Genomic DNA, 57,671 nt, shown 5'->3' with positions numbered 1-57,671 from the left:
AACCAACAAAATCTCATTTTCAAAACAACCATATCCACCTTATATTGGATGAAGTAATTGAATTACTAAGCGGTCAGGCTAACATGAAAAGCATTATTTTAAAAAAGGAATACCCTTCTTCTCTCTCTCCCATTTATAGTGAAAGTAACCAACTTAAACAAGTTTTTATTAACCTCATAAAAAATGCGATGGATGCGATTGGTGAAGAAGGCGAAATCATCATTAAAGCCAGGGAACTAGTAGAACACTTACAGATTCAAGTGATTGATAATGGTAGCGGCATAGCAGATGAAGAACTTGAAAAGCTAGGCTCCCCTTTTTTCACCACAAAAAAGAATGGCACAGGACTTGGACTCACGATTTGCAAGCGAATTGTTAAGAAGCATAAAGGTACTTTTACCGTTGAAAGTAAGGAGGGCGAAGGAACAATTATTACATTGAAGCTACCCATAAGCGTCTAATAGCCCTCTTTACTTGGGGGTTATTGTTCGTACTCCACTGTTAGTTTTTTCGTGTAACCAATTTTCAATCATTTTGAAGGTTTCTTCAGGTTTTTGCCAATGTAGGACATGACCCGTTTTTGGAATAGCCCTGATCATACACTCTTCTCCTAATTCCCTTTGCATCCTGACTGCTTCCTGGTTTCTTATCCCTTCACCTTCTTCAGGGAGCGTTGCTCTTATTAAAAAAGTCGGAACGTGTACCCGGGAAAATATTTCGCGGCAAGGCTCATGGTAGAGTGACTTTGCAATAGCCCTCACCGTATTTTCACTTGCCCTCATGGCTACGCCGCCCGCTACTTCCTTCATATCTCTCTGTACCATCTGCTTCAACTCATGGCTCCACCTACCAATCTCATCTTTCTTCTTTTCCTCATATTCTTCTATGCTTGGATAATAACTTTCCTTTACCCACTGTGACATGTGCTCAAGGAGTTGCTCTAATGTTTCTGAAAGATCTTCATCAAAATGGAGATAACCTCCATCAATCATCACCACGCCTTTTACCCTATCAGAAAACTGACTACTAAAATGGAGTGCCAGAGCCGCTCCCCAAGAATGCCCAATTAAAAATACAGGTTGATCACCTAAGGCAAGGCAAACTTTTTCAAGCCATTTAGATAGAAATTGAAAAGAATAACTTTTTTCTTCATTAAATGACGGTGTCTCACCGTGACCAGGTAAATCAATCGAATAAAGGTAAAAATGATCTTGAAGTTCTTCAGCCATTTCATAAAAACCTAGTGCATTGTTCGTCAAACCATGAAGAAGAATAATGGTTGGATTAGATTGATTTCCCCATTCAAATCCACAAACGTCGAGCCCTTCTACGTTCAATTTTATTTTTTTCATACTACTCATTCCTTCCCTTTGTAGAACTTACCTGATTAATTCGACTAGCAGGATTCATTCCCTTTTTCTAGAAAGGAGTGAAGTAAGAAATCATTGGTGATAAGGAGAGCTTCCATGAAAATTAGAAAAGCCACAAAAGATGATGCTCTAGCAATCGCAACTGTTCATGTGAATAGCTGGAAAACGACCTATCAGTTGCTCATTCCAGAAGATTATCTAAACTCACTCGATATTGAAATAAGGAAAGCACGTTGGAAAAAGCTAATTGCAGACGGTAGTCCTATTTTTGTAGCAGTTGATCAAGATGAAATCATTGGGTTTGCAAATGGTGGGCAAAATAGATCTGAATCTTATCAATATGATGGAGAGCTGTATGCGATTTATCTTCTTAAGGAAGCACAGCGAAAAGGTGCTGGTAAAATGCTGCTATGTTCTGTTGCGAAAGAGCTAAAAAAAGAATCGTATCGCTCAATGCTTGTTTGGGTATTGAATGGGAACCCCGCTTCGCAGTTTTACCAAAGCTTTCATCCACTTGAAATTGCTCAGAAAGAAATTGAAATTGCAGGTAAAAAACTTTTAGAAACGGCTTTTGGTTGGCCAGATCTCGATGATTTGATTGCTACATGTAGCTAACAATGAATGAAAGAAAAAGTGGCCGTAGACATTCACGGCCACTTTCATTTAGTTTACACTTTCTTTTTCTTCATAAGGGTGGGCTACCCAGCCTGATGGGTCAATGAAAAGCCGGACGGCTACAACCTGACGATCATCCATTAATGTGAAAAAGTGCGGTGTATCCACTGGAACTGAAATCACATCACCAGGGTCTAATTCCACATCAAAATATCCGACGCTCCCTTTGATCACAAAAATACCATGTCCAGCAGTAATGGCCCTCACTTCATCTTCCGTATGAACATGAACTTGTTCAAATTTCTTCAGAATGGTATCAAGTTCCGGCGTTTCTTCAGAAAGAGCCACCACGTCCCAGTTTCCATATCCATTCCGTTCAGCTAGCGAACGAATTTCTTCATTAAATACAGTTAAAATTTCGTTCTTTTGTTCGTCATTGATTTGACAGTTACCTCTTAATTCTAGTGGAAGTTTTTCCACTTGCCACTGTTCATAAAGCACGCCTTCTTGTTGTAAAAATGAGCTTACGGCGTTCTTTCCCTCAATCACTTCTCCTGAATTCCTTACTTTAATTACCGCCATTGCTTCTTCCTCCTTTATAATTGTTTAGCTTACAACTGGTTGGAAGCTTCTTAATTTAAGTTCATAGCTAAATAAAAACTCAAAAGCTTCTAAATATTTTTTGGCTTCAAACCCATTGCGTCCCCATACCGTAATGCCGTGATTTTTCATTAATACTGCTTTCGTTTCTTTCTTGATGACATTCACGACATCTTGAGCAAGTAAAGAAAGGTCATTTGTATTTTCAATGATGGGAACGTCTATTTGATCATGTTGTCCCCATAATCCAAACGCCTTGATTAATTCAACACCCTTAAAAGTGACTTTCCCTTCCGAGCTAAAAAGTTCTGAGATCACATTGTTATCGACCGTGTGGACATGCAAGCAACATCCGGCATCTGTGTTTGAATAGATGGCCTGGTGAACAATCGTTTCAGCAGATGGTTTTAGAGAAGTCTTTTCAATGGCCTTACCGTTTCGATCGACCAAAATAAAATCTTCCTCTGTTCGTTTTCTTTTATCTTTTCCACTGGCTGTGACGAGAAATTGAAGAGGCTCATCACTTACTTTTATGGAGAGATTGCCACTTGTTCCTGGAAACCAATCACGCGCTGCTAACTCATCTTTTATATCAGCAAGTTCGTTCCAACGTTTCTCTACTATACTCATCATAAACCTCCTGTTCTTCTGCTAATTTTCTAATAATGTCATGAAAAGACTCAAACGGAACTGCAGAGATACCAAGAGCCTTACATTTCTCCGCTAAGTAATCTCTTGCAAATACTTGATCTGCCTGTTTGGCTGCTTCTAGATCTGTAATAGAGTCACCAATCACAATTTTTCGATATGCTTCTCCCTCAAATCGCCTTAAAATTCCTGGCTTGCAGCAACCGCAATCATTCGTACAGTCCTCGCCACACGCATAGGGCCATGTAATGGTAATGGTTTTGTTCGTAAAGTCGCTTCCATTGCAGAAAATATTCTCCTCTGGAATGCCAAAGGGCTCGAGGAGTGGATAAACAAAGAAATCAATGCCTCCGCTTACAATATAAAGTTCAATTTCTTCGCGTCTCGTATAATTAACAAATTCGGAAAATCCCTGTCTAACCTCCGTGGTGTCTAATAAATATTCAAGCAACTCTTTTTTTCGAGCGGATGGAATCAGGTGAAACATTTGCCCTACACCTTCTCGAATAGAAAGATTTTGTGCTAGAACATCATCTTTTATTTGCTCCCACTCTTTCGGCGCAAATCGTTTCATTAAGGAAACGATATTATCACTATTTGTAATCGTGCCATCAAAATCACAAAATATTATCGGCTTTTTCATCGAATCACCTCTGTGCTTCCCCACTTTGTAAGTGCCTGGTGAAGTTCATCACTATTAAGCGAGGCCTCTTCAAGAGTTTGATTTGTCAGAACGGCTTTAATCGCATCTCGGAACGCTTTTCCACCAGAAGCAGCTCCCCCCGGATGACCATGTACGCCTCCTCCAGCGTTAATGACGCATTCTTTTCCAAAGTCCTGGATCAACAGAGGAACCAATCCAGGATGAATGCCCGCGGATGGCACCGGGAATGTCCTGTTTAGTTGATTCGTTTCCGTTAAGAAGGAGGCTGTTGCGAGAGCCTCGTTTCGATCAAGTGCTACACTTCCGTAAGGGGAGGGGAAAAGGGAAAAATCAGCGCCTGCTATTCGAAGTAATTTGCCAAGTAATAGCGAATAACTTATGCCGTAGGTGCTTGATGCAGCCATTGCTCCTGAGAAAGAAGGATGAGCCATTATTGGAACTGGGATCTCTTTCTCTTCTACAAGAGATTGTAAGACGTCTAGCCCATATGTAAAAACATTAAACAAAAGAGCATCTGCTCCTAACTCAACAGCGCGCTTTGCTTGATCCTTCAAGTTGGCGGTTCTGCCTGTTAAATTAACCGCATAACGTGTTCGCTTCCCGGTAATTTCTGACGTTTCGTCCAACACTTTTTTCAAAGCAGGTACTCGTTTTTCAAGAGGTGATAACTCATTTTCGAAAAGAATTTCGTCATCTTTCACGAAATCAACTTTCCCAAGTGCTTGGGCCTGCATCTGCTGTTCTAATTCTCGCAGCGGCTTTCCAATAACCCCTTTAAATATACTCATTAAAAGCGGTCGGTCATGCGCATCAGCAAGCTTTCGGATGCCCTTAATGCCAAAAGCGGGCCCTGGAAATGCTTTAAGGAGCTCATCTGAAAACGTTAAATCTAGGAGTTTAATTTCTCCATCAAGAGAAAGTTTACCGAAAACCGTGGTTAAAATCGCTGGAATGTCAGCACTAAAATTAATAGCTGGATATGAGATTACGATGATTCCCTTCTCTTCTCTCTCCTCGACCAGAACCACTTCTCCTTTATGTTTTTGCAACTGTTCTTTTTCTAATAATGGGAGATTCGTCCACGTTCCAACGGTTAAGCCCAGGGCAATTGATTCGGCACGCTGTGCTAATTGATGGTCGTTATTCACAAGATAGGTGGCTATAAGTCGACTCATTGCCTTCATTCCTTTCAGTCAATCTGAGTTTCGCGCTTTTGTATTTGTAAGAAGCCATTCGCTTTTCACACAAAAAAGACCCCTTCACGAGGAAGAGGTCTCTATCACCATGCTCTTCCTCTTATCTTCCAGCTTTTGCTGCGAGAATTAGCACCGTGTTTTTAAGAAAACTTAAAAATCGGTTGCCGGGCTTCAAAGGGCTCGTCCCTCCACCTCTCTGGATAAGAGTATGCAATTTATTCGTTTTAGTAATTGATTTGAATTATGCCAGACGTAGGAAATTCTGTCAATCCGTTTTTTCATTTTTCTGAATCAAAAGAGATTAAGAGACTTAATGCGCTCAACAGCTTCTCTTAGTTTCTCTTCAGAAGTGAGTAGCCCTACTCGTACATAGCCCTCACCGTATTTTCCAAAACCATTACCAGGTGCGACCACAATCTGTACGTTTTCAAGCAAGTACTCTGCAAAACTTTCTGAAGTAAAAGATTCGGGTACCTTCAACCAGGCGAAAAACGATCCCGCAGGAGAAGTCACATCCCAGCCAATGTCATGGAGTCCTTGAATAAGAACATTTCGTCTTGACTCATACGTTTCACGAAGATCTTCTACACACTGCTGTGATCCAAGCAAAGCTTCAGCAGCGGCTTCTTGTACCGCACTAAATAGACTGACATAAAAATGATCCTGAAGGAGATTGATGCTCTCAACAACAGATTGATTTCCAACTGCAAATCCTACACGCCATCCCGCCATATTATATGTTTTGGAAAGGGTATAGATTTCAATTCCATTGTCTTTAGCACCCTCTGTTTCCAAAAAGCTAATCGGTCGCTCTCCATCAAACCCGATCGCACCGTAAGCGAAATCATGTACAACACAAATATCATTCGTCTCTGCAAAACGGACTGTTTCCTCAAAGAAGCACTTCGTTGCGACAGCTGCAGTTGGGTTGTTGGGATAATTTAAAAACATCATTTTCGCTTTTTTTAATGAATCCTCTGGAATCGCATCATAGTCTGGTAAAAAATGATTTTTCTCAAGCAACGGCATCATTTGCATATCCGCTTCAGCCATCGCGACACCTGACCAATAATCAGGATAACCCGGGTCTGGAACGAGTGCCACATCACCTTTATTTAGTAAACATTGACTGACCTCGACAAGGCCTGCTTTTCCACCGAAAAGAACAGCTACTTCGGTCTCAGGATCAAGCTCCACTCCGAATTCCCGCTGATAGAAATCGGCAACTGCCTGCTTTAAAAATGGCTGTCCCCGAAAAGGCGGATATTTGTGATAACTAGGCTTTTCTGCTGCATTCTGCAAGGACTTAATAATATGATCGGGTGTTGGCTGATCAGGATTTCCCTGTCCAAGATTAATGATGTCATAACCCGCCTCTACATAGCGGTTTACTTTTCCAGCAAGCTTCGCAAAAAATTGTTCCGGTAGTCGTTTAAGCGCATCCGAAGTTTGAAATTGTTTCAAAGAATCACATCCTGTTAAAATTTTCGTGAAATTCTAGTAAATTATGTTATCTTGGATACACAATCATGTAAAGCTTATTTTGTAAGCGAGGAGGAGAAAACAATGAAAAAAATCGCTCTGTTGCAGTTTGATATTGCGTTTGGAAACCCGGAAGAAAATTTCTCTAAAGTGGAAGAGCTCGTTTCTAAGGCTGTTCACGACAAACCAGATATTATCGTTTTACCAGAAATGTGGTCGACTGGTTATGATTTATCGCGACTTGATGAAATTGCAGATACAAATGCAGAAAAGTCTATATCTTTTCTTTCAAAATTGGCCAAAACGAATCAGGTGAGTATAGTAGGTGGCTCAATTGCAAAGCAACACAATGATCACGTCACGAATACGATGCTCGTTTTCAATCGAGATGGGCAGCTTATCCATGAGTATAGCAAAGCCCATCTATTTCGGTTGATGAATGAAGAGAAATACCTCGTATCAGGAAATGAGAAAAGCCACTTCACACTTGAAGAACTCCCAAGTGCCGGATTCATCTGTTATGATATTCGCTTTCCAGAGTGGCTTCGCCTTCATGCCGTTGAAGGAGCTCAAGTTTTATTCGTTCCAGCCGAATGGCCGAAACAGCGTACAGATCATTGGCGTGCCTTACTAATGAGTCGTGCCATTGAAAATCAGTGCTACGTCATTGCTTGTAACCGGGTCGGGTCAGATCCAGATAATGCGTTTGGTGGACATTCTTTAATCATTGATCCATGGGGAACGATTATCGCAGAAGCAGGCGAAGAGGAAACGATATTAACAGGCTCAATTGACGAAGAAGAAATTTCATCAATCCGGAGTCGCATCCCCATCTTTGAAGATCGACGACCAGATATTTATAAATAAAATTCAAAATATTATTGACAAATGCATCTGTTTCTCTGTAACATACATTTCAAGCGAAAAAATTGTAAAATAATTTCATAAACTTTCTCTTATCAAGAGCAGGCTGAGGGATTTGGCCCTATGACGCCCAGCAACCGACCGATTCTTAAGTACATCTATACAGGATGGCTTAGATGGCACGGTGCTACTTCCAACAGGATGACTTTCATCCTGGAAGATAAGAGGTGTGAAGGATATTTGTCTTCAAGCCTCTTTCTTCGGAAAGAGGCTTTTTTGTGTCTTTTAAACAAGAATCCTTCTTTACATAATCTATTATTTTTGAAAGGAGACTTACACATGTCTTTTCAAGTTAAGTCGGGATATATACCATTTACACAAGAAACCGTTGTTCATTTTTTAGTGCAGCACAATTTCATCGATCCCTCTGCCCCCCTTCTCGTAAAGGAAATTGGGGATGGAAATTTAAACTATGTATTCCAGGTTCAAAACAAAGCAACAGAGGAATCCTGGATCGTCAAACAAGCTTTGCCTTATGCCAAGGTTGTTGGTGAGTCCTGGCCACTTACGCTCGATCGCTCCAGAATTGAGAGCGAGGCTCTCAAGCAAGCTCATTCGCTTGTTCCAGAATTTTCCCCAATTGTTTATCTGCATGACTCAGAAAAAGCGGCAACAGTGATGGAAGATTTATCATCGCATACGATTTTGCGCAAAGGACTGATTGAAGGACGTGTCTACCCTGAGCTTGCAAAAAATGTCGGTACTTATCTCGCTCACACGCTCTTTTTCACTTCTGATTACGGTCTTGGTTCTGCAAAAAAGAAAGAGCTTGCTAAACGATTTAGCAATCCAGATTTATGCGGGATCACGGAAAGTCTCGTGTTTTCAGATCCCTTCTACAATGCTGAAAGCAACGCATTTACAGAAGAGCTTCGACCAGATGTTGAAATTTTGTGGGAAGATCAAGACTTCCTAACTGAAGTTGCTTCGCTTAAACATTCCTTCTTAACAAAAGGAGAGGCCTTAATACACGGGGACTTGCATACAGGTAGCTTGTTCGTAACAGCAAGATCCACAAAAGTAATCGATCCTGAGTTCGCTTTCTATGGCCCAGTAGGATTTGATATTGGTGCTTTTATTGCCAATCTTGCACTTAGTATTCTTTCCCAAGAAGCCCATCGAACGGAAGAAGAAAAAGATGGATATCTCGCTTATCTTTTTGGTGTAATCACTGAAGTTTGGCACGTTTTTGAATCTACTTTTCGATCACTCTGGGACACATACCTATCAGAAGATAACCTCTATTCCAGAAGCTATCTTGACATTTATCTTCACTCTATTTTTGTCGATAGTATTGGGTTTTCGGGTTGTAAGATTATCCGGAGAACGATTGGGCTTGCTCATGTAGAAGAAATTGAGACAATCACTGATCCAGTAACCAAGCTCGCGATTGAAAGAAAAGCCTTACATCTTGGAAAAAAACTTATTCTAAAACGTAAAAACATTGATTCAATTGAAGATTACATTGAAATGATTCAGGAGGTGCTTTAAATGACTTTCATTTCTTCTCTACAGTGGAAAGGGGATCATCTCCTCCTGCTGGATCAACGGCAGTTACCACATCAAGAAATCTATCTGAAACAAACGGCGATTGAAGATGTGTGGAACAGCATATCTGCCCTTGTCGTTCGCGGTGCACCTGCCATTGGAATTGCGGCTGCGTATGGCCTTGTTCTTTGGAGTCAACACGCAGAAACCAATGAAGTATCAACTTTTAAAGCAGAGTTACGTACACAAGGAGAGTATCTCGCGTCTTCTAGACCCACTGCCGTGAATCTCTCATGGGCGATTGATCGTATCATTCGAGTTAGTTTTTCTTTGCCAACTGTTGAAAAAATGAAAGAAGCCATTCTTAAAGAGGCGACGATCATTCATCAAGAAGATGAACTCGTTTGCCAACGAATTGGAGAACACGGACTTAAGCTACTAAAGGATGGAGATACCATCCTCACTCATTGCAACGCAGGAGGAATTGCTACAGCTAAATATGGAACTGCGCTGGCCCCCCTTCATTTAGCGAAGCAGAATGGGCTGTCCATTTCCGCGATTGCAACGGAAACGAGACCCGTTCTCCAGGGTGCACGACTAACCGCGTGGGAGCTTGAACGCGCTGGTATTGATGTGACGCTGATTACAGATAGTATGGCTGCGCACGTATTGAAAACAAAGAAAATCGCAGCGGTTATCGTTGGCGCAGATCGAATCGCCGCAAATGGAGACACCGCTAACAAAATTGGTACGCTCGGCCTTGCTCATATTGCGCAAGCCTATCAAGTCCCTTTCTATGTTGCAGCACCTCTCTCTACGATTGATTATTCCGTCCCTCATGGAGATGCCATTCCAATTGAAGAACGGGATCCAAAAGAAATCACACACTATCAAGGCGAGCGTGTCGCAGCTGAAAATATTAAGATCTTCAATCCTGCATTTGACGTAACGCCACATCACTTAATCAAAGGCATCATTACAGAACATGGCATTATTCGAACACCATACGAAGAAAACCTTGTTCACCTTTCTTTACCAGATGATAAAAATACGGAGGTACATTCATGAAACGCTTAGGACTTATTCTATCGATTCTTCTTCTAATTGTTCTTGCTGCTTGTACAAGTGAGCAAGATGCTGTGAGTGAACCAGAAGCAAGCACAAACGAAACAAATGAGACGACTTCAAAAGTATCCGAAGAAACCTCTCAAACTTCATCAAACATTCCAAAAGAGGTTCAAAAGCCGATTAAAATTGCTGCGATTATGCAAGCATCGCTCGGAACATTCTCTTCGCAGTATGTGAAAGGGGTTGAAGATCAAGTTGAAAAGTTTGGAGGAAGTGTGCAAGTATACAATGCCGATAATGATCTTTCGAAAATGGCGACACACCTTGATACTGCGATCAACCAGAATGTGGATGCGATTTTAATCGATCATGGTCGAGCAGATGCCCTTGAAGCCGGAGTTAAGAAAGCAGTAGAGAAAGATATTCCTGTTGTCGTCTTTGACAGTGATATTAATGTCCCAGGTGTAACCGTTATCGACCAAGATGATTACAGCCTTGCCTGGGATACCTTAAAAACACTAGCTCAGGATCTAAATGGCGAAGGCAATATTGTTTACGTTTGGGTAGGAGGATTTGCTCCGATGGAACGACGAAATGCGATTTACGAAGCTTTCCAGGAGCGATATCCAGGAATAAAAGAAATCGCGAAATTCGGAACAGCAAGTGCCAATACAGCTCTTGATACGCAAACACAAATGGAAACGATCCTAAAACAATATCCAAACAAAGGGGACATTGACGCTGTTTTTGCCCCATGGGATGAATTTGCTAAAGGCGCTACTCGTGCGATTGAACAAGCAGGTCGAGATGAAATCAACGTTTACGGAATTGATATGAGTGATGAAGACCTCCAAATGATGCAGAAAGAAAATAGCCCCTGGCTGTCGTCTGCTGCGACTGATCCAGCTGAAGTAGGACGTGTGCAAGTCCGATTTGCATACCAAAAAATAGCTGGAGAAGAAACACCTGAAATCTTTTCACTCGATCCTCATCTTGTAAAGCAGTCTGATTTGCCTGAAGAAACAATCTCGATGGACGAGCTTGGAGAATACGTCGAAGGATGGGGATCTTCAGAAGCCGCCACATCGCCGTGGATGGAAAAGCTCATTAAAGAGGCCGATGCTAAATGAAGCAATTAACGATCGAAAATATTTCCAAATCATTCGGCACGACTCCTGTGCTAAAGAACGTATCACTAACGATTCATGCAGGGGAGGTTCATGCCTTACTCGGCACAAACGGAGCTGGTAAAAGTACGCTCATGAAAATCGTTTGTGGAGACTATGAACGAGACAGCGGTTCGATTTCATTAAATGGTCAACCTTTATCCATTCGTAATCCTTCTGATGCAAAGAAAGCAGGAATTGGAATCGTCGTACAAGAAGTCGACACCGCTCTCTTCCCTGCCCTTTCAGTATCAGAAAATATATGGGCTGATTCTCTAAATGACTCTCCTTTTAAACTTTACTCTTCTAACAAAGAGCGTAAAAAAACGAAGCAATTACTTGAGACACTCGGAATCCCTTTGGATCCTACTAAGCTGGCTTCTGAATGCACGCTTTCAGAAAAACAACTCATTCTCATTGCTCGTGCTATGGCTCATGACGTTCACTATTTAATCCTTGATGAACCTACTGCTCCACTTAGCATAGAAGAAACGAAACTTTTATTTGATCTTATACACAAGCTAAAAAGGAAAGGCGTCGGAATTATATACATCTCTCACCGTATGCCTGAAATCGAAAAAATAAGCGATCGTTTTACGATTTTACGCGATGGAAACGTTCATCTCACCGCAGAGACAAAAGCAATTTCAACTGATGAGATCATTGCCAACATGGTTGGATCAGCAATTGGAAAGAAAAAAAATCGAAACAGAATAGGAACAAATCACACTTTGTTTCGGGCTGAGGATGTATACGTTCCCGAAACGAGAAAAACCATTAATTTATTATTGAATCAAGGGGAAATCATTGGGATCGCAGGACTTGTAGGAGCAGGAAAGTCTGAAACGGCTTTAGCCTTGTTTGGTGCCTCAAAGCCCCAAAAGGGGAAGATTCACCTTCATAATCGCACCTATCGCTTTCGCTCTCCTGGTGACGCCATTAAAGCTGGTGTCTGCCTCATCCCAGAGGAAAGAAGACAGACGGGGATTTTACTAGATTTTTCGTTAACCGAGAACTTAACACTCCCTTCATTAAGACGACACTCCAAAAAGGGCTTACTAAATCGAAAGAAGGAAGAAAGCTATGCGTCTAGTCAAATCAATCAGCTTGGTATCAAGGCTGCTTCAGCCCAGGAACCCATTCATTACCTGAGTGGTGGAAACCAACAAAAAGCTTCGATCGGAAAGTGGCTTTATGAAGATCAGAACGTATTTCTTTTTGATGAACCGACCAAAGGCATCGATGTTAAAGCAAAGGCTGAAGTATTAGAACTCATTAAGCTACTCGCTGATGAAGGGAAAGGGATTCTTTATTTCTCCAGTGAAATCGATGAACTTCTTGAAATATCCGATAAAATCCTTGTCATGTACGATGGAGAAATCACCGCCACTTTAACGGGAGATGACATGAATCACGCATCCATTATGCAAGCAGCAACAGGAGGTAAAGCCATTGAAATCAACAGCTGAGTTAATAGAAACACAAAGTCAACCTGCTCTTCAATCACCTATTAAAAATAAAGCAATCAGTTTTTTTGTGAAATACGGCACGCTTCTCGTAATCGTTGCCCTTATTTTAAGTTTCACTATTTTGAACGATCGCTTTCTAACCTATAGTAATTTTGCTGATATTCTCCGTTCAATCTCGATTGTGACACTTGTTGCACTTGGAGTGACATTCACCCTTATTGTTGGAGGGTTTGATCTTTCAGTTGGATCGACGGTTAGTCTTGCTACGATCGCAAGTGCTGCTTCCCTTGTCTGGTTTAGGCAGGAACTTCTTGTCGCCCTTCTCATCCCTATCCTTCTCGGGATCGCGATTGGCTTAATCAATGCTTTTATTACAATCAAAATTAGAATACCTGATCTTCTTGCAACACTTGCTGTCATGTATATCGTAAACGGCATTCAATTAACTTACACAAAAGGATTTTCAATCTACAATAATATGCCAATGAGTGACGGAACAACGGCACCGGGCAAGTTTATCCCCTCTTTTCTTTTTATAGGACAAGGAGAAATTGCAGGCGTTCCGTTTCCCGCTATTTTTATGATTTTTTGTGTCATTTTGGTTCACCTTTTTCTTACCTATACACGCGCTGGTCGATTGCTTTATATGACAGGAAGCAATCGCGAGGCTGCTAGACTGTCAGGGGTCGCCGTTCAACGATACCGAACACTCGCTTATGTGTTAAGTGGTTTATTTGCTAGTATTGCTGGCATTGTACTCGCTTCTCGTATTGGCACAGGTCAAGTTTCTGCAGGCGCCCCCCTTTTGATGGATGGTGTCGCCGCAGCACTAATCGGCTACTCTGTACTCGGTGCAGGTAAGCCAAACGCGATCGGTACATTTATTGGTGCGGTATTGATTGGCATTCTTCTCAATGGACTAACCATGTTAAATGTCCCTTACTATGCTCAAGATATTATTAAAGGAACGATTTTAATAGGGGCTCTTGCCTTTACTTTCTATCAAAACAAGCGCGAAATAAAAATGTAATAAAGGCGATGCACCGCATCGTCTTTTACCAATTTAAAGGATAATTGCCTATAGGAAGACTCGTTTTGCCTGAAAAATAATGTTTATGGTTTTCTTTTGATTTCGTTTCTCCACTAAAAATATGATAATGACCACCCATTGGTAAAGCAATTGGTGGACCTGACTCTACGCTATAGCGATGTTGGTGGCCTTCATCTATAACCGTTATCCCTTCAATTCGATGAACATGCTGATCATAAGAGGTTCCGTTTATCGGAAAACTGAATCCTAAAATCTGCAAATGGTGATGATTCAACCGCTCTTCCACATCCCCCTTGAAGTAATGAGAATGCGCTTCTGGTAATTCAAATCCTTTACCCAACTTCCCACTCCTTTCTGCTCAATTAACATCTATGCAAGCTTCCCCTATACAGAACCAAATGATTTCAATAGGAAAGTAGGCAATCAAAAACAAAGGGAAACCTCCTCTCATGGGCGAATACCATTAGAGAGATCCTTCTAACAAAACGAGAGTGAGGTGACTTATGGCTTCATCTTTTCATATTTATGGACATCGTGGTTCATCAGGTACACATCCTGAAAATACACTTCCTTCATTCCAGGCGGCTCATAAAGCTGGCGCTCACGGCATCGAACTTGATGTCCAGTTAACCAAAGACCTTATACCTGTCGTCATTCATGACGAACGAGTTGATCGAACGACTAATGGCATTGGGTTTGTGAAAGACTTCCTATACAAAGATTTGGCACGACTAGATGCAGGACAAACTTTCTCTAGTCGCTTTCAAGGGGCGTCCATTCCTTCTTTAAAGAGTGTTTTAGAATGGCTCACCTCCACTTCTCTTGTTTTAAATATTGAACTGAAAAATGCGATCTTCCCATATGAACATTTAGAGAGTTGTGTACTTGACCTACTTACTCATTATGAGCTTTGTGATCGAACGATTATCTCTTCCTTCAATCACTATAGTATTCAGCAGCTCGCTCAAAGAAGTAGCAAAGTTGAAACAGCTATTCTTTTAATGGAAAAGCTAGTTGAACCGTGGGACTACCTCCAACACGTTGGTGCTAGCAGTATTCATATTGAGTGGGAAGTGATTGATGACCATTTTATGAGCAATACGCAAAAGCGCGGCATTCCTGTTCGTGCTTTCACGGTAAATGAACCTCATCAAATTAATGCGCTCAAAACCGCTGGCTGTTCCGCAATATTTACTGATTTCCCTGCCATTGCAGTCCGAACTAAATAAGCCTCTTCTCCCTAAAAAGGGCATTCGCCTATGTCCCCATTCTCCTCCTCCCACATACGTTAGTAAGGAAGCGACACATATTGACGGGAGGAACAACGATGAGTGGATACGGATACGGTCAAGGTTTCGCGTTAATCGTAGTTTTGTTTATTCTTTTAATTATCATTGGTGCATCTTACATTTATTAAAAGAAAAGGACTTCCGCACACGATGCGGAAGTCCTTTTTTATGGTATAAATTATAGCGTTGTATTTGGAGACGTCTTCGGATTCACTGACGTGCTACCAGGCGTACGCGTTTCACTGCCAGGTATGTTAGTTGGCTCATACTCATTTTCACTTGATTCTGTTACTTCCTGTCCGGCATCCTTCACTTTACTACCAATGTCCTTTAAATCTTCACTCGCTTCTCTTGCCGAAGAAAGGACTTCAGTTGAATCTTCCTTCACTTGATTCACCTGGTCTACCACATCATCATTCACTTTTTCATAGAGGGCCTGAGCATCGTTCATCGCTTCTTTTAAAACAGAAGAAGCTGATTGAATGCGATCCATCCAGTCGTCCTTCACTTCGCTCGGGTTTTCTTTCACACGTGTATAAAAACCTTTTGAAGAGTCTTTAAACGTACCAGCGGTTGTTCTCACTTTATTTCTCGTTGTTGAGTCAAGCATCGCTACCGCTCCACCTACAATTGCACCTACTAAAATCCCTTTTACAAGCTTACCATTCTTCTCATTGTTTACTGCCGTAGTCGTTGTTTGCATGATGATTCCTCCTATTGTCTTTCTTAGTTTACTTAGCTAGTTTTTTCTTTCCCTTTATGTTAAAAGCTAAACTAGCAAATTTGGCCTGAACTTCCAACTTCGCATTGGAAAGCACCTCTGTTATAATAGACAACGTTGTATGACAGCAGTTCGTAACCTTCCTGCTTCATCAAAACTAAAGGAGGAATATTAATGAATAGCATGGATAAAGCTTGGCTACCTTCTTCCGGACCAATGCCTAGACCGGAAAGCGTAGAACAAGCACGAGAAGTGATAAAAAATGAAGCATTTGACGCACCGAACGTCCAGGAAATCACGTTTAATGCACTTGAATTTACAGCGGTTTGTCCTAAAACCGGACAACCTGACTTTGGTCGAGTGGAAATCTCTTACGTACCCGATGAAAAATGTATCGAGTCTAAATCGTTGAAATTTTACCTCTGGTCCTATCGCGATGAAGGAAGCTTCTGTGAGACACTAGCTGCTCGCATTGCAGATGACGTTGTCTACGCCATTGATCCTTTGAAAGTAACCATCACTGTTTATCAATCAGCACGTGGCGGTATCGAACTGAAAACAACCGCGATTCGAGAGAAAGCAGCTCAATAAAATGGCGAACCAATTACTCGATCGGAACCTTGTCCTGTTTAATGTTCTGTTTGCGACCTCGATTGTGATCGCAAACGTACTAGCAGGCAAAGTGGTTATGATCGGAAGCTTCGTCATTCCAGCGGCTGTTGTGATGTACGCCTTTTCGTTCCTTTTCACCGATATTATTCACGAAAAATACGGAAAGGAAGAAGCGAAGCGCACTGTGAAGTATGGCTTTATCGCTCAGATTTTTGCTAGTATTATGATTTATCTTGGTATGCTTCTACCAGTAGCCCCTTTCGCATCTGATACACAGGCTGCATATGAAATTCTACTTGGACAAAACTATCGGTTTGTCCTGGCTAGTCTTGCAGCATATCTTGTCTCACAGCATGTGGATGTGTACGTTTTTTCTGCGTTAAAAAAGCGAACTTCCGATCGGCATAAATGGCTACGAAACAACGTTAGTACATTTACTTCTCAACTTTTGGATACGTCCATTTTTATTACTATAGCCTTTGCTGGAACAGTTCCAAACCTTTGGATTATGATTCTATCGCAATTCGTTATTAAAATGGCTCTCGCTTTGTTAGATACACCTGTATTCTATTTTCTTACAAGAATGAATGCATCGAAAATAAACCATCAAAAACCTCTGGATGCGTAATCCAGAGGTTTTTTGTATTTACAATCCATTCTGATTGGCTAAAGTCATCGTTACTGTTTGCTGCTTGCCGTCACGATAAAATGTGACATCCATTTTATCACCAACTTTTTTATTTGAGTACAAGTACTTCCTAAGTGCTGCGGAATCTTTTACTTCTGTATCATCTAGCTTGACTACAACGTCTCTTTCTTTTAACCCAGCTTCTGAAGCCGGTGAGTTAGGGGCAATTCCCATTAAGACAACTCCGCTTTCCACATCTTTCGGTAGATCAAGCGTACCAGTCCAATATTGCGTTGGCACTTCTGCTAGTGAGGCAGGCGTTACTCCCATAACAGGTCGTTTCACTTCACCAGTCATTTCAAGCTGTTCAATGATTGGCTGTGCATCGTCAATTGGAATTGCAAATCCTATTCCTTCTACTGTTTCCTCGGCAATCTTTGACGAGTTAATACCGATGAGTTGTCCTTTAATATTGATCAAAGCACCACCGCTGTTCCCTGGATTAATTGATGCATCCGTTTGTATCACATCTGCTTCGTAATCAGGTTGACCGTTCTGATCAAGATCGACCGGAATTGTACGACTTGGATTACTAATAATTCCTTGGGTAACCGATCCCTGAAGGAAACCTAATGGGTTACCGACTGCAATTGCAGGTTCTCCTGTTTGTAAATTGGATGAAGAGCCAAGTTCTGCAACGGCCTCAACATCTTTCGCATCAATTTCTAAAACGGCTAGATCCATTAATGCATCGGTTCCAAGTACTTTCGCTTCAGCTTTTTTTTCATTACTTAACGTAATCTCTACTGAAGAGGCTCCTTCCACCACGTGGTTATTTGTCACCACATAGGCCTTGCCACCTTCTTTTTTATAAATAACCCCAGACCCTGACGATGCGGCTTGCCCCGACTGACCAGAAGGATCGTCTAAAGAGAATCCGCCACCTTGATTTTGATAGCTTGTTATACTCACCACTGCATCCTGCGCTTTTTGCACAGCTGATGTGATATCTGATGACACATTATAAGCTACATTTGTTGTAGCAACATCACCGCTAGCTGTTGTAACCGCAGCTTGATTCGTTGATGGCTGTTCAGTATTAGAGACGTAAGGCGCAGCAACAAGCATAATCGATGCTCCTACAATGGCACCGAACGTACTTGGTAAGAACCAACCTCTTCTACTTTTCGTTTGTTTCACTCTTGTTTCATTATTATCATAGTAACCCATGAATCGGTCACCCTTTCTCCCCTTTGATTTGTTTATAGTCTTATTTTAACGAGAGATGACGGTGATTTCCTAAATATGTGAGAGTTTTGATATTGTTTGATATTTCACGTCATTTCATATGATAATTACCCTGATTAGCCGATAATTTAACAACTGTGTCTGCTGAAAATTGTGAGAGCGTTGGAAAACTGATAGAAAAAGTTGTACCCTGATTCACTTCACTTTGAACATCTATTTTCCCATGATAATCTTCTACGATTTTATAGCTCACCATTAAACCGAGGCCAGTCCCATTTTCTTTCGTTGAATAAAATGCCTGATTGAGTTGAGGGATCGCTTCTTTCGGAATACCTACTCCTCTATCCTTAATTTGAATGGTCGTCCACTCTTTTTCTTTTAACAGGCTCACACGAATTTCTCCCCCATGAGGCATCGCTTCGATTGCATTCTTTACCATATTGAGGAAGACCTGCTTTAATCTCACATCTTCCCCCATTACCTGCAGGCGTTCTTCAGGATAACTCGTATAGATCGTAATTTGCTTCCTCTCAGCCTCTTGCTCCAATAAATTCACTACATACTCAAGGCAATCCTTTATCACAACTGGTTTCAAATGAGTGGACTGCGGTTTTCCAATCACGATTAAATCATTTACGATGATGGTTAACCTTTCTAATTCCTGAAGCATAATTCTTGAATACTTAGGGTTATATGTTTTTTCTAAATCCTGAAGTTGAACAAAACCCTTCAGAGAGGTCAGGGGGTTCTTAATCTCATGAGTAATGCCTGTAGCAATTCGACCAATCGCCGCTAACTTTTCATTATGACTTGCACGTTCATACGATTCTACAATTGTATCAAGATAAGATTGAAACCGATTTAAGATAATAAACGTAATTACAGAAAATAATAGCAGCAATAAAATCGGTAACACAACAATAGGAGACATCGTTAAAGTACCCATAATAGCGTATTTGCTGATTACCCCTCCTACAACGATCATATAGAACTTTTTATTAACGAACAGAGGAGAAAACAAAATAAAAAAGAGTTCAACGGGGCTTCCGCTTGCATAGACATCACTAGTCCCTACATAATGAAAAATTTCTGTCATAAGAGAACTAACCATAAAGACAATAAAAAAAAGATATTTTGTCACATAGGGCAATTGTTTGTTAGAATACCACCTCGAAATTGGAATTAACGAAACTTCAAGCAGATAAATTAGAATGAAGGGAATGATGAAGCTTGTGTCATTTAGTAAGATCATGTCGGTGTGAGGATCAATTAACGGACTGATAATAAATCGATACACATCGTATAAGATGACAGTTATAAAAAAGAGAGAAATAAATAACGTATTGGCTCGCTCTTCTTCCTTTATTTTTATTTCATTACGTATTGACGGGCGCATAAGTGCTCCTTTACTCCGCTTGTGCAGTTACATTTTTTAGAAAACAATGATGATTATACCATAACTTTTTCGAACAAAACTCCCCTCTTTCATGTTCTTTCAGGTCTTTCTCTTATGATTACACCTTATAATGAAGGTGTAATTCCCCATAAAAAAAAGCCTCCGAATTTGGAAGGCTTTTACATATACTCATTTTCTTTCATAAACTTTTCTTCATCTATTTTGTGCTTCAGAATGTGTGATTCTACCGTTAGTTTTGATAAACCAATTCGTTCCATCACGTTGTTCATTTCTTCTTTATCCTCTTGACTTTTCTTATCTGGAAAAGCCCAGTTTACGAGTGCACTAGCCATTTCAATGGCATAACCTTTATTTCGATAGTCAGGTATTAAATGATACCCTACCTCAAGGTTGCTTGATGCTTCTATATTGTTATATCCCATCGTGCCAATAACTTTTCCATCAGAAGTATGAATGAGGATTCCTTCCCACCTATGACTTGAAATAGCATCATCCGTTAGGTGAAAGGGTAAAAATTGTTCAAACTGAACATTATTAAATTCTTCCGGTACTTCGACATGCAAAAGCTTTTCTAGTTCCTTCTTATTTGTCATTGCTTTAATTAAATCAAAAGAGAAAGGAATGATGGTCAGACGATCGGTCTGAAGATAAGGCATTTTCTCTCAAAAGTCCTCCTTGTGAGTTTATTTCATGTGGTTGAAAATGACTTTTTACACTATACCTTATTGCTTTACTTACTGTAAACCATACCCTGCACAATCAATAATAAACGAAATCTTCTTAATATTACCCTTGCTTTGTCCAGCTTACTATTAGGATATGCACCTTATAAGAAAAAGCTGCTACAAATGTAGCAGCTTAATGTGTTCTCTTTGACTCTTTTACAACTTCTTCTTCTTCAAAGTCAGCCAGTCCATTATTTAACAGCTCTTTATACTTTCCAGCTATTTCACCTGAAATAATTTCTTCATGCTCGAGTTCGTTAATCTTATCATACTGGGCGTAAAGCGAATGTTTCCTTAATGTAATAAGCTGACTATGCTTTAGCTCCGGGTATTCATTTAATAGCGCGTCAAGATCACGGTGGCTTTTATCTATTTCGTTCTGATAGCTATTCAGTAATTCTGAATAAACGGGTTCGGGTACAAATAGTTGTGTCTTAAGCTTCTTAATCTCTGCTATTCCAGCCTCATGACGATGTAAGTTCGCAACAATATCCTCATATTCCTTAGAACCACTATGCTTTGCTCTTAGACCAAAATAACTAATGAGCGGCTTAATCGTTAACCCTTGAATAACTAATGAGAAGAGTACAATACTGAACGTAAGAATTAACACGGTATCTCTTCCAGCAAATTCACTAGGTAAACTTAATACAAGTGCAATTGACAATGATCCTTTTAAGCCACCCCAGTTTAAAACATGCCTCCAGGACCATGGAAGTCCCTTGACCAATAACGTACTACCATATACGGCAATACTTCTTCCAATGAGCACAATTAAGAGTGCAAGGCCAATCGTTCCCCACTGATCAGAAAAGTTAATACGCGTAATTTCAAGACCGACCATTAAAAAGACAATTGAATTGGCTAACAAAGCAGCTACATCCCAAAAATTATTAATGTTTAAACGCGTCGTTGGGCTCATTCCGACTCGTGAGCCGAAATTACCAAAGGTTAAGGCAGCCACCACGACGGCAATTACTCCTGAAACATGAATGCTCTCTGCCGTTAAATAAGAACCGTAGAAAAGAAGAATGCTAAAAATGATCTCAAGTGGATAGTCATCAAAATATTTCGTAAGGATGGAGATCGCATAACCTAATCCACCACCGACTAGTAACCCACCTGCCACAACCTTTACGAACTCAAAAACACCACTTGTTAATCCTCCCCACCCCATGTCGAGATAGGCGAGAAGAGAAAAAGCTGATATTTTAAATAGGACAACTGCAAGACCGTCATTAAACAAACTTTCTCCCTCTATGACTGTCGAGAGCTTGTGATTGACCCCCATGCTTTTAAAAATCGATAATACACTAACAGGGTCAGTCGCACTCATTAATGCTGCAAATACGAATGATACAGGGATGGATAATCCTAAAAGAAAATGGGTAGAAAACCCGATTACTAGAAAAGAAAGAAAGGTTCCACCAAAAGCCAGGGCAAGAATGGGCTTTTTGTTTTGATTTAAATGTTCGAAAGGCAGTTTCAAAGCGGCTTCACCAAGAAGTGCTGGAAGGAAAATCGTTAAAATAACAAAATTAAAGACGTCTCCTTCGGTAATAAACATTTTAAGGGGTTCGAGTACCGGAATATTAAATAATCCGATTAACGTTCCAATAATAACTAAAGCGATCGGATAGGGCTGCTTCAGTTTTTTTGCGATTGCGGTAATTCCCGCAGCAATCATCGTTAGAATTAGTCCAAGTTCGAATATATGATGCATATCTAAATGTTCCATTATGCGCCTCCGATCCATAATCTCTTCTTATTATAACCACTATCCAACAAAAATGGAAAATACCACACTTTTCTTAATTGAAGAGCTATCATCTATCAAACCCTTCACTTTTCTTTCCTTACTATTTCCATGATTCAATCGTTCATGCTCTTCCATCCTAATTGAAAAAAAGCAAAAAAAAGAAGAGTTCAAATTGAACTCTTCTTTCCAAGCCTTTAGTTAACCCCAACTTGATTCCATGCGCTTGCTACGGAATTATATGTGGTACTACCATATCCATAGAGGTCAGATGTAGCTTGAAGGAGCGCTGAACGTGCTGAGCTGAAATTACTTGTAGGTGTCATATAAAGACTTAGAGCACGATAATATATTTTTTCAGCTTTTGTTTTCCCGATACTTTGAATCGTTAAGTAAGCGGCTTTGTTAGGAATTCCACTGTTTGTATGAACTCCGCCATTATCTGATGAAGTATAGTAGTAGTCATCCATATGGGAAGGCTGACCATACGCTTCTGGATTGGATAAGCTTCTTAGCGCATCCCCTGACTTGTTAGGTGTATAGACATCTTCACCCATAAGGAAATCTCCAGGTTCAACGAAGTAACCAAATACATCAGACATCGATTCATTAAGTGCACCCGATTGATTCTGGTATTGAAGACCTGCTGTTCTCTCAGTTACCGCATGTGTAATTTCATGCGCGACAACATCAAGCGCTCCTGAAAGCGGTGCAAAAACAGAGCCATCTCCATCGCCATAGACCATTTGTGAACCATTCCAGAAGGCATTATTATAATTCGATCCATAATGGACAGTTGAACGGATTGTAGCGCCATTATTATTAAAACTATTGCGATTATGGGTGTTCTTATAGTAGTCATATACGACCCCAGCATTATAATGAGCATCAACTTCTGCACCTTGAGAGCTAGCTGTAAACGCATTGTTACTATCTACCGCGTAGTTTCCTGGAAGTGACGTTCGATTATTAGCTGTTCTCGTTTCAATAACACCGCTCATTGGCTTTGTCGTGTCATAAAGATAATACGTTCCATTTGAGTAATAAGTATTAAGAGATTTATAGTTACCAAGAACGCCATATCCATATCCAGTTTCAGCACCATCAGCAACGGCGTTATAGGCATCTACGATTGATCCATCGCGAGCATCTACATAAACTTGCCAGTTTGCTGGATAAGGATCGATGAACTGAAGCTGCACTTTATAAGTGAGATAATACTGATTATCTTTCTCGTAAATGACCTTCTCACTTTTTTCCACCATATCAGAAACATCGGACTTTCGAACAAAGCTTGGCTCATCCTTCACGACGTTCTGAGGCTTCACATCAATATGATCCCATGCTTTTTTAATTGCATTCTTCTCAGAAATCTTCACATCAGAACTTCCTTTGTAATTCTGCGCAGCTTTTGGATGAAGATCTCCATTCACCGCTGTTACTTCGCCGTTTTCATCTGTATGTACGATGAATTTTGCGCCGTCGATTTCAACACCTTTTACTGTTTGCACATATTCATAGTGTGTCATACCTAATTCATCGGTCGTTTCGTTTACTAGCTTTAAATCTTGTGTTTTCACTTTAAAAAGAGATTCATTTGACTTAAGGTATGATTTCACCGCTTTTTCTGTTTTCACTTTTTTCTCTGATAGTTTACCAGATAAGAACGATGGTACCTTCCGTTCTTTTTCCCAATCTTGTTTCACAATCTCCATTTTTTCTAGCGCTTGTTTCTGCTCCGCATTTAAATCTTTCGTAGAAGCAGCTGAAGCAGAAGGAAGGGCGGATCCAAATGCTAAACCTGTTGCAAGTACAACGGCAATTCCTTTTTTCATTTCATTTCCTCCATTTCGGAATAATTAGAATTTTTGGTACATTTGTAGATTATCACAGAATTTCGTAAGTTTGTATTGGGAAATATAGAGGAAAACATGAGTTTCTTGGCGGTTTTTTGAGATAGGATTTCCCAATAACATCTTAGAAAGTAACATGATATAATCTCTTTGAGCAGAATATATTTGTAAAAATATAACTTTTATAGGTGATGAAATGAAAATAAGACAGGCTAATGGCCTGTCTTCTAAAATGAAGCGATCCGTCCCCTCATTCTAACGTACTACATTTAGTGAGCTACATATTTTTGACATGTGAGCCTTTCTCACTTTGTTTTTTCCTATATATAAGCACGTTAACTACCAATTTGAAGCAAGTGCTTACCATTTGGATGATCAAAAAGAAAAATCATTCAACATGTTGTATCATATAGCTCTCGATTTCTTCTGTTGGGAGGGGTTTACTAAATAAATAGCCTTGAATTTCATAACAATCGAGATTCTGTAAAATCCGTAGCTGTTCATCCGTTTCTACACCTTCCGCAATAATTTCAAGTCCGAGGTGACGAGCCATTGAAATGATTGTTGTGACAATAACAAGGTCTCATAGATTACTTGTTATATTCCTAAATCCTCCAACCTTCTTTGATATCATCCAAAGTCAGCGATTACCATTTTATCTGATCGTAATGAAAACAAAACTTCCTACATAAACATGATACAACCACGAACAAGCAGGTGAGCATCTTATGTATAAAAAAGTAGCCGCTGTTGTTACAGGAAGTTTTTTAGTTGGCGCTGGTATCAACGCCTTCCTTGTGCCAAATCACCTCATTGATGGTGGAATGATTGGCATTGGCTTAATCATTAAATATATTTGGGGTTATCAAACCGGCCTTACCATCATTTGTTTAAGTATCCCCCTTTATATGATTGCTTTCCTCTATTTTCGTCCTTACTTTTATAATAGCCTGCACGGTTTATTACTTTCTTCCTTTTTTATCGATCTTCTTTCGCCCCTTCGCTATGCTTTTGCTTTTCCTATACTTGTTAGTGCATTACTAGGTGGTTTTTTTGTAGGTACAGGCATTGGAATCATGTTGAAATATGAAACAAGTACAGGCGGAACAGACCTGCTCGCTCAATTCATCGCTCGCATAGTTTCTTTAAATGTTGGTGTGATCATTTTTTTAATAGACGGCCTTGTTATCCTGATCGGCTCTAAAACGATCGGATTAAACGCTACGCTGTACTCAGCTATCACAATTTTCGCAGTTGGTCTTGCCACCAGCGTATTAACATTAAAAAAAGAAGCTTTATAGAAGCGCTGTGAAACGACACAGCGCTTTATTGTTTTACTGATTTACTTTTTCTGTTTCCCAGTAATGGTCGCTAATGACATCAGCAATAGCTTTCACCGTCCGACTAAGTTGCTCAAGGTTATTGTCCACTCCACCCATTTCAATTAGCATGGCATTTTGTGATAGATCCTGATTGTATATACCATCTACTCCCTGCCCTTTTTTACCGATAACTCCTCGACTTAACCCCGGATACTTTGCTTTTAGAGCTTCATGTAGTTCCTTTGCAAGCGCAAGGTTTTTTTCGTAATTTGGATTTTCTTCCCCAACCACAAATACAGTACGAGCATATTCTTCATTATTTATCGTAACCGTCGTATCTTTCTCTCTTAACGAATCACGATGAATATCAATAAACAAGTTAAGATCCTCATTCCCTGCAGCAGCGGACTGAACGATTGATCTAGAAACATCGTAGGCCTTTCCATTGGTCCACCCCTTTTCTTTTAATAGAGCTCCAATATTGGAATCATCTACTTGTGCGCCAATTCCTCTATCCTCAAGTTCTTCTCCTAACAATTTTCCCACTAACGTAATATTTGTTTTTCCATCTATTGCAAGATCGGCATTTTTTTCACCTTCAAGGCCCAATAAAGGTAGATAAGACTCGTAACTATGAGAGTGATAAATAAACGCTACCTTTCTGCCATTTGTTGTTTGAAGCGGTGGCGTGACCTGATCTTTTGAGTCCTTTATTTCTAACTTTTCATTCGGTACTTCTCTTTCTTTCAGTAAATCATCTAACGGCGGAGCGGATTCAACAGGAAGGTTGGTGAAGTTTGTCCCTTCACCAGCAACGTGAATTTTAGCATCATATAATGCAAAACCAGGGAGTTCCCCTCCAAGAAGACTCCTTATATCGCCAGGTTTCACACTCGTAATAAATTGAAATGTGACAAGAGACAGCGCTGGTGGTTCACTTTCTTCAGGCAATACTTGCGTTAAATAGTGATTCTCAGTCCCCATTCCATATACCATCGCTTCTGTTGAAAAGCTCGTGATCCAATCATGTAACATAGAAGAGGAAAGCTGGTATTTCGTTTCCGAAGATGAAATGACACCTGCCACAATAAATAAAAAAATAAGTCCTGCAACTGTAAAAAAAGAGATGAATCGAATTTCTCTACTGCTTGTATCACCAAACAGCCTTGGAGAGCTGCTTTTCATTTCTCTTCCCTCCTTCTCATTCACTTCACATTCTATGTCTATGAATTGCCAGGTTAAATTAGAAGATTTTTTTACTAGTTCTCATAGATACATAATTCAGGAAGAAATAAGCAAAATATATTTGATAATTGAATGTTAGAAAAGTATGATAAAGGTGAGGATACAGGAGGTGAACAGAATGGGTAAATCATCCGCTTATATTACTGCAATAATTTTGTTCCTAGTTATGGTTGTAGGCTTTACATACTGGCTTTCCACAACCGAAGAACACGCTGGTGGAAACGAAGCCAGTCATGGTGAGCAGGCTGAAGAAGGTGGCGGTGAAAAAGGCGGCGATTCCGCTGGTGGAGAAGCTGAAAAAGTTTTTGCACAAAACTGTGCATCTTGTCACGGTGAAAACCTTGGTGGGGGTGCTGGTCCAGCACTAGAAGCCGTTGGTGGTAAGTATTCGAAAGATGAAATTCTCGAGATTATCAAAAATGGGAAAAGTGGCGGCATGCCCGCTGGCGTTATTCAAGGTGAAGAAGCTGAAATGGTCGCTACATGGCTTTCTGAGAAAAAATAATAACGCTTTCTTCAAGCTCTCTATCCTAAAAGATAGGGAGTTTTTTAATATCAACTTCGAAAGCGTTATCATAATATACCTTAGTTTCAAGAGGTTTTTATTGAGAAATGTTCTCTCCCCCTGTATAATGTAGTTGTAAACATTATAACGAACTATCTTCGGGGCAGGGTGTAATTCCCGACCGGCGGTGAAGGATAAGTAATTCCTCAAGCCCGCGAGCCTGTGTTTTGGGCAGGATCTGGTGTGATTCCAGAGCCGACAGTATAGTCTGGATGGGAGAAGATGGTGGAGTAGTAAGCTTTCTTTGAATTTTTATAGGAGCTTGCTTATTTCCCCATGCCGTAACCATGAGCCCCATACTCATGGTTTTTTGTGTGCATTGGGACCACATCTCCTTTTTCGGTGGTTCGAAAAAAAGGGAGCAATGTCAAAATGAAAAGTGTATCAAAAACGCAGCGCATGATTGTTGTTGCGATGTTCAGCAGTATCTCGTACTTGTTAATGCTTTTAGATTTCCCACTGCCTGGATTTCCTGTTTTCCTTCAAATCGATTTCAGTGACATTCCAGCGCTATTTGTTGCCATTCTATATGGCCCAGTCGCAGGAATCCTTGTAGAAGCGATTAAAAACTTTATTCATTTTGGTATACAAGGTAGCTTTACAGGTGTACCAATTGGTCAAATGGCCAACTTTATTGCAGGAGTATTCTTTGTTGTACCGACCGCAATTCTATTCCGTAAATTTAACCAAACTCAGAAGGGATTAGCTCTTGGTTTGACTCTTGGAACGATTTTAATGTCAGCAATGATGGGATTGTTGAACTATTTAATCATTCTTCCAGCATACACCTGGTTCATGGGCTTCGAGGAAATGTCAGCTTCTGCCCGACAGGCACTTGTATTAACCGGTATTACACCATTTAATCTACTAAAAGGCGCGATTGTAGCAAGTATATTTGTTGCCTTTTTCATAAAATTAAAACCCTGGTTTGCTCGCCAAACGAGAGTTGCATAACGATCTAAAACCGAACCTTAAGACAAGGTTCGGTTTTTTTGTTTTCCTATTCGTTCAAATAAAGAACAAATGGATGCAAAAGGAATTTACCAATTATTATCGAAATAGGTATAAAAAGTGTTGGGAGGAACAAGAAATGCTATCTATCGATTGGTTAGAGAGGTCCACGATCCTCGATATTCAACAGGCGATGCTTGCTCAAAAGTTTACTTCAAAACAGCTCGTTCAATTTTACCTCAATCAAATCGCCGACCATAATCACAGAGTAAACGCTATTCTAGAAATTAATCCTGAAGCAATCATGATTGCAGAATCTCTTGATCGTGAGCGCCAAATGAAAGGGGCAAGAAGCTCTCTACATGGGATTCCCATTTTATTAAAAGATAATATCAATACAGGCGATCATATGCATACGAGCGCTGGCTCTCAAGCGCTAGCTACTTCCTATGGCAAAGAGGATGCCTTTTTAGTGAAGAAATTACGTCATGCGGGAGCCGTTCTTTTAGGGAAAACCAATATGACCGAATGGGCCAATTTTATGAGTGATAAAATGCCAAATGGTTATAGTTCACGAGGTGGACAGGTACTAAATCCATATGGTCCCGGTACCCTTGACGTAGGCGGATCCAGTTCTGGATCCGCCGCTGCAGTTGCTTGTCACTTTGCTACAGCGGCGATTGGAACAGAAACGAATGGGTCCATTCTCAGCCCATCCAGTTCAAATGCTGGCGTTGGTCTTAAGCCTACTGTTGGATCAATTAGTCGTTCAGGTATTATTCCAATCTCTTTTTCACAGGATACAGCCGGTCCGATGACCCGAAATGTGACAGATGCCGCTATTCTTCTCAGCCATTTAACAGGAGAAGATCCCATGGATCCTGCGACACATGTCACCCCTACCCAACAAGATTACACCCCTTATCTACTCCCTATGTTATATGAACATTTACGAATTGGAATTGTGCAGAAGGGCTATTATGATACGATGCATATGGAAGAACAAGAGAGATTAACTAAAGCAAGCGAAGACCTTAAAGAAATGGGTTGCACAATTGTAAAAATTGACCAAATATGTTCTGATCAAGAGCAACTTGAGGAAAATTACCAGGTTCTACGTTATGAATTTAAGTCTGGCGTTAATCGTTACCTAGCAAAAGAAACAAGCGCTTCCTTCGGTGACCTTCAATCGATTATACATTATTATCAACAAAACCCGTTAACTCTTCCATACGGTCAATCCGTTCTGCTCGAAGCAAATGAAACGAGCGGATCTTTAACAGAAGCACAGTATTTGCATAGTCGCGTCCAAGATATATCCCAAGCAAAAGAAAAAGGCTTAGACCTTCTTATGGAAACCGAAAAACTAGACGTATTGCTTTTTGTAGGGTCATATGGCTCAACACTCCCTGCAAAAGCAGGATACCCTTCTATAACGGTTCCTGCCGGCTTCACATCCAATAAAAAACCATTTGGCCTTACCTTTACGGGAAAAGCGTTTAGCGAACCCCAATTAATTAAGCTTGCCTATGCTTTTGAACAGCATACGCGTCAAAGGAAACTTCCAGAATGGTTAACCAACACCCAAACAACACAACAATTTTGACCCTAAGAAAAGCGCGAGCCATTAGGCTCGCGCTTTTCTAGTAACGTTTTTACTTTTCGATTGTTACCCATTTAAGAGAAGAATCTGCACCAAACTTATGGATATGGTAATTCTTCACGTAGTCTTTCATAATGATAGCCGAACCACCTTGATAAGTCGGTAAAATCGCTGTATCTTCTTCAATTAGAATACGTTCTGCTTCTTGCATCATTTCCCAGCGCTTCTGTTCGTCAGATTCAGTTTTGGCATCAGAAACCAGCTTGTCATACTCTTCATTAGAGTAGTCCATGCGGTTATAAGCGCCGTCTGTTTCAAACATGTAGACGTAAGTCATTGGATCTGGATAGTCTGGTCCCCAACCACCAGTTGAGATATCAAAGTCTCCAGCATCTTCAAGATCAAGGAACTGCTTCCAAGGTTGTTTGTTGATTGTAATTGTAAGTCCGTCTAGCTTAGATTCGAACTGATCTTTTGCATACTCTGCAATTTTAGAAGCAAGGTCACTATCAGTTGTAAGGAATTCCAGTTCAACTTTGTCTGTACCAAGAGCTTCTAGCCCCTTCTTCCAATACTCAGCAGCATCATCTGCAGTTTGATCCGCAAGGTAGCCGTCTGGAGCTGGCGCACGGAAATCTTCGTCGTTAAGATAGAGGAACTCTTTTGGAACAAGATAGCGAGCTGCTACTGAACCATTGTTAAGCAAAACATTTACTAGACCATCACGGTCATAGGACAAGAATAGAGCTTTACGGATATCATTGTTTGCAAGTGCTTCATTCTTTTGGTTCATGCGTAGGAAATAAATCGTTGTATCAAGGATAGTCGTAAAGTCTTCACGATCTTTAAATTGATCAACGAAGTCAGCACTAAGAGCAGCACGATCAATGCTTCCAGTCTCATAAAGGTTAACACGTGTTGCTTCGTCTTTAACGATTTTGTAATTCGCTTCCTTCAATTGTACTGTGTCAGCATCCCAGTACCCATCATTCTTAGCAAGTTTCCAGCCTTCACCGTGATTCCATTCAGCTAGCGTAAATGGACCGTTGTAAAGCATAGTATCAGCTTCAAGTGAATAGTTTTCCCCTTGCTCTTCAGCAAATTCTGAAGGTTGTGGATAGAATGATGCAAATGTTAAAAGATCAAAGAAATAAGGAACCTCTTGGGTCACAACAACTTCAAGTGTTTTTTCATCTACTGCTTTCACACCAAGTTCTTCTACTTTACCGTATAAAGGATCGCCTTCAGTAATAATTTCATTACCATTTTTAATTCCTGCCGCACCCATCATAGAGGCATATCCGCCCATTGTATCCGGGTGAATAATTTTGTGCCATGCATATACGAAATCGTCTGCTTTAACTGGCGTGCCGTCAGACCAATTCGCATCTTCACGAATTTTAAATGTATAGACAGTTTCTCCGTCTTTTTCTTCAACTTCAGGCTCTTCTGCCGCCATACCTAGAACAGGCTTATTATCTTTATCGAGACGATAAAGACCTTCGAATACCTGATTCATGGCATTAAATGCAACGGTATCAGTTGCTTGTGTTGAGTCCATAGTCGGAATATCCTGTGTATCTGTTAAGTTTAGAACCTGTTCAGCTGATCCTTCCGAGCTATCGCTATCTCCGCTAGTCGCTTCTCCTTCACTGTTCGTGTTGCTTGATGTGTTCGAATTACCTGAACACGCCGCAAGGAAAAGGCTTAACAATAAGATGACCGAAAGCAGAAGCGAAAACTTTTTCTTCATTGTGTTACCCCCTATTTGTTTGTACCATTCAGTTAAGGTCTATTTTGAAGTAGACCTTATAAGTAGCTATTCAAACGAAACTGATCGATGGGAAAACGCTGTGAGATCTATAACAGGGAGGTCATATCACTCAACTTATGTAAACCAATATCGATCAGAGATTTGAATATTTGCAATTAACTGAATGATTAAACTTATTTTAAATTTCAAAAAACTTTCTGTAACCATCCAATTTAGCCAAAAGTATACCAGCCATTTTGTTTTTTTCTACAAAAATATCCGTCTAATGGCTTAAAACCTGTGTTTAAAGTGAAAAGTTATCGCTATATTTTTTTGAAAATTTTATACAATTTCCTCTAAAATTCACTATAATAGGAGTGAGGTGATGGACAATGGCGAGATTTGTACTCAATACAGAGAGCAGCAAACCGTTGTACAAACAAATCGTTGATTACTATGAGAATTCAATCATAAATGGCTCTCTCCAAACAGGTAATCCCCTACCAGCTGAACGCGATCTAGCAGTTCAACTAGGTGTGAATCGGAGCACTGTCACGACTGCTTATGCTGAATTACGAGCAAATGGGCTAATTACCTCTAGACAAGGAAGTGGGACAAGAGTGAGCTTAGATGCTGCCGACTTAATCCCTAGTCATTCTACTACGTGGAATAAGCTGCGAAATCAGCATTTATTTGAAGACACATCATTATCAGAAAAATCTTATTCCACTATGAATGATTCCTCGTTCATTAACTTAAACTCAAATGTGATTGCACCGGAGTTATGCCTTGCTCGAAATGCCTATGATTTAGCCGCATATACTACGAACAGGGAACAATTTTCACCAACGACAATTCAAATGAAACATGCAATCACCCAGTTTATTCATTACTCTGTTTCCACTGAAAATATGGTATTGTCATCCAGTCTTGAACAAGCTGTTCTGTTATCAATGAAATGTTTTTTAAACCCTGGAGATGTGATTGCTGTTGAGGAGCCGATAAATGATTCACTTTTGCATCTTTTCTTAGCTTCTGGCATCCAAGTGATTCGTTATTCTAATGAGCAACCTTTAAGCAACATACAATTCCTAAAAGATGGAATTAAACTCATTATTGCTAATTCATTAACGGTCCATGACTGTTCCTTGACGCAAACAGCTACAATCCAACAAAGAAAAAAAATATTAACCCTATGTGAAAAAATAGGAATTCCTATTATAGAATTAGTTGAATATTCTTTGCTCAAAGGATTTCATGATGACTATCCCCACTCATTTTACGAACTCGGAATGGAGCGAAAGCTCGTCGTGCAAATAGGGCACATTACCGGTATTGCCCCTGGTTTAAGTTTAGGATGGATCTTAGGCCCAGAACATGTCATGAAGCGTGTATCGGAAGTTCAAATCCAACTTAGCATGACACCTTCGCCAGTTTTTCTTGAAATTATTCATAATATTTTTCATTCAATAGAAATTCATAAGCACATTGAAGAGGTAAAAGAAGAATTATATGTAAGAAAACAGCAAGTTCGCAACAAACTAAATACCTTAAAAGACCAGATAACCTTTTTGCAGGTAGAGGATACTACGGCAATCTGGTTTGATTTTACACCAGCATTAAATCTTCAGGAATTGATGGATACGCTTTTAGCAGCTCATGTATTGCTTTCACCTTCACTTCATGAAGCAGCTGTCAGGATCAAATTACCTCTTGCAACCGTATCGAACGACAACCTACTTGAAGCAACAAGCCGCATCATTAGCGTACTAAACACTTTACACATCAGACAGTTTGCAGAAATTTACTAATGAATGATTGTAAAGCTCGATTTTCGACAATTGATCATTCGATTAATAATGACTGATTATTTAGAGCAGGAACTTGGCGGTAGCTTGAGTTTGGCATCGTGATTTATCAATCTAAGAACTTTAACAAAGCACCGAGGAACTAAATGAACCTATTTCAATCCTATATCGAACTAGAAGAAAGAGCTATAACCATCTAAAAAAGCGCTGCTCATAGCAGCGCTTTTTTAGATGGTTATTTCTTTTTCTTTTTTCGTTTAGAGTCGTACGTTATCCCTACTTCTACTCCCGTTCCTTGTCCTTCTGGTTGGGATGAAGCTAGGCCATTGGTAGTAGGATTTGCTTTATGTTTTGCCATTCTTCTCACCTCCATCTTCTAGCCTTACCATGGTCTGTCTTTCTTATCCGACTATTTAGAAGGAGAGAAGCTAAAAAGGTTATCTATGAAGAGAAGTGTGACAGTGAACTTCCATGCTCGTTCATAAAGACTTCTATTTGAAGTTTATGGTGATCATCGTGCTCAATAAGACCTTTGATATAGCTTGTAAGGCAATTTGGATACTTATCGATGTAAAATGTGCTCTCCCAATCGCTCGGATCAATTAGCCGAAGACGTTCCACCACTTGCTTTCTCGCTTGTACGGTTTCAGCAATTAATTTTTCTTTTGAAAGTCCAGATATCGCATACTCTGCTGCACGCTGATTGACTTCTTCTACATTTTCCAATCTGGGCAGATTTGCTTCACTATGAAGAAAAGGAATTCTTTCTTCAAGAAGATAATGATCCCACTTCATGATATGGGATAGAATTGCAGCTGAAGACCATTTCCCTTGTTTAATAGGCTGAAAAAAAGCCTCCTCACTCATCTCTAGTGCAGTCGACTCTAACCAATTAATTAGCGAAGCATATTCGTTTAAAACAGAGCGCTTATCTGTCATATGATCCGTCTCCTTCCCCAATTAAAAAGCTTAGCGATGTTTTCTTGTACGATCTCCCGCTATCTTTTTCCATTTTTTCTTTTCATCAAGCTGAGCTTTTTTATTCGTTTGTCGCTCCAGAAAAGCAAGCTCACGATGGAACTTTTTATAATTCTCAAACCTTCTTTCTTCTAATATCCCTTCCTCTATTGCATTTCTTACTGCACATTTTGGTTCACCATCATGTTGGCAATCTCTAAAGCGACATTGTTGTGCAAATGCCTCAATATCAGGGAAGCTTTGAGAAAGATGATCTGTTTCCCAGAGCTGGAGTTCTCTCATACCGGGCGTATCAATTAGCACGCCACCTGATGGAAGCGTAATTAGCTCTCGACTGGTCGTTGTATGCTTTCCTTTACCGTCATCCTCGCGAATATCTTGTACAACCTGAATTTCTTTTCCGTATAACTTATTAATGAGGGTAGATTTCCCAGCACCTGAAGAGCCAAGGAGAGCGGTAGTAGTGCCCTCGGTTAAATAAGAGGTTAACCTCTCCAGTCCTTCTTCAGTCGCTGAACTCACAGCGTGAACGGGCACCCCTACGGCAAGATTAGATAGTGCACTTACTTTCTCTTCAATATCCTCACAAAGATCTGCTTTACTGAGGACAATTACGGGATTAGCACCACTTTCCCATGCCATGACAAGGTATCGTTCAATCCGACTTGGATTAAAATCCTGATTTAAAGCATTAACAAGAAAGACTGTGTCAACATTGGCTACAATAATTTGTTCCTCTGTTGTGGTTCCGGCAATTTTTCTTGAAAATTTACTTTTTCTCGGTAAAAGATAGTGAATCATTGCTTTCTGATCCGTTCCAGGACTTATCAATACCCAATCACCAACTGCCGGCAGCGAATCACGCTGTTCGGCTTCAAATCGGAACTTACCTGAAAGCTCTGCTGTGTATGTTTCTTCACCTGTTAAAAGTTCATAACCTCCTCTATGCTCCATTCTCACTCGAGCTGGGAGAAATTCTTCTTTATTAATTTTCTGATACGTTTCTTCAAAATATGAGTTCCATCCTAATCCTATTCGATTCAATTGAAAGCCTCCTGATTAATAAGTGTGCGTATGACAAAGAGCCGTACAGAAATGCCGGCTCTTTTCATACAATCAGCTTCTTTTGCTGATAACGTAAAAAAACCATGGACATGTATGCACAGTCCATGGTTTTGATCTTATTAAAACAGATATAAGGATGCTTTCTCACCCTACCATTTGGACTGTGCACGATATGAAATTAACAGCGAATTCTTTTTGTCATTTACCATAAGGCACAACCCCTTTCCGTTTGTTAGTACTTTTAGTATACGCAACTTGCATTTAATTGGCAATGTTTTCTGACAAATTAGTTCACTTCAACAACTATAGCAATTCCCTGTCCTCCACCAATACATAGTGAAGCAACGCCATATTTTCCATTTCTACGTCTCAATTCTTTTATCAATGTATAAAGTACTCTAGTCCCACTGGCACCGACCGGATGTCCTAAAGCGATCGCCCCGCCGTTCACATTCACACGTGAACGATCAAGCTCAAGTTCTTTTTCAACTGCTAAATACTGAGCCGCAAATGCTTCATTCACTTCAATCAAGTCCATCTCCTGCATCGTCATTCCTGCCTTATCCAATGCTTGTCGAATAGCTGGAACCGGTCCAATTCCCATGATCGAAGGATCTACACCTGCTATCCCCCATGAAACAATGCGAGCAAGAGGCTTAAGATTCTTTGACGTAACGAAATCTTCTCCTGCTAATACAACCGATGCTGCTCCATCGTTAATTCCACTTGCATTTCCACCAGTGACAGTTCCATCTTTTTTAAAAGCTGGTTTTAAATTAGCTAGCTTTTCGGCTGTCGTTCCTTCACGAATATGCTCATCAATCGAAAAGCTTTCAAACCCTTTCTTTCCTTTTATCTCAACAGGGGCAATTTCGTCTGCAAACAAGCCTTTTTCTCTTGCTTCGGCTGCTTTTTGCTGACTTTGGGTTGCGAATTCATCCTGATCTTCTCTAGAAATTCCATACTTTACTGCAAGGTTCTCTCCCGTTATCCCCATTCCTGTTCCGGTATACTCATCTGTTAAGGTCGCCAACAGCATATCATCCATTTTCGGAGCGCCCATTTTAGCTCCAAACCGACTTTCTCTTAAGGTATAAGGAGATAAGCTCATATTCTCAGCCCCACCTGCAAGGGCTGTTTGCCCATCTCCCATCATAATGGATTGAGCTGCTGATATAACGGCTTGCATGCCAGATCCACATAGACGATTCACTGTTAACGCCGGACTTTCGATTGGTATTCCTGTCCCAAGGGCAATATGACGTGCAAGATAAGAGGCATTTGATGTTGAATGAATGACATTTCCAATCACAGTAAGATCAATTTCTCTAGCCTCTAGCTGGCTTTTTCTTAGCGCTTCCTTACTTGCCGTAATCCCTAAATCGGTTGGACTAATATCCTTAAGTGAACCTCCAAATGACCCAAATGGCGTTCTTGCACCTTCCAAAATTAAAACGTCTTTCATGTTTTCCCCTCCATTCTCCTCTATTCTACAAATAAAAGGAAAGCGTTTACAACTTTTTATTCTAATGATAGCTCATTCGATTTAAATCTGATCTGATTTTACTCCAACAATTTATTGTGCTGTGTATCCTCCATCAATGACAACTGCCTGACCTGTGATGCCTTTTGCCTTGTCGCTTGCTAGAAACATCGTATAGTCCGCAATTTCCTGAACTGTTAAGAGACGTTTTTGTGGAACGAGCGGATAGATCACTTCTTCAAGTACGCTTTCTAACGCCACTTCTCTACTTTTAGCTAAATCTTCAAGCTGACCTCTTACCAATGGGGTATCGACATACCCAGGGCAAACAGCATTTACCGTAATGCCATCTTCTGCGCCTTCGAGTGCAGCTACTTTTGTAAGTCCAATTACACCATGTTTTGCACTATTGTAAGCAGCTTTTCCAGAGAAGCCAACAAGTCCATTGATAGAAGACATGTTAATGATTCGTCCACATTTTTGTTTCTTCATGATTGGAAAGACAAGCTTAGTCGCAATAAATGGGGCAATAAGCATCACTTTGGTTAACAGTTCAAACTTCTCTGTTGGGAAACGTTCGATATTTGCAACGTGTTGAAGCCCTGCGTTGTTAATCAAAACATCTATCCGATCATACGAGTTCAGCGTTTGATTAAATAATGCGTCTACTTCCCTTTCCTTCGTTACATCACAGCGTATTCCTATCGTATTCATACCGCTTTCCTTTAATTCAGCTGCCGCCCTTTTTACCTTATCCTCATCCAAATCACTGAGGATAACCTTTGCACCATTCTCTGCAAACACTCGCGCTAGTTCTTTCCCGATCCCACTAGCTGCCCCAGTAATAACGACTACTTTTTTATCAACTAACAAAAAAGTTCCTCCTTCGTCATACTAAATTCCAAGTCCAAGACTGAATAATACGATCGCAAGGGCAAGCCCAATAAGAGGGACGATGACCGTCAGCGCACCCACTGCTCCGTACGCATCCTGGTGTGATTCGCCACAAATAGCCCGAATTGTTGTCACAACGTAACCATTATGAGGCAGTGAATCAAGTGCACCAGATGAGATGGCAATCGTACGGTGGAGCGCTTCTGGATTCACACCAGCATCAATATAGTGAGGAGCAAGGATTGGCAGGGCAATGACCTGGCCACCAGATGCTGATCCTGTTAATCCAGCAATCACACTTACTGCAATGGCTCCCCCAATGAGAGGACTTCCAGGAATACCAGTCATAAAATCAACAGCTGTTTCAAATGCTGGAACAGCCTTAGCAACACCACCAAAACCTACCACTGCCGCTGTATTTCCGATTGCTATTAATGCCCCGAGCGTACCATCTGAAACAGCGCCTCCAAAGTTCTCGAAGTATTTCCGATTCAATAAATAAGTAGCAACAATTCCCCCAAGTAAAGCAATAATTAGCGCTGATTGCTTTAAGCTATCATGGAATATGAATGAAATAATTAATACGATAAGAAGCGGGACGAGTCCAAGTAATGGGTTTGGAAGCGGACGATTCTCCACTTCTGGATCCTCTTTCCTCGCTTCAAATCGCTCTCCTTTCGCAACAGCTTTTGAAATCATACGTTTTAACCACCAATAGCCAAACAGCGCCATAAATAATGCCACAATTAAGCTTACTTCCCAACCTGCATAGGGACTCGTATTTAAATACTCAATTGGAATCCAATTTTGAATTTCAGGCGATCCTGCAGATGTCATCGTAAATGTTACCGAACCAAATGCAAGGGTAGCTGGTATAAAGCGACGTGGCAAATCTGCCTGTTTAAATAAACTAACTGCCATTGGATAAACAGAGAATGCGACAACGAATAGACTAACTCCACCATATGTTAAGATCGCACAAGCAAGGACAATGGCTAGCACAGCCTGCTTTAATCCAAGCTTTGATACAACCCACTTAGAGACGCTATCTGCTGCACCGCTATCTTCCATCACTTTGCCAAATATTGCTCCGAGTAAAAACATAGGAAACCACGAGGCAACAAAACCTGCAAACCCGCCCATGTAGTTACCCACGAAGTTCGGAGCTCCTTCTTCAACAAGTTGCGGAAAAAGCGGCAATCCACTTAGAACCGCCACTACTATAGCGCAAAGTGGTCCCGCAACAAGCAAATTCATTCCTTTCATCGTGAGATAAATAAGAAGTAGTAACCCACCAATTAAACCAATCATACTTAACATCGTTTTTCCCCCTTTTTAATACGCATCATACTGAACTGTTGATGACACATGGATGACAGGCTCTGTTGAATTCCTGATATCGTCCAATGTGTATCCAGAGGCAATTTCTTGCACCACTAACCCATTATCTGTTACGTCTAGTACCGCTCGATCCGTAATAATACGATTGACTACGCTTTTTCCTGTCAATGGGAGCGAACAGTTTTTCACGATTTTAGGAGCACCGTCTTTGTTTACATGGTCCATGATGACCGTAATTTTCTTTGCTCCATGAACAAGATCCATCGCCCCGCCCATCCCTTTAATCATTTTTCCTGGTATCATCCAATTTGCAAGGTCACCCTCTTCTGATACTTCCATCCCACCAAGTATCGCAAGATCGACGTGACCGCCTCGAATCATTCCAAACGATTCTGCACTATCGAAATAAGAAGCTCCTTGTATTTCTGTTACAGTCTCTTTCCCGGCATTGATGAGATCCGGGTCCACCTCATTCTCTTCTGGATATTCACCAATACCAAGAAGACCATTTTCAGATTGAAGGACAATCTCTTTATCCTCTGATATGTAGTTCGCAATAAGCGTGGGTATACCGATTCCAAGGTTCACATAATAACCGCTCTTAATTTCTTGTTCCGCTCTTCTAGCTATCCGTTCCCGTACGTTACTTTTTGTTTGCCTCATCCCAATCTCTCCTATCCGTTTCGAATGGTTTTTCGTTCGATCCGTTTCTCCTGCTTTGCTTCGAGAAGACCCTGAACATAAATTCCTGGCGTATGAATCTGATCAGCATTCAGATTCCCTGTAGCCACGATGTTCTCAACTTCAGCTAATGTGATTTTTCCTGCAGCAGCGATCATTGGATTAAAGTTACGCGCTGTCTTGTTATAAATAAGATTCCCTGCCTCATCCGCCAGACAAGCTCGAATCAGACTGTAGTCTGCATATAAGGCGTGCTCTAAAACGTATTCTTTCCCGTGAAACACTCGTGTTTCTTTCCCTTCTGCTACCTTCGTACCAACCCCTGCTGGTGTATAAAAAGCGGGAATCCCCGCACCGCCAGCTCGAATTCTTTCAGCAAGTGTTCCCTGTGGAATTAACTCAACTTCAAGTTCGCCTGATAGCACCTGCCGTTCAAACTCTTTGTTTTCTCCCACGTAGGACCCGATCATCTTTTTAATTTGGTGGTTTTTAAGTAGAAGCCCAAGCCCCCAATCATCTACACCACAGTTATTTGAGATAATCGTCAGGTTTTTAGCACCTGATTCTACTAACCCTAAAATCATTTGCTCAGGAATGCCTACTAGCCCAAAGCCACCAACCATTAAAGTCGATCCATCAGCAATTTCGCTTACTGCATCATAACCATTCATATAATGTTTTTTCATCATCACAACTCCTTTTTGTCTTCTCCGTAATATATTGCAAGAATCGTGCCACAATTGAATTGTTCACAGAAATGTAAGCGCATTCAACGTTTGTGTCATTTATTCTTATTTCGCACATTCCGTTTTTTCGGAAAAAACAATGAAAAATTTTTATTAAATCGTCAAAACGTCATCTTATTCTAGAAAAAAAGAAATTCCAGAATTCCGGAATAGATTCCGGAATTCTGGAATTTCTTTAAAGATTATATTTCTTAATCTTGTCATATAAGCTCGTTTTCCCTATACCAAGTATTTCAGCCGCAGTGATTTTATCATTTTCACATTGAATGAGCGTTTTCCGAATTGCTTCTGACTCTGCTTCTTCAAGTATCGCTTTTAAATTACGATTACCCGCTATGAGCCCCTCATTATCTTTTAAATAGTCTGGCAGTGATAGAGGTTCAATCGTATTTTTACGCGTTAAATGAACTGCTGCTTCCATTGCATTTTCTAGCTCACGCGCATTTCCAGGCCAATTATGTTCCCATAATAATTGAACTGCTGCTTCCTCAATCCCATCAACGCGCTTCCCAGCTTTAATAGAGATTTTCTTAACAAAGGAATCTGCTAGAGGTTTTACATCCTGAATTCGTTCTCTTAACGGAGGAATGTATAATTGCATGACATTAATACGATAAAATAAATCTTCACGAAAACGCCGTTCTTCAACCATCGTTTCAAGAGGTCGATTTGTAGCGGCTATTACTCGTACATCTACTTTTTTCGGTGATACTCCGCCTACTCGTTCTACTTCTCGATCCTGCAGGACACGTAATAGCTTAACCTGCATGTTAGCTGGCATGTCCCCAATTTCGTCAAGAAAGATCGTCCCCGTATTGGCAAGCTCGAATTTACCTGGTTTCCCTCCTTTTTTTGCTCCAGTAAACGCACCTTCTTCATAGCCAAAAAGTTCTGACTCAAGTAGTTGGTCGGGTATTGCACCACAGTTGACTTTAATAAAAGGACGATTACTTCGCTCACTTAATTGATGAATGCTATGAGCAAACAATTCCTTTCCAGTGCCACTTTCACCACGTATTAGAACAGACACATTTCCACTTGCCACCTGCTTCACCTTTTCTTTTAATCGTTGAATCGCATCTGATACTCCAACGATATCATTTAAAGAATAACTAGCACCATTCTCCTTCGAGGAGCCACTTCGGTAATATTCGAGTTCAGAAAGCAACACTTTGATATGCGTATTCATTTGCTTCCATTGCTCTGTATCTCGAAAGATAACTGTACCTACTGCCCCGATTAGTTCGTTTTCATAATAAAGAGGAACGCGGTTCGCGATCATATAATTCCCACGAATATACTGCAAATCAGCCAGTTCAATCTTTCCACTCTTTGCAACAATATGCATGCGTGTATTTTCAATCACATCCGTGACGTGCATGCCAACAACATAAGAGCTGTCTACGTCTAGAAATTCACAATACGTTTTGTTCATAAAATCAATAATGCCGTCCTTATCTACAACGACAAGCCATTCGTAAGCGTTATCAATTATTGTCTCTAACATACTGCACTTCTTAGTAAGCACACCGGGTTTCACGTTAGCCACTCCTTTATCTCTTCTATTAACCATTGTAACATTGAAAGCACATCGTTCTTTTAACAGACTATCATTTGTCTGCATTGATCTTGGTTTCAGCAAAAAAAAGACCATCTTCTCAGACGGTCTTCTCAAAAGTTCGATTTCCCCCTAATTAGAAAATGGACCTTGCTTAGTCTATTTCGTAACATAGTCGAATCATATCCCGACAAAGAATTCCGTTTTCGATAATCGGCTCCGGATAGTTATCAAAAAATCCTTCAATTATTTCTGTGATCCGAAAATGGCATTTTTGATAGAGCGCTAATTGACCGAGACTCGAATTACCAGTACCGATCACAACCTTCTTTGCGCCATGATCTGCAGACCTTTGAATGGCATCATGAATAAGGGCCTTCCCTAACCCCTGTCCCCTTTTATTCTCTCTTACAGCAAGATTCATAATCTCCATTTTGTTCTCATCTTTTTTCACTAGTACATAGACCCCAATGATTTCTTCTTTCTCCACTGCCACGTAACAATATCCTTCTCTCAAATAACGCTAAATATGAGCGGAAGATGGATCAGCTTCAAGTAGAAGATTATAAGGAAAGTTCTTTTTTATATGTTTTATTTTCATTACAACTACTCCTTTAACCACCTAATTCTCACATTCTCTTTACTTTGACTAACCATACAATTCTTCTATTATTCAAAAATGCCTCCTACCTTTTAAAAACAAAAAATCGTGCCTCAGCACGATTTAAGAAGGTTTTATTTTTGAAGTAATGATTAAACTGATTACAAATGATAAAACCAAACTTATCAGATCAATGGGATTATATAAAAGTCCGAATGTCACTTTACTCGTTAATTGCTGCCCCTTCCCCCAAGCAGTTAACCACTCTGGTTGGAAGACAGCATTCACAATCGAACCAATCATTAAGTTTAAAATAAAATAGAGGCAAATCAGACTAATTGTAAATATAACATATTTCTTCAAAACATCATGCTCCTTCTTCAAACGTCTTCTGCGTTATTGTAACCTGTTCGAAACAGATTTCTCAAATTTATAGGAGACGCACACCCTTATAAGTAGTGCCATACGGTAATAGTAACACGTATGCAGGAGGAAAATGATGTCATTTAACAACGATCAAACTAGCGAATGGCCTTATTCTCCCTTTTTCCATCCTTATTATCGTCCTTTCCCGCCTATAGAAGTGACCCGTTTCCAGCGTTCCGCTGCAACATGTATAAATCTCATGGAGGAAGGACGAAAACTTTTGGATAAAGTGAACAAGGATGCCCAATTTGCTCATGAATTAAAAGATGCAGCACAAAAAAATGATCATTCTCATGTTCATTCTTTAATTCAAGAAGCTGGTGTCACTTCTTCCTTCCACCTTGCCTATACCCCAGATGCCATTCGTATCGATTTTAATGAAGGAAACGAAGAGAGTTGTAGCGAATTCACTGTGAAACTTTGCTGGTAAAAGCTCATTTTAACTTTCTACGAAGAGAAAAATAGAATACGGTCATTTGAACAAATGGTAACAGTAGCAAAACAAGAATAGGATAGGCTGAGAATTCCTTAGAAATGACCGGTTGCAAAGTCATAGCTGCAATTAAAAGTGGCGAGGCAAACATCATCGCAATGTAAGCATTTCGACAAGCATGAGCCGTCAAGTTCTTTTCTCGTTCATCGTCTTCACATAGTTCGGAAGGAAGCAGAAGTGCTTCTTTCCACCCTTTGTTATTTCTTCTCTTATTGCGAGTGATCACGAATCCAATGATACTCACAATCAGGAGAGTGATAAGGATAGGCGTCATGTTAATCATTACTCCATCCCCATTACCGCTCATGAAATTTCGAAATTGAAATGCTGCATCGTAATAGGTTACCATTGCCCATCCAAAAAGCCCAAGAACAGTGACATTCATCATGTAAATCACAGATAACTTCATTCTGATTCCTCCTGTAATTGAAATACTTCTTCCATAGACATATCAAATTCACGACAGATCTTCATGGCAAGCAATAAAGATGGGACATACTCTCCCTTTTCCACAGCAGCAATCGTTTGTCTTGTTACATCCACTTTAGAAGCTAGCTGCTGCTGTGTTAATTGGAATCGCGCCCTTAGTTCTCTAATTCGATTCTTCAACATCACCTTAACTCCTCGCTCATCTCTTATAATTGTATTCTATACCAAACAAAATGTTAAGTAAACCTAACTTTAAGTTATTTTTATTTAACATCTAAGCAAATAAAAAAAGCCTGGTTGCCCAGGCTTTTATTTTACAATTAAAACAGGACAAGGAGACTGTTGAGCGACTTTCTCACTAACGCTTCCGAGTACCCATTTTTTAATACCACTTAATCCTCTGCTTCCAATAACAATTAAATCAGCCTCAGTCATTACAGCGAGATCGACAATTTCTTTTGCGGGATCACCGCTTCTTGCTTCGGAATGGACATTCACACCCATATGATGTAATGTCTCCTTTACTTCACGAAGTATGGCTTCTCCCTCGCTTCTTTCAATCATGACACCATTTTGTCCTTCTGGAACCGGCGCCGGGACACCAGCATGTCCTTCATTTCCTATACTTCCTGTACCATAGGGAATTCTTGTCGCTGGTTGGCTTGAGAGTTTATTAGAGTCTTTTGCAACATGCACTAAATGAATAGAAGCTTTGCTTAGTTCTGCTAATTTAACCGCTTGGTGTAAAGCTTTTTCACTATCCTCAGAACGATCATAAGCAACTACTATTTTTGAATACATGATACCTTCCTCCTTAAGATTTAGAAGTAGTATACATATACCCCCGCCAAGAAGAAAATATCAGCTCTAATGAAAACGTATTCCTATCGATATATTTGTCATAGAAGTCTCACTATCCAGTAATAATTGGTTCCTTCGGATAATGATAATGCTCAACTGAAGTTTTCCCACGCATCATGAGTAAGAAAGAAATAATTCCGATTCGTCCAACAAACATGAGAAATATAATAACACATTTTCCAGCAGTGCTTAACTCAGGGGTAATTCCAAGAGATAAACCGGTTGTTCCAAAAGCTGAGGTTACTTCAAAAACAATTGCCGCTAGCGAGAATGATTCTGTTGCTGAAAGAATCACCACTGCGAGACCACACAGTCCGGTTGCTGTAAAAATAACGATAAACGATTTAATAATATCATCATGAAGGAGCTCTCTTCCAAAGACTTTCACGCTTTTCCGTCCCCTAGCAAAATGAATAACCGTTAACACCGCCACAGCGAAAGTCGTTGTTCGAATACCTCCTCCTACGCTACTTGGGGATGCTCCAATAAACATGAGTAAACTTAGCACCATTTGAGTCGGCAAAGTAAACTCGCTCACATCCATTGTAGCGAGGCCACCATTTCTCGTCGTAACAGACTGAAACAAAGAATAAAACAGTGCTTGATCCCATGATTTATCTGCCATGAAATTTCCGGATTCCAACACCCATATGAGTACAGTTCCTATTAAAACAAGGGAAAAAAATGTGACGGTTGTAACCTTAGTAAACAAGGTAAATCGATAAGCTGCTGTTTCTTTCTTTTGAAATAAGTAATCTTTTAATTCAATCAGAACAGGGAACCCGATTGCACCTAAAATAAGTAAAAGCATATTGATGGTTTGAACAAAATAATCATTTGCGTATGGCACAAGTGAACTACCGGTAATATCAAACCCTGCATTTGTTGTAGCACTTACAGAAGCAAAAAATCCCTGAAGAAATGACTGTTGCCACGAATCATAATACTTTAATAAATAAATCCCGAGAATAACGGTTCCGATTGCTTCGAATAAGAGAATAAGTCCAAGAATTTGCCTCATTAAGTTTACTAACCCTGCTAAAGTGCCTCGATTTTGATCTGTACTAATCAGCTGTCGTTCTTTCATACCGATTTTCTTGCCCATTAACAACCAAACAAACGTTCCAAGTGTCATGATGCCGATACCACCAAATTGAAGAACAAACGCTAGTATGTAAGTCCCCACTGTACTAAACGTATCAGCAGTAGATACAACTGTTAGCCCCGTTACACTAATAGCGCTAACCGCTGTAAACAATGCATCGATAAAGCTCCACTTCACATCTGCTTGATGGGCAATTGGAAGACTTAACAGAATGGTCGACAGCACAACAGCTGTTAAATAGAATAGAACAATGAGTTGAACTGATGAAAGCTCTGTCGCTTTCTCTTTAATTTTCATACGCTTTTCCTCCCTGATCCTATAGCATGATCATGACGGTAACCGGCTCTTTTGTAAATACCGCTCTTTAGAGAATAACCCCGTCTATAGTATAATAAACGTTGTCAATTGTTTGAATATTGGGGGAATATCAATGGAAGAACAGCGTCATGAACGGGAACTACTTACTTTAAAAACAATCGCAGAGACATTAAATCGGTCAACAGATCTAAAGCCTATGCTTCAAGCTGTCCTTGAAGATTTGTTAAGTGTAACTGGTTTAAAAACGGGCTGGATCTTTCTATCACCTCATAAAAGCAAGTTTACGTGCGAAGCTGATGTTAAACTTCCCGCCGCTCTCGCTCAAAAAGAGAAAGAACCAATGTGTAACGGAACTTGCTGGTGCTTAAATAAATATTGGGATGGACGATTAAATCAGGCAGTGAATATTATTGAATGTAAGCGTTTAGAAGATGCCCTTCATCATAAAACGGGTGATACAGAAGGACTGACGCATCATGCGACCGTTCCGTTAACGGCTGCAGGAGAATCTTTTGGATTATTAAACGTCGGTTCTCCAGGAAAAGAAACTTTCTCAGACGAAGAATTAACGCTTCTAGAGTCTGTTGCCTTTCAGATTGGTACTGCCATTAAAAGAATACGTCTTTATCAAGATGAGCAAAAGCGAGCGGAGAACTATATAAACTTAGGGACATTAACAAGAGAATTGTGGCGACATGAATGTGCTGATGAGATCATTAGTGCGATTGTGCAACATACCGGACAGACTTTCAACTGGCCATTTGTCGGCTATTTTTCCAAAAGTACTCCTAACACGATTCTCCATTCTTTCTATAAAAATGGAGAGATTCGTATCACGGACAAAGCTTATTCTAAGGAAGCGATTCATGAATTACAAGAAGCCGCTCGAAGTGATCAGCCCGTGCCGCTCCAAGAGAATGATTTTCCTATTCATTTAGAATATCCTGTGATTCAAGCAAAATATGTGATGATTCGTGATGAGGAAATTGGTATTTTATTTGCGCTTCACGAATCCTTTTCAAAAAATGATGGAGAAATCTTACAAGCAGTTGCCGATCATATGGCACTGGCCATAGAACAAGCTCGTGTGAACGACAAAAGACAGGAGCTTATTCTAGCGGAAGAACGAAACAGACTTGCAAGAGACTTGCATGATTCGGTCAGTCAAAAGCTTTTTTCCCTATCCATGACCGCACGCGGGGCACAAAACATCCCTAACGTTCCTGCTATACTTAATGATGCCTTAAAAGACATTCAACATCTTTCTCAAGAAGCTATGCAAGAGATGAGAACATTAATTTGGCAGCTTCGCCCTGTAGGAATCGAAGCGGGACTTATGACTTCCCTTAAATCTTACGCCGTTGGATTAGGTCTGAACCCGAATTGTGACGTGTCTGGTTTTAAACTTCTTCCTCGGCCTATTGAAGAAGCCCTTTTTCGAATCGGACAGGAGTCACTTAATAACGTTCAAAAGCATGCAGGTATAGCCGACGTCACTCTTCACCTTCTCATCAATGAACAAGGTGCCACCCTTACGATTGTTGATACTGGAAATGGATTTAATCAAGAAACGGTCGGGGATTGCACACTTGGACTTAGAGGAATGAAAGAGCGAGCAGCACTACTTGGAGGAAGCCTTTCGATTTTTAGCAAACCAAAAAGTGGAACAAAAGTTCAGGTTAGACTGCCACTATGAAAGAGGGATTAACATGGAAAGAAAAATAAAACTACTATTAGCTGATGATCATCTTATGGTAAGAAAGGGTCTGCGCTTTTTTCTTGAAACCCAGCAGGATATTGAGATTATCGGTGAAGCTGCAAACGGCAAGGAGGCGGTCAGACTAGCAAAAGAATTAACTCCTGACGTCATTTTAATGGATTTAATTATGCCAGAAATGGATGGCATTGAAGCAACAAAAGAATTGAAAAGAAGTCTTCCTCATATCAAAATTATTATCTTAACCAGCTTTTCAGATCAAGACCATGTTCTTCCAGCTATTAGAGCTGGCGCAGAAGGCTATCAATTAAAGGATATTGATCCTGATGAGTTAATTTACACCATACGAGAAGCTAATCGCGGAAATCGTCACCTTCATCCTCTAGCTACAAATCAGCTTATGTCACAGCTGGCAGAAAAAAACGAGGCAGAAGAAGAGCGGAAACTCTCCTTGCTTACCCCACGGGAGCGAGATGTGTTAGGAGAAATAACGTTAGGGAAAAGCAACAAAGAAATAGCAGCGGCTTTGTTTATCACAGAAAAAACCGTTAAAACGCACGTGAGTAGTGTTCTTTCAAAACTCAATTTCCACGACCGCACTCAAGCTGCTCTCTATGCAACAAAACAGAACTGGTTTGAAGATCAATCCTAAGACTAAAGTATGAGTTATGATCCCTTCTTCTTTCCGATGCAAGTTGGTTGGATGTTTCCTATGCTAATAAAAGATTCATTTGCTCACAAATGAGGTATGGAAAGAATATAGAGGTAGTAGAAAGGAGTACCAAAATGAAGATAATGGTAATGAACGGCAGTCCAAGAGACAAATCTATGACAAGAAATTTAACAAATACGGTGACCGATCAGCTAGATGAGAAGGAGATCGAGGTACTTACATTCGATGCAGGCTTTCACGAGCTGCCATTGTTCAAAGGAAGAAAAGAAGACCTTAATCATCCAGAAGTACAGCGCCTAATTGCTCATGCTACGCAGGCAGATGCGTTCGTTATTTGTTCTCCCGAGTATCACAATGGAATGAGTGGAGCATTAAAAAATGCTCTTGATTACTTAGGAGCATCCCATTTTAAATCGAAACCTACGGCTCTTGCGTCTGTAGGTGGCGGAGGAAAAGGAGGTATTAATGCTCTTAATAATATGAGAACGGTTATGAGAGGCCTGTATGCCCTAGTACTTCCTGACCAATTTTGTGCAGACCCTACTTGCTTTGATGAGAAGGGGTATATGGTAGAAACAAAAGCAAAGGAGCGACTGACACTCGTAGTGAACGAGCTGGTTTCGCTCACCACAACAGTTGCAAAGAAAACTGAAGTGAAATGAACATTCTCTAGCGTACTTTATCAAAGTACGCTAGAGAATTTATATTATTCAATCACCCCAGATTCTGTAATCGTTACATCCATTTTAAATGTAATATCCATGTCCGGGTATCGCTTATTCCAATCCTCCTTATTAAAATCTCCTCGCGTAACACTTCTAACATTATTCCCTAATGAAAGAGGATCAATATTAAGCGATTGGAACTCCTCAATCATTTCGGACCCCTTTTTTTCTATTTCTTTCTCCATCGTCATCTCGATTTCTTTTAACTTAGCAGGCGTAAGCTTCTCACCAGAATATTCTTTTATGACACCAAGCACCTTACCATGAAGTACGATTTTATTGCTTCCAATCATCTTCAAGTTAAGATCCCTTTTTGAAGCAATATTATAAATAGCTGCATGTTCTTCATCATTAAGACTGACCGTAAATGAATCATTACTTGAAAATTTCTGGTGTAGCACTTTAAATGTAAAAAGATCTTTCGCATCGATTGAACTAACCATTTTATCGCCTTTAAATAAGGCAATCCCCATAATTTTCACCTTATCTTCATCAAGCGCCACCAACGGGAGGAATGGATCATTTCCCTCTGAGTAAAAATTGTATAAAAAATCATGCAGGTTCGTTTCTGGAAGCATCCCGTGCCTACTATTGTGACTCAGCGTATCATGAATAAATGTACCGGTGTCCACATTCCCATAATTGGTCTTTAACAGCGTTTCCATGTCGCTACTTGATATCCCTAAAAAAACTCTTGACCCTATGGAAGGATCTCTTTGAAGCGTATCGACCAATTCAATGATCCCTTCTGTTTCTGCAATATCTTGACTGAAAAGCGCGACCTCTAATTTCCCACTCACAAATGGTTTTGGTGATTCTGAGTTGTATTGACTTCTTATTTCTTTACTTAGCTCTGCTGTCTGAACAAATACATTATTTTCAATTCTTCCATCTGCTTCATATTGAGGTGAGACGGCTATTCCTTTAATTTGACCCATTTCTCCATCTGCATCAGGAAGATCATATCCGATAATCGTCACCATCTGAATGTCATCAAGTATACTTTTTTGAACACATCCTGTTAGGAGTATCATACTCACTAAAAAAAGAAATAGTCGAGTCATCCTGCTCCATCCACCTTCCCTTTGATATACTGAACAACAAATAAAAAGGGAACATATACATACACAAAAAAGAAGCCTACCTTGCTTGTATATTCATTCAGAAGGTCAATACTTTCTCGTCTTGCAAACAAACTACTACTTATTAAGACAAATACGAGGATTGGGATGGTCACGTTACGCTGACTAATGCGTGAAAGCCTTCTAATCCCTCTACCTCCTGCCCAAATGGTTATACAAAGATTTGGCAAAATCACAAGCGCCCATGAGGCAATTCCAATGTATTCAAATCGCTGCACAAAAGGCATCTCAGCAATTTTCCAAGTTGTAAGTGTAGCCCATATTGTTTTTTGGAGTTGTTCAGGACTAAAGAAGGCCAGTGTTGTAATCATAACTAGCGTGTATATAAAAACCGTTAATAAATGACCACCTTGGGCCCAGCGATGTGATTTTTCTGGCTCTTTAATAAACGGAAGATACATAAACAGCGTTGTAAAACCCAAATAAGAAAGAGAAGCGCCTTTTACTCCCTCATACATCTCTTTTATAGAGTGATTAAAAAAGGGAAGCAGATCACGAAAGTGCCCATAAAACAGAGGGAATATCATAGTAAGAACAAGGTAAAAAGGTAGAACAACACCAAAAAAAGAGATCCCAGCAACGACTCGAAACCCCCCAGACAAACAATAATAAACGAGTAGTAAAAACACGGTCCCAAAAATCCACTTATTTAAATCCGGAAACATCCAGACCTGAACCACTTCAATATACGTTCGTAGAACTGTTATACCCATTGCAATAAAATAAGCAATGGCGATTAAGCTAAGAAATCCACCTAGCCATTTTCCAAAAAGATTCTGGTGTAAAGAGATCAGATCTCCTTTTTCCTTCATCATAATCTTATAAATAAGAAAAATAATAACGTTCAAACTTAGTCCCGCCGCTAACACAGAAATCCAGGCATCATTACCTGCATGCTCAGCACTAATTCGTTGGAAGCCCATAACCCCCACTCCAACTTGAACAGAATGAACAAGATAAAAGACAAGAAATGGAGATACCTTATATTGATCTTTCACTTCTGGTCCTGCCACCTATAAGCATCTCCTTCCTAACTTATTCATGAAAATCATTTTTCTCCTTCTCAGTTACTGGAGTAAACCGTACAGTGTCCTCTGACTGTAAATGAATGGGACGCTTATTCTGAAATTTCAATGGAAATCTGATAATCGCATCTTTTAAATCCTGTACACGTAACGGATAAAGAGGCTCAAGGAAAGGTCTTCCCAACGATTTAAGCTTAAGAAGATGCGCAATTAAGAAACTAAAGCAAACAGTTACTCCAAGGAGTCCCCAGAGGTGAGCAAATAAAAGGAAAGGAAATCGCGTTAATCGAATCGTATTGCTCATGCGATAAACTGGAGTGGTAAAGGACGCGAGCGCCGAAAGTGCGACGATAATTAACAATACGTTACTTGTTAATCCAGCTTCAACCGATGCTGTTCCGATGACAATACCGCCAACAATACCAATCGTTTGACCTACTTTTGTAGGTAGTCTTGCTCCTGCTTCTCTCAACAACTCAATTGATAATTCTAAGAAAATAGCTTCAAGTATTGGCGGTAGTGGAATACGTTGTCTTGAACTGACAAGTGTACCGAGTAAATCTTTGGGAATTAATTCATAATGATATGTTAGCGTAGCGACATAAACAGGTGTGACAAGAATGGAAAACAAAATAGCAAAAATACGAATCAATCGTGCGCTTGATGCAACAATCCAGTTAACAAAATAATCTTCAAAGGCTGAGAAAAATTCCACAAGAGTGGTTGGTCCTATTAATGCCTGTGGGGATCCATCTGATAACACAACAACCTTGCCTTCACATAAAACTGATGTCACCCGATCAGGCCTTTCTGTATCAATCAATTGTGGAAATGGAGAGTTTCGATTATCTGTAATCAACTGCATTAACACAGAACTATCCACAATCTGATCAACCTTAATATCTTCAAGTCTTTGTTTCACAGTGTTAACGTTCTCTTCATTTGCAATCCCATCAAGATAGAGAACGACTACCTTTGTGTTGGTCAGTTTACCAACCGTTAACTCATAGGCTTTTAGCTCATGAACCGGAAGGCGTTTTCTAACTAAGTGCATATTGGTATCTAGCGATTCTACGAATGCTTCTTTAGATCCGACCACAGTAAATTCTACCTCTGGCTGTGTTACGGCTCTTGCTTTTTTTACTTGTGATGGAATCAGGGCACAATCTTTTGCATTAGCATTTAAACGAATAATGACATACCCGCGCATGACCTTCTCACAAATCTCTTTGAGATCGTCCGAAATGATGACACCTGGTATTGGTACTCTTTCTGGTATATCCTGCAACGTCTTTAACGGTTTTTCTACTAGGTATGGAAGAATATGATCATTTAGCTCGGTTTCGTGAACGAGCGTTTTGAAGTAGTAAATAAAAAAAGAGCTATCCTTTTGCTTGCTTTCATGATGGAGAAAATCTCCTGAATCCTTGAGGTTTCGAATAAGTTCAGGAAGGTTTTTCAACTTATCAGGAGAGCGACTTTTTTTTAACCATCGAAGCATATTTTTCACCACGCATTCACAAGTTCTCCTAGTAGTTTTAGCAATTCAGTTTAATTTATCCAACTCGAAAAAGTGTGCAATAAAAAAAGCGCGCCATTTCGGCACGCTTCTAATGTTTATTGTCCTTGAGCTAATGAGTATGCAATTTTCCCATCAAATCGATATAAATTCTCTATCTTAATCCAATCTAATTCTTCCGACTCAATTTGAGTTAGTAGCTCACGAATCATTCCCTGTGTTTCTGTTTTACCTTCACTAGGCTGGAATCTACAGCGCCAGTGATCGGATAAGAACGTTTCAGAGAATCCGTTTGGATATACTTTAACCCCACGATTTGTCATCATCACGAATTCATGATGACTTGCTTCCGCTGCACGAGTGAGTTTCTCTGCAATCTCATCAATCGTAAGCGTGTTGTTAAATAAAAATACGTCTGTTCCGTCGAGTTCACGCTCAGGAACATAGTTCGGACGAGTCGTTTCTTCTTGCTTCTCTTCCACTTCCTTACTATAAACAACCGGAGCCAGAACAGAAGGAGATTGACCAAGACGATCGACTACAGCATTTGCGAATTCTTTCGTTCCTACAGCGTCTTTTCCTTTTGCGATATCGCCTGTTAAAACACCATCTTCAATCGTTTTCAACCAGGCGTTATGAATTTTCTCTGCTGCTTCAGGCTGTCCAATATGAACAAGCATCATTATCGCACCGTGAAGAAGACCAGATGGATTTGCAATCCCTTTACCAGCAATATCAGGAGCACTTCCGTGAATCGCTTCAAACATCGCGATTTGATCACCAATATTTGCAGAACCGGCTAAACCAACGCTACCTGCAATTTGAGCTGCAATATCAGAGGCAATATCACCATATAAGTTCAATGTTACGATTACATCAAATTCTTCTGGGGAATCAGCAAGACGAGCCATACCGATATCAACAATGTAACTATTCGCTTCAATATCAGGATATTCCGCTGAAATTTCTTTAAATACCTGATGGAAAAGACCATCACTTAACTTCATGATGTTATCTTTCACAAGGCACGTTACTTTCTTACGATTGTTTTTGCGTGCATATTCAAAGGCATGACGAATAATTCGCTCAGACCCCGGTCGTGAAATAAGCTTCAAACTTTGTACAACGTCCGGCGTTTGCTGATGCTCGATTCCTGAATAAAGATCCTCTTCATTTTCACGAACAATCACAAGATCCATATCTGGATGCTTATTTTCTACAACTGGATGATAAGAAACACACGGGCGAACGTTTGCATATAGACCCATAGCTGTACGAATCGTTACGTTAAGACTCTTATAACCACCGCCTTGTGGCGTTGTAATCGGCGCTTTTAAAAGAACTTTGGTTCGACGTAATGAATCCCAAGCTTCCTGAGGAATACCTGTTGAATTGCCTGTAAGGTAAACTTTTTCGCCAACATCAATAAATTCAGGCTCAATTTCAGCCCCAGCTTGTTCTAAGATATTTAGTGTTGCTTCCATGATTTCTGGACCGATTCCATCTCCAGTTGCCACGGTAATTGGACGCTTTTCTGCCATGATCTTCTCTCCTTCTCTGGTCTTTCAACACACACTGAAAAAGCCGGCAAGCTCTAGAGAGACAATACCGAATCTTCCTGATATCGTGAATTTTCCATTCTTCAAACTTCTCTAAACCTTTGTTTGAGTGATGGAAACAACCATCATTTTGTTATCGCTTTCCAAGGTTATTATAGAAATCATGTTCTTTTTTGTCAATTTTACAGAGTTTCTGACATCCATTGTTCAGTAAAAAGCCAGCCCTCTGTTTAGAGAGCTGGTTTCCTCTTATTGCAAGGCTGTAACGTCATCCACAATTTCTTCATAAGGAACATTAGATACACCAGAATACTTCTTCACGACTATCCCCTCTTTGTTGACTAGATAAAAAGCGGTACCGTGTATGAATTGATCGGAGTTTGGGTCAGCATCGACGGCTGTTTTAAAACTACTTTCTGCGAAGCTTTTAATTTCCGCATTATCATAACCTGTTAAGAAGTGCCAATTCGATAAATCGGCATCGAATTTCTCTGAAAACTTCACTAATTCTTCAGGGGTATCTCGTTCTGGATCGACTGAAAAGGAAACAAGTTCTACATCTACCCCAGCTTCAGACAGCTTATTCTGAAGCTGGGACATATTAGCTGTCATTGGTGGACAAACCGTTTCACAGTTCGTAAAGATTAAATCAGCGATCCACACTTTTCCATCCAAATCACTTAAACCAAACTCGCTATTCGTTTGGTCCGTATATGTAAAGTCTTTTACTTCCCAATCAAGGTCGTCGGGCACATCCTTACCACAAGCAGCAAGGATAACAAGTAGCGCCATTAATCCTGTAATAAATAAGAAGCGTGTCTTCATAAGATTAACCTCCATGAAAGATAAAATAATGTTCTCTCTTACCTTATCTCAAAATAAGGAAAGTTACCATAAGTTGATGATAATGGATTCGATCATTTCATGAACAAAAAACTGAATCAAAAAGATTCAGTTTTTTAGATTTGTATGAGTAGGAAACAGCATTTATTTTTCTTTCTGCATCCGTTTCACGATGGCGGTGACAAATTTTCTTGGCATGAAGCGGATCGATTTAGCTAGAATTTTATTTTGTGTACCGGGAATAATGACACTCTTGCCTCGTTTAAATCCCTCATATCCTGCTTTTGCAACAGAAAGAGAATTCATCGTACTCCCATCAAATAATTTTGAATTATCAAGATTAGCACGTGCACTAAAATCTGTCCTGGTCGGGCCTGGACATAGAGTCGAAACGGTGACGCCTGTTCCTTTCAGCTCATTCTCGATTGCCTCAGAAAAAGATAGGACATAAGCCTTCGATGCATAATAGACAGCCATCAAAGGACCTGGTTGAAAAGCAGCCGTAGATGCTACATTAAGGATCCTTCCTTTACCACGTACTGTCATTTCTCTCACAACTAACTTCGTCAAATGCGTGAGTGAATTAATATTTAAGTAAAGCATGTCCAATTCTGTCTGTAAATCCGTTTCCGTGAACTTTCCAAATAAACCAACACCAGCGTTGTTTACCAAGTAATCGATTGGCCTTCCCTTCACCTGTTCAAATAATTCTTCAGCAGCTCCAGCTTTCGATAAATCACAAACGATATGATCCACTTGCACCCCATATGCCGATAATTCTTGTGCGCGTTTTTCTAGCTTGTCTTTGCTTCGAGCTACTAGTATTAAGTTGCTACCATCTTTCGCAAATAACGTGGCAAGATCTGCCCCAAGTCCTCCAGAGGCGCCTGTAATTAATGCTGTTTGAGTCATAAAAGTTCCATCCTTTCACTGTTTCTTAAAGTTTAAACATTTAAACATAATGGGAATAAAGAAAGTAGAAGACTTAAAAACAAGTCTCTTCTACTTTGTCTAGTAGCATTTTCAAAACCGCTACTCCATCTTCTATTTGAAGAGAATAGAAACGTGTCGTCCCTTTCTGTTCGACAGAAACAAGCCCAACTTCACGCAAAATTTTTAGATGATGTGAGATTGCCGGTCGTGACAGACTGGATTGTTCTGTAATCTCATTTACACTTAGACAGTCGTGTTCACTAAGTAATAGGATAATATCCTGTCTGTATGGATCACCAAGCGCCTGAAAGAGTGGGGTACTTTTGCGAAAAAGTTGGAGCGCTTCCTGATGGTTATTTTCATTACTCAACATAGAAAGCTCCTATCTGTTTAAAAGTTTAAACATTTAACCTTTTAATATCATATAAGATTCCTAACCCGCTGTCAACGGAACAGAAGTTAAACTAATAACCCAGCTGACTTAACACCGTTTGATGGTTTGGATTAATGTTCTCCGGCAATGCATGAATGGGGAAATATTTCACTTCCGATACTTCCTTCGCGTCCAATTTAAATTCTTCACTACCACACACGCCAGAATAGACCACAATTACACTATACACTTCATCTCCATTCGGATATTGATAGTAGAGATTCTCTCCAGAAAAAACCGACTGAAAAGATAAATTCTGAATGGTTATTCCTAATTCTTCAAACGTTTCTCGAACGGCTGTTTCTTCGAACGACTCTCCTGGTTCCATAAATCCACCAGTTAATCCCCATAATTGGTTATCTGTCCTTTTTTGCATAAGGAGATGTGACTTTGATGAATCAAATAACAGTACCGCTACTCCTGGTAAAATAAGTGGCCTAGTCCCAACCATCGCTCTTAGCTCCTGAATGTAATCCATAGCTCCTCCTCATGAAACGTTGTACATACAAAAAAGCCTCTCGATTCGATCGAATAGGCTTTTTATCCATTGCTAAAGGCCCAGACCCAGTAAATGACTCCCCAGACTGCGCTTAATGACAATAATATGATTAGGAGTCGAATATTTTTAGTTCTCATTTTTCTCGATCTCCTCTTGCTGAACTGTTTTTTCTTTCCGCTTTAACATGTATAAGAAAAAACCAAACAAACCAAAGACGACAAAGAAAAGTCCTGTTGACATATAAACTAGAATTGATCCTATATCCATGACCGCTCCACCTTTCTTAGGCACTACCCGCTGTATGATAAATAGATAGACAATACCCCAATTACAATCATCGTAACAAATGGTAGAACAAAGGCCAGGAAAATAACAGCAGATTCCGTT

The 57,671-nt window shown here is 40.1% G+C and carries 61 protein-coding genes, 1 pseudogene and 3 riboswitches (2 of these 65 running past the window's edge); of the genes and pseudogenes, 21 read left to right on the top strand and 41 right to left on the bottom strand.

Going from position 1 to position 57,671, the window contains the following annotated elements:
• Positions 1-461: the final stretch of an ATP-binding protein gene (locus LC090_RS19205; protein ID WP_226659667.1), read on the top strand. The gene continues 607 nt to the left of window position 1, outside the view; the window shows 461 of its 1,068 coding nt (coding positions 608-1,068); its start codon lies off the left edge, out of view; its stop codon occupies positions 459-461.
• 9 nt (positions 462-470) lie between these two features.
• On the opposite strand, the gene LC090_RS19200 is transcribed toward LC090_RS19205, so the two are convergent.
• Positions 471-1,352, bottom strand: coding sequence for an alpha/beta fold hydrolase (locus LC090_RS19200; RefSeq protein WP_226659666.1), 882 nt, complete (start codon positions 1,350-1,352; stop codon positions 471-473).
• Positions 1,353-1,466: 114 nt separating this feature from the next.
• On the opposite strand from LC090_RS19200, the gene LC090_RS19195 reads away from it, so the two are divergent.
• Positions 1,467-1,985, top strand: a complete 519-nt coding sequence (locus LC090_RS19195; protein WP_226659665.1) for a GNAT family N-acetyltransferase — start codon at positions 1,467-1,469, stop codon at positions 1,983-1,985.
• Between the two features lie 48 nt (positions 1,986-2,033).
• Here the strand turns inward: LC090_RS19195 and LC090_RS19190 are convergent, their stop codons facing one another.
• The 5 genes from LC090_RS19190 to LC090_RS19170 all read right to left on the bottom strand — a co-directional run bounded on the left by LC090_RS19190 (position 2,034) and on the right by LC090_RS19170 (position 6,557).
• On the bottom strand, positions 2,034-2,567 hold the full coding sequence (locus LC090_RS19190; protein ID WP_226659663.1) for an acireductone dioxygenase: 534 nt from the start codon (positions 2,565-2,567) through the stop codon (positions 2,034-2,036).
• 24 nt (positions 2,568-2,591) lie between these two features.
• A complete protein-coding gene (locus LC090_RS19185) occupies positions 2,592-3,215 on the bottom strand; it encodes a methylthioribulose 1-phosphate dehydratase (protein WP_226659694.1) in 624 nt (207 codons plus the stop codon).
• A complete protein-coding gene (locus LC090_RS19180; RefSeq protein ID WP_226659662.1) occupies positions 3,178-3,876 on the bottom strand; it encodes a 2-hydroxy-3-keto-5-methylthiopentenyl-1-phosphate phosphatase in 699 nt (232 codons plus the stop codon). The genes LC090_RS19185 and LC090_RS19180 overlap by 38 nt, the downstream gene beginning before the upstream one ends.
• Positions 3,873-5,072 carry a 2,3-diketo-5-methylthiopentyl-1-phosphate enolase gene (locus LC090_RS19175; protein ID WP_226659660.1) on the bottom strand — a complete coding sequence of 400 codons (1,200 nt, stop codon included), beginning with the start codon at positions 5,070-5,072 and terminating at the stop codon, positions 3,873-3,875. The genes LC090_RS19180 and LC090_RS19175 overlap by 4 nt, the downstream gene beginning before the upstream one ends.
• Positions 5,073-5,190: 118 nt before the next feature.
• A riboswitch (SAM riboswitch) is annotated at positions 5,191-5,300 on the bottom strand.
• Positions 5,301-5,384: 84 nt separating this feature from the next.
• Positions 5,385-6,557, bottom strand: coding sequence for a pyridoxal phosphate-dependent aminotransferase (locus tag LC090_RS19170; RefSeq protein WP_226659659.1), 1,173 nt, complete (start codon positions 6,555-6,557; stop codon positions 5,385-5,387).
• A gap of 102 nt (positions 6,558-6,659) precedes the next feature.
• Here LC090_RS19170 and LC090_RS19165 point away from each other — a divergent pair, with 102 nt between their 5' ends.
• The 6 genes from LC090_RS19165 to LC090_RS19140 all read left to right on the top strand — a co-directional run bounded on the left by LC090_RS19165 (position 6,660) and on the right by LC090_RS19140 (position 13,720).
• Positions 6,660-7,442, top strand: a complete 783-nt coding sequence (locus LC090_RS19165; RefSeq protein WP_226659657.1) for a carbon-nitrogen family hydrolase — start codon at positions 6,660-6,662, stop codon at positions 7,440-7,442.
• 86 nt (positions 7,443-7,528) lie between these two features.
• A riboswitch (SAM riboswitch) is annotated at positions 7,529-7,666 on the top strand.
• A 112-nt stretch (positions 7,667-7,778) separates the two neighbouring features.
• Positions 7,779-8,990 carry an S-methyl-5-thioribose kinase gene (mtnK, locus tag LC090_RS19160; protein WP_226659656.1) on the top strand — a complete coding sequence of 404 codons (1,212 nt, stop codon included), beginning with the start codon at positions 7,779-7,781 and terminating at the stop codon, positions 8,988-8,990.
• Positions 8,991-10,055, top strand: coding sequence for an S-methyl-5-thioribose-1-phosphate isomerase (gene mtnA, locus LC090_RS19155; protein ID WP_226659655.1), 1,065 nt, complete (start codon positions 8,991-8,993; stop codon positions 10,053-10,055). It begins immediately after the preceding gene.
• A complete protein-coding gene (locus LC090_RS19150) occupies positions 10,052-11,185 on the top strand; it encodes a sugar ABC transporter substrate-binding protein (RefSeq protein WP_226659654.1) in 1,134 nt (377 codons plus the stop codon). The genes mtnA and LC090_RS19150 overlap by 4 nt, the downstream gene beginning before the upstream one ends.
• Positions 11,182-12,690: a sugar ABC transporter ATP-binding protein gene (locus tag LC090_RS19145; RefSeq protein ID WP_226659652.1), complete on the top strand. Its 1,509-nt coding sequence runs from the start codon at positions 11,182-11,184 to the stop codon at positions 12,688-12,690. Before LC090_RS19150 ends, LC090_RS19145 begins: the two co-directional genes overlap by 4 nt.
• A 55-nt stretch (positions 12,691-12,745) precedes the next feature.
• Positions 12,746-13,720 carry an ABC transporter permease gene (locus LC090_RS19140; protein ID WP_226659693.1) on the top strand — a complete coding sequence of 325 codons (975 nt, stop codon included), beginning with the start codon at positions 12,746-12,748 and terminating at the stop codon, positions 13,718-13,720.
• A 25-nt stretch (positions 13,721-13,745) separates the two neighbouring features.
• Here the strand turns inward: LC090_RS19140 and LC090_RS19135 are convergent, their stop codons facing one another.
• Positions 13,746-14,081 carry a YmaF family protein gene (locus LC090_RS19135; RefSeq protein WP_226659651.1) on the bottom strand — a complete coding sequence of 112 codons (336 nt, stop codon included), beginning with the start codon at positions 14,079-14,081 and terminating at the stop codon, positions 13,746-13,748.
• A gap of 163 nt (positions 14,082-14,244) precedes the next feature.
• Between LC090_RS19135 and LC090_RS19130 the strand changes: the two genes are divergently transcribed.
• Both LC090_RS19130 and LC090_RS19125 read left to right on the top strand, forming a co-directional pair.
• Positions 14,245-14,970 carry a glycerophosphodiester phosphodiesterase gene (locus LC090_RS19130; protein ID WP_226659649.1) on the top strand — a complete coding sequence of 242 codons (726 nt, stop codon included), beginning with the start codon at positions 14,245-14,247 and terminating at the stop codon, positions 14,968-14,970.
• Positions 14,971-15,068: 98 nt separating this feature from the next.
• A complete protein-coding gene (locus LC090_RS19125) occupies positions 15,069-15,158 on the top strand; it encodes a YjcZ family sporulation protein (protein ID WP_098446576.1) in 90 nt (29 codons plus the stop codon).
• Positions 15,159-15,208: 50 nt separating this feature from the next.
• Here the strand turns inward: LC090_RS19125 and LC090_RS19120 are convergent, their stop codons facing one another.
• On the bottom strand, positions 15,209-15,733 hold the full coding sequence (locus tag LC090_RS19120; protein ID WP_226659645.1) for a YtxH domain-containing protein: 525 nt from the start codon (positions 15,731-15,733) through the stop codon (positions 15,209-15,211).
• A gap of 192 nt (positions 15,734-15,925) precedes the next feature.
• Here LC090_RS19120 and queF point away from each other — a divergent pair, with 192 nt between their 5' ends.
• Both queF and LC090_RS19110 read left to right on the top strand, forming a co-directional pair.
• Positions 15,926-16,342 (top strand): preQ(1) synthase, encoded by a 417-nt coding sequence (gene queF / locus LC090_RS19115; RefSeq protein ID WP_226659644.1) that lies wholly within the window; start codon positions 15,926-15,928, stop codon positions 16,340-16,342.
• Between the two features lies 1 nt (position 16,343).
• Entirely contained in the window at positions 16,344-16,991 is a 648-nt protein-coding gene (locus tag LC090_RS19110; RefSeq protein ID WP_226659636.1) for a queuosine precursor transporter, read from the top strand.
• Positions 16,992-17,009: 18 nt separating this feature from the next.
• On the opposite strand, the gene LC090_RS19105 is transcribed toward LC090_RS19110, so the two are convergent.
• The 6 genes from LC090_RS19105 to LC090_RS19080 form a co-directional block, all read right to left on the bottom strand.
• On the bottom strand, positions 17,010-18,221 hold the full coding sequence (locus LC090_RS19105; protein ID WP_226659628.1) for a S1C family serine protease: 1,212 nt from the start codon (positions 18,219-18,221) through the stop codon (positions 17,010-17,012).
• Between the two features lie 109 nt (positions 18,222-18,330).
• Positions 18,331-19,635, bottom strand: coding sequence for an ATP-binding protein (locus tag LC090_RS19100; RefSeq protein WP_226659626.1), 1,305 nt, complete (start codon positions 19,633-19,635; stop codon positions 18,331-18,333).
• A 179-nt stretch (positions 19,636-19,814) separates the two neighbouring features.
• On the bottom strand, positions 19,815-20,312 hold the full coding sequence (locus tag LC090_RS19095) for a GNAT family N-acetyltransferase (RefSeq protein WP_226659624.1): 498 nt from the start codon (positions 20,310-20,312) through the stop codon (positions 19,815-19,817).
• A gap of 202 nt (positions 20,313-20,514) precedes the next feature.
• Positions 20,515-22,119: a cation:proton antiporter gene (locus tag LC090_RS19090; RefSeq protein WP_226659623.1), complete on the bottom strand. Its 1,605-nt coding sequence runs from the start codon at positions 22,117-22,119 to the stop codon at positions 20,515-20,517.
• Between the two features lie 215 nt (positions 22,120-22,334).
• Positions 22,335-23,972, bottom strand: a complete 1,638-nt coding sequence (locus tag LC090_RS19085; protein WP_226659621.1) for a M4 family metallopeptidase — start codon at positions 23,970-23,972, stop codon at positions 22,335-22,337.
• A 406-nt stretch (positions 23,973-24,378) separates the two neighbouring features.
• The gene (locus tag LC090_RS19080; protein WP_369522773.1) at positions 24,379-24,552 is read right to left on the bottom strand and encodes an EAL domain-containing protein; all 174 of its coding nucleotides are present in this window, start codon (positions 24,550-24,552) and stop codon (positions 24,379-24,381) included.
• A gap of 166 nt (positions 24,553-24,718) precedes the next feature.
• Here LC090_RS19080 and LC090_RS19075 point away from each other — a divergent pair, with 166 nt between their 5' ends.
• Positions 24,719-25,291 (top strand): YitT family protein, encoded by a 573-nt coding sequence (locus LC090_RS19075; RefSeq protein ID WP_226659619.1) that lies wholly within the window; start codon positions 24,719-24,721, stop codon positions 25,289-25,291.
• A gap of 33 nt (positions 25,292-25,324) precedes the next feature.
• Here LC090_RS19075 and spoIIP read toward each other — a convergent pair whose 3' ends face one another.
• Complete coding sequence (gene spoIIP / locus LC090_RS19070) at positions 25,325-26,497, bottom strand: stage II sporulation protein P (protein ID WP_226659617.1); 1,173 nt, start codon at positions 26,495-26,497, stop codon at positions 25,325-25,327.
• Between the two features lie 226 nt (positions 26,498-26,723).
• Here spoIIP and LC090_RS19065 point away from each other — a divergent pair, with 226 nt between their 5' ends.
• The 3 genes from LC090_RS19065 (at position 26,724) to LC090_RS19055 (ending at position 29,679) form a co-directional block, all read left to right on the top strand.
• On the top strand, positions 26,724-27,062 hold the full coding sequence (locus LC090_RS19065) for a c-type cytochrome (RefSeq protein WP_420541711.1): 339 nt from the start codon (positions 26,724-26,726) through the stop codon (positions 27,060-27,062).
• A gap of 150 nt (positions 27,063-27,212) precedes the next feature.
• Positions 27,213-27,350: riboswitch (FMN riboswitch) on the top strand.
• A gap of 144 nt (positions 27,351-27,494) precedes the next feature.
• Positions 27,495-28,076 carry an ECF transporter S component gene (locus LC090_RS19060; protein WP_226659613.1) on the top strand — a complete coding sequence of 194 codons (582 nt, stop codon included), beginning with the start codon at positions 27,495-27,497 and terminating at the stop codon, positions 28,074-28,076.
• 136 nt (positions 28,077-28,212) lie between these two features.
• Entirely contained in the window at positions 28,213-29,679 is a 1,467-nt protein-coding gene (locus LC090_RS19055; RefSeq protein ID WP_226659611.1) for an amidase family protein, read from the top strand.
• A gap of 49 nt (positions 29,680-29,728) precedes the next feature.
• Here LC090_RS19055 and LC090_RS19050 read toward each other — a convergent pair whose 3' ends face one another.
• Complete coding sequence (locus tag LC090_RS19050; RefSeq protein WP_226659610.1) at positions 29,729-31,429, bottom strand: peptide ABC transporter substrate-binding protein; 1,701 nt, start codon at positions 31,427-31,429, stop codon at positions 29,729-29,731.
• A 392-nt stretch (positions 31,430-31,821) separates the two neighbouring features.
• Between LC090_RS19050 and LC090_RS19045 the strand changes: the two genes are divergently transcribed.
• A complete protein-coding gene (locus LC090_RS19045; RefSeq protein WP_226659609.1) occupies positions 31,822-33,240 on the top strand; it encodes an aminotransferase class I/II-fold pyridoxal phosphate-dependent enzyme in 1,419 nt (472 codons plus the stop codon).
• A 232-nt stretch (positions 33,241-33,472) separates the two neighbouring features.
• Here the strand turns inward: LC090_RS19045 and LC090_RS19040 are convergent, their stop codons facing one another.
• The 11 genes and pseudogenes from LC090_RS19040 to LC090_RS18990 all read right to left on the bottom strand — a co-directional run bounded on the left by LC090_RS19040 (position 33,473) and on the right by LC090_RS18990 (position 42,947).
• Positions 33,473-33,595, bottom strand: coding sequence for a YuzL family protein (locus LC090_RS19040; RefSeq protein ID WP_098446566.1), 123 nt, complete (start codon positions 33,593-33,595; stop codon positions 33,473-33,475).
• A gap of 83 nt (positions 33,596-33,678) precedes the next feature.
• Complete coding sequence (locus LC090_RS19035; protein WP_226659608.1) at positions 33,679-34,176, bottom strand: DinB family protein; 498 nt, start codon at positions 34,174-34,176, stop codon at positions 33,679-33,681.
• A 30-nt stretch (positions 34,177-34,206) separates the two neighbouring features.
• A complete protein-coding gene (gene rsgA, locus LC090_RS19030; RefSeq protein WP_226659607.1) occupies positions 34,207-35,259 on the bottom strand; it encodes a ribosome small subunit-dependent GTPase A in 1,053 nt (350 codons plus the stop codon).
• Positions 35,260-35,566: 307 nt separating this feature from the next.
• Complete coding sequence (locus LC090_RS19025) at positions 35,567-36,745, bottom strand: acetyl-CoA C-acetyltransferase (RefSeq protein WP_226659605.1); 1,179 nt, start codon at positions 36,743-36,745, stop codon at positions 35,567-35,569.
• A 111-nt stretch (positions 36,746-36,856) separates the two neighbouring features.
• On the bottom strand, positions 36,857-37,636 hold the full coding sequence (locus LC090_RS19020; RefSeq protein WP_226659603.1) for a 3-hydroxybutyrate dehydrogenase: 780 nt from the start codon (positions 37,634-37,636) through the stop codon (positions 36,857-36,859).
• A gap of 21 nt (positions 37,637-37,657) precedes the next feature.
• Entirely contained in the window at positions 37,658-38,977 is a 1,320-nt protein-coding gene (locus LC090_RS19015; protein ID WP_226659602.1) for a GntP family permease, read from the bottom strand.
• 15 nt (positions 38,978-38,992) lie between these two features.
• The gene (locus tag LC090_RS19010) at positions 38,993-39,661 is read right to left on the bottom strand and encodes a CoA transferase subunit B (RefSeq protein WP_226659600.1); all 669 of its coding nucleotides are present in this window, start codon (positions 39,659-39,661) and stop codon (positions 38,993-38,995) included.
• An 11-nt stretch (positions 39,662-39,672) separates the two neighbouring features.
• Positions 39,673-40,365, bottom strand: coding sequence for a CoA transferase subunit A (locus tag LC090_RS19005; RefSeq protein ID WP_226659689.1), 693 nt, complete (start codon positions 40,363-40,365; stop codon positions 39,673-39,675).
• A 235-nt stretch (positions 40,366-40,600) separates the two neighbouring features.
• Positions 40,601-41,965, bottom strand: coding sequence for a sigma-54 interaction domain-containing protein (locus LC090_RS19000; protein ID WP_425590675.1), 1,365 nt, complete (start codon positions 41,963-41,965; stop codon positions 40,601-40,603).
• 172 nt (positions 41,966-42,137) lie between these two features.
• Positions 42,138-42,584 (bottom strand): annotated as a pseudogene (locus tag LC090_RS18995) (GNAT family N-acetyltransferase).
• Positions 42,585-42,707: 123 nt separating this feature from the next.
• Positions 42,708-42,947 (bottom strand): hypothetical protein, encoded by a 240-nt coding sequence (locus LC090_RS18990; RefSeq protein WP_226659598.1) that lies wholly within the window; start codon positions 42,945-42,947, stop codon positions 42,708-42,710.
• A gap of 133 nt (positions 42,948-43,080) precedes the next feature.
• Between LC090_RS18990 and LC090_RS18985 the strand changes: the two genes are divergently transcribed.
• Positions 43,081-43,440 (top strand): hypothetical protein, encoded by a 360-nt coding sequence (locus tag LC090_RS18985; RefSeq protein WP_226659595.1) that lies wholly within the window; start codon positions 43,081-43,083, stop codon positions 43,438-43,440.
• A 4-nt stretch (positions 43,441-43,444) separates the two neighbouring features.
• Here the strand turns inward: LC090_RS18985 and LC090_RS18980 are convergent, their stop codons facing one another.
• The 4 genes from LC090_RS18980 to LC090_RS18965 all read right to left on the bottom strand — a co-directional run bounded on the left by LC090_RS18980 (position 43,445) and on the right by LC090_RS18965 (position 46,195).
• Positions 43,445-43,912 (bottom strand): hypothetical protein, encoded by a 468-nt coding sequence (locus LC090_RS18980; RefSeq protein WP_226659594.1) that lies wholly within the window; start codon positions 43,910-43,912, stop codon positions 43,445-43,447.
• Entirely contained in the window at positions 43,909-44,115 is a 207-nt protein-coding gene (locus tag LC090_RS18975) for a helix-turn-helix transcriptional regulator (protein ID WP_226659593.1), read from the bottom strand. The genes LC090_RS18980 and LC090_RS18975 overlap by 4 nt, the downstream gene beginning before the upstream one ends.
• A 126-nt stretch (positions 44,116-44,241) precedes the next feature.
• Entirely contained in the window at positions 44,242-44,733 is a 492-nt protein-coding gene (locus LC090_RS18970) for a universal stress protein (protein ID WP_226659591.1), read from the bottom strand.
• Between the two features lie 112 nt (positions 44,734-44,845).
• Positions 44,846-46,195, bottom strand: a complete 1,350-nt coding sequence (locus LC090_RS18965; RefSeq protein WP_226659589.1) for a TrkH family potassium uptake protein — start codon at positions 46,193-46,195, stop codon at positions 44,846-44,848.
• 133 nt (positions 46,196-46,328) lie between these two features.
• Here LC090_RS18965 and LC090_RS18960 point away from each other — a divergent pair, with 133 nt between their 5' ends.
• The 3 genes from LC090_RS18960 (at position 46,329) to LC090_RS18950 (ending at position 49,268) form a co-directional block, all read left to right on the top strand.
• Positions 46,329-47,912 carry a GAF domain-containing sensor histidine kinase gene (locus LC090_RS18960; RefSeq protein WP_226659587.1) on the top strand — a complete coding sequence of 528 codons (1,584 nt, stop codon included), beginning with the start codon at positions 46,329-46,331 and terminating at the stop codon, positions 47,910-47,912.
• A gap of 13 nt (positions 47,913-47,925) precedes the next feature.
• Positions 47,926-48,585 carry a response regulator gene (locus LC090_RS18955; RefSeq protein WP_226659585.1) on the top strand — a complete coding sequence of 220 codons (660 nt, stop codon included), beginning with the start codon at positions 47,926-47,928 and terminating at the stop codon, positions 48,583-48,585.
• 134 nt (positions 48,586-48,719) lie between these two features.
• A complete protein-coding gene (locus LC090_RS18950; RefSeq protein ID WP_226659582.1) occupies positions 48,720-49,268 on the top strand; it encodes an NADPH-dependent FMN reductase in 549 nt (182 codons plus the stop codon).
• 44 nt (positions 49,269-49,312) lie between these two features.
• Here the strand turns inward: LC090_RS18950 and LC090_RS18945 are convergent, their stop codons facing one another.
• The 10 genes from LC090_RS18945 to LC090_RS22040 form a co-directional block, all read right to left on the bottom strand.
• A complete protein-coding gene (locus tag LC090_RS18945) occupies positions 49,313-50,395 on the bottom strand; it encodes a Ger(x)C family spore germination protein (RefSeq protein ID WP_226659581.1) in 1,083 nt (360 codons plus the stop codon).
• On the bottom strand, positions 50,392-51,486 hold the full coding sequence (locus LC090_RS18940) for a GerAB/ArcD/ProY family transporter (RefSeq protein ID WP_226659580.1): 1,095 nt from the start codon (positions 51,484-51,486) through the stop codon (positions 50,392-50,394). The genes LC090_RS18945 and LC090_RS18940 overlap by 4 nt, the downstream gene beginning before the upstream one ends.
• Before the next feature lie 22 nt (positions 51,487-51,508).
• Entirely contained in the window at positions 51,509-52,999 is a 1,491-nt protein-coding gene (locus LC090_RS18935; protein WP_226659579.1) for a spore germination protein, read from the bottom strand.
• A 116-nt stretch (positions 53,000-53,115) separates the two neighbouring features.
• Complete coding sequence (locus tag LC090_RS18930; protein WP_226659577.1) at positions 53,116-54,558, bottom strand: NADP-dependent isocitrate dehydrogenase; 1,443 nt, start codon at positions 54,556-54,558, stop codon at positions 53,116-53,118.
• A 267-nt stretch (positions 54,559-54,825) separates the two neighbouring features.
• The gene (locus LC090_RS18925) at positions 54,826-55,401 is read right to left on the bottom strand and encodes an SCO family protein (protein WP_226659575.1); all 576 of its coding nucleotides are present in this window, start codon (positions 55,399-55,401) and stop codon (positions 54,826-54,828) included.
• Positions 55,402-55,563: 162 nt separating this feature from the next.
• Positions 55,564-56,331, bottom strand: a complete 768-nt coding sequence (locus LC090_RS18920) for an SDR family NAD(P)-dependent oxidoreductase (protein WP_226659573.1) — start codon at positions 56,329-56,331, stop codon at positions 55,564-55,566.
• Between the two features lie 73 nt (positions 56,332-56,404).
• Positions 56,405-56,725, bottom strand: coding sequence for an ArsR/SmtB family transcription factor (locus tag LC090_RS18915; RefSeq protein ID WP_226659571.1), 321 nt, complete (start codon positions 56,723-56,725; stop codon positions 56,405-56,407).
• A 91-nt stretch (positions 56,726-56,816) separates the two neighbouring features.
• Positions 56,817-57,263, bottom strand: a complete 447-nt coding sequence (locus LC090_RS18910) for an NUDIX hydrolase (protein ID WP_226659570.1) — start codon at positions 57,261-57,263, stop codon at positions 56,817-56,819.
• Positions 57,264-57,410: 147 nt separating this feature from the next.
• Complete coding sequence (locus tag LC090_RS18905; protein ID WP_226659569.1) at positions 57,411-57,551, bottom strand: hypothetical protein; 141 nt, start codon at positions 57,549-57,551, stop codon at positions 57,411-57,413.
• A gap of 23 nt (positions 57,552-57,574) precedes the next feature.
• Positions 57,575-57,671: the 3' portion of a hypothetical protein gene (locus LC090_RS22040; RefSeq protein WP_255648201.1), read on the bottom strand. The gene runs 26 nt beyond the window's last position; the window shows 97 of its 123 coding nt (coding positions 27-123); its start codon lies off the right edge, out of view; it ends in the stop codon at positions 57,575-57,577.

Source organism: Guptibacillus hwajinpoensis (genome assembly GCF_020524165.1).
Classification (GTDB): domain Bacteria; phylum Bacillota; class Bacilli; order Bacillales; family Guptibacillaceae; genus Guptibacillus; species Guptibacillus hwajinpoensis_D.
Note: the sequence above shows the minus strand (reverse complement) of the source record. Positions and strands in the feature narration are given on the sequence as shown.

Coding starts and splice junctions, on each gene's coding strand:
- LC090_RS19190 (WP_226659663.1), bottom strand. CDS start 2,567: ATGGCGGTAATTAAAGTAAGGAATTCAGGAGAAGTGATTGAGGGAAAG.
- LC090_RS19125 (WP_098446576.1), top strand. CDS start 15,069: ATGAGTGGATACGGATACGGTCAAGGTTTCGCGTTAATCGTAGTTTTG.
- LC090_RS18910 (WP_226659570.1), bottom strand. CDS start 57,263: ATGGATTACATTCAGGAGCTAAGAGCGATGGTTGGGACTAGGCCACTT.
- LC090_RS19110 (WP_226659636.1), top strand. CDS start 16,344: ATGGCGAACCAATTACTCGATCGGAACCTTGTCCTGTTTAATGTTCTG.
- LC090_RS19085 (WP_226659621.1), bottom strand. CDS start 23,972: ATGAAAAAAGGAATTGCCGTTGTACTTGCAACAGGTTTAGCATTTGGA.
- LC090_RS18970 (WP_226659591.1), bottom strand. CDS start 44,733: ATGTATTCAAAAATAGTAGTTGCTTATGATCGTTCTGAGGATAGTGAA.
- mtnA (WP_226659655.1), top strand. CDS start 8,991: ATGACTTTCATTTCTTCTCTACAGTGGAAAGGGGATCATCTCCTCCTG.
- LC090_RS19100 (WP_226659626.1), bottom strand. CDS start 19,635: ATGCGCCCGTCAATACGTAATGAAATAAAAATAAAGGAAGAAGAGCGA.
- LC090_RS18905 (WP_226659569.1), bottom strand. CDS start 57,551: ATGGATATAGGATCAATTCTAGTTTATATGTCAACAGGACTTTTCTTT.
- LC090_RS19195 (WP_226659665.1), top strand. CDS start 1,467: ATGAAAATTAGAAAAGCCACAAAAGATGATGCTCTAGCAATCGCAACT.
- LC090_RS19025 (WP_226659605.1), bottom strand. CDS start 36,745: ATGAAAGACGTTTTAATTTTGGAAGGTGCAAGAACGCCATTTGGGTCA.
- mtnK (WP_226659656.1), top strand. CDS start 7,779: ATGTCTTTTCAAGTTAAGTCGGGATATATACCATTTACACAAGAAACC.
- LC090_RS18925 (WP_226659575.1), bottom strand. CDS start 55,401: ATGAAGACACGCTTCTTATTTATTACAGGATTAATGGCGCTACTTGTT.
- LC090_RS19005 (WP_226659689.1), bottom strand. CDS start 40,365: ATGAAAAAACATTATATGAATGGTTATGATGCAGTAAGCGAAATTGCT.
- LC090_RS19060 (WP_226659613.1), top strand. CDS start 27,495: ATGAAAAGTGTATCAAAAACGCAGCGCATGATTGTTGTTGCGATGTTC.
- LC090_RS19040 (WP_098446566.1), bottom strand. CDS start 33,595: ATGGCAAAACATAAAGCAAATCCTACTACCAATGGCCTAGCTTCATCC.
- LC090_RS19050 (WP_226659610.1), bottom strand. CDS start 31,429: ATGAAGAAAAAGTTTTCGCTTCTGCTTTCGGTCATCTTATTGTTAAGC.
- LC090_RS18975 (WP_226659593.1), bottom strand. CDS start 44,115: ATGTTGAAGAATCGAATTAGAGAACTAAGGGCGCGATTCCAATTAACA.
- LC090_RS19165 (WP_226659657.1), top strand. CDS start 6,660: ATGAAAAAAATCGCTCTGTTGCAGTTTGATATTGCGTTTGGAAACCCG.
- LC090_RS18980 (WP_226659594.1), bottom strand. CDS start 43,912: ATGAAGTTATCTGTGATTTACATGATGAATGTCACTGTTCTTGGGCTT.
- LC090_RS18915 (WP_226659571.1), bottom strand. CDS start 56,725: ATGTTGAGTAATGAAAATAACCATCAGGAAGCGCTCCAACTTTTTCGC.
- LC090_RS19075 (WP_226659619.1), top strand. CDS start 24,719: ATGTATAAAAAAGTAGCCGCTGTTGTTACAGGAAGTTTTTTAGTTGGC.
- LC090_RS19065 (WP_420541711.1), top strand. CDS start 26,724: ATGGTTGTAGGCTTTACATACTGGCTTTCCACAACCGAAGAACACGCT.
- LC090_RS18930 (WP_226659577.1), bottom strand. CDS start 54,558: ATGGCAGAAAAGCGTCCAATTACCGTGGCAACTGGAGATGGAATCGGT.
- LC090_RS18960 (WP_226659587.1), top strand. CDS start 46,329: ATGGAAGAACAGCGTCATGAACGGGAACTACTTACTTTAAAAACAATC.
- LC090_RS19185 (WP_226659694.1), bottom strand. CDS start 3,215: ATGAGTATAGTAGAGAAACGTTGGAACGAACTTGCTGATATAAAAGAT.
- LC090_RS19150 (WP_226659654.1), top strand. CDS start 10,052: ATGAAACGCTTAGGACTTATTCTATCGATTCTTCTTCTAATTGTTCTT.
- LC090_RS19130 (WP_226659649.1), top strand. CDS start 14,245: ATGGCTTCATCTTTTCATATTTATGGACATCGTGGTTCATCAGGTACA.
- LC090_RS18920 (WP_226659573.1), bottom strand. CDS start 56,331: ATGACTCAAACAGCATTAATTACAGGCGCCTCTGGAGGACTTGGGGCA.
- LC090_RS18945 (WP_226659581.1), bottom strand. CDS start 50,395: ATGACTCGACTATTTCTTTTTTTAGTGAGTATGATACTCCTAACAGGA.
- LC090_RS19105 (WP_226659628.1), bottom strand. CDS start 18,221: ATGGGTTACTATGATAATAATGAAACAAGAGTGAAACAAACGAAAAGT.
- LC090_RS18950 (WP_226659582.1), top strand. CDS start 48,720: ATGAAGATAATGGTAATGAACGGCAGTCCAAGAGACAAATCTATGACA.
- LC090_RS19055 (WP_226659611.1), top strand. CDS start 28,213: ATGCTATCTATCGATTGGTTAGAGAGGTCCACGATCCTCGATATTCAA.
- LC090_RS19200 (WP_226659666.1), bottom strand. CDS start 1,352: ATGAAAAAAATAAAATTGAACGTAGAAGGGCTCGACGTTTGTGGATTT.
- LC090_RS18985 (WP_226659595.1), top strand. CDS start 43,081: ATGATGTCATTTAACAACGATCAAACTAGCGAATGGCCTTATTCTCCC.
- LC090_RS19045 (WP_226659609.1), top strand. CDS start 31,822: ATGGCGAGATTTGTACTCAATACAGAGAGCAGCAAACCGTTGTACAAA.
- LC090_RS19120 (WP_226659645.1), bottom strand. CDS start 15,733: ATGCAAACAACGACTACGGCAGTAAACAATGAGAAGAATGGTAAGCTT.
- LC090_RS19095 (WP_226659624.1), bottom strand. CDS start 20,312: ATGCCTTATCTTCAGACCGATCGTCTGACCATCATTCCTTTCTCTTTT.
- LC090_RS19015 (WP_226659602.1), bottom strand. CDS start 38,977: ATGTTAAGTATGATTGGTTTAATTGGTGGGTTACTACTTCTTATTTAT.
- LC090_RS19180 (WP_226659662.1), bottom strand. CDS start 3,876: ATGAAAAAGCCGATAATATTTTGTGATTTTGATGGCACGATTACAAAT.
- spoIIP (WP_226659617.1), bottom strand. CDS start 26,497: ATGAAAAGCAGCTCTCCAAGGCTGTTTGGTGATACAAGCAGTAGAGAA.
- LC090_RS19010 (WP_226659600.1), bottom strand. CDS start 39,661: ATGAGGCAAACAAAAAGTAACGTACGGGAACGGATAGCTAGAAGAGCG.
- LC090_RS19175 (WP_226659660.1), bottom strand. CDS start 5,072: ATGAGTCGACTTATAGCCACCTATCTTGTGAATAACGACCATCAATTA.
- LC090_RS19090 (WP_226659623.1), bottom strand. CDS start 22,119: ATGGAACATTTAGATATGCATCATATATTCGAACTTGGACTAATTCTA.
- queF (WP_226659644.1), top strand. CDS start 15,926: ATGAATAGCATGGATAAAGCTTGGCTACCTTCTTCCGGACCAATGCCT.
- LC090_RS18955 (WP_226659585.1), top strand. CDS start 47,926: ATGGAAAGAAAAATAAAACTACTATTAGCTGATGATCATCTTATGGTA.
- LC090_RS19035 (WP_226659608.1), bottom strand. CDS start 34,176: ATGACAGATAAGCGCTCTGTTTTAAACGAATATGCTTCGCTAATTAAT.
- LC090_RS18965 (WP_226659589.1), bottom strand. CDS start 46,195: ATGAAAATTAAAGAGAAAGCGACAGAGCTTTCATCAGTTCAACTCATT.
- LC090_RS19145 (WP_226659652.1), top strand. CDS start 11,182: ATGAAGCAATTAACGATCGAAAATATTTCCAAATCATTCGGCACGACT.
- LC090_RS18935 (WP_226659579.1), bottom strand. CDS start 52,999: ATGCTTCGATGGTTAAAAAAAAGTCGCTCTCCTGATAAGTTGAAAAAC.